Origin of the sequence: Pseudovibrio ascidiaceicola (genome assembly GCF_900114245.1) — a bacterium.
GTDB classification, from domain to species: domain Bacteria; phylum Pseudomonadota; class Alphaproteobacteria; order Rhizobiales; family Stappiaceae; genus Pseudovibrio; species Pseudovibrio ascidiaceicola.
Window position 1 is genome coordinate 171,562 of the sequence record NZ_FOSK01000011.1, and the last position, 41,414, is coordinate 212,975.

Below are 41,414 nucleotides of genomic sequence, written 5' to 3' on the forward strand. Positions count from 1 at the left end.
GTTGCCAAATTAGTCCGATAAAACTAACTATACCGCAACGCGTAAAAAACATATTCGCCAGACTGGGGTTTTCGATGCCAAACTATCGTTCGCGCACTTCCACACACGGCCGCAACATGGCAGGCGCCAGAGGCCTGTGGCGGGCAACCGGTGTTAAAGAAAATGACTTCGGCAAGCCAATTATTGCTGTCGTCAACTCCTTCACGCAGTTCGTGCCTGGCCACGTGCATTTGAAAGACCTCGGCCAACTCGTCGCTCGCGAAATTGAGCAGGCTGGTGGTATCGCAAAAGAGTTCAACACCATTGCAGTCGATGACGGCATCGCAATGGGCCACGATGGCATGCTCTACTCCTTGCCATCTCGCGAGTTGATTGCCGACTCCGTAGAGTACATGGTCAACGCACATTGTGCAGATGCCATGGTCTGTATTTCCAACTGTGACAAGATCACTCCAGGCATGTTGATGGCGTCTTTACGCCTGAACATTCCAACTGTGTTTGTGTCCGGTGGACCGATGGAAGCTGGCAAAGTAACGCTCGCAAACGGTGAAAAACGCAAAGTTGACCTTGTCGACGCAATGATCGCGGCAGCTGATGACAACGTTTCTGACAGCGACGTTGAAAGCATCGAGCGCAGCGCATGCCCGACGTGTGGGTCCTGTTCTGGCATGTTCACCGCAAACTCCATGAACTGTCTGACAGAAGCTCTGGGCCTTTCCCTTCCGGGCAATGGCTCCACTCTGGCAACGCATTCTGACCGTAAACGCCTGTTCATCGAAGCTGGTCACCTGATCGTCGATCTGGCAAAACGCTATTACGAACAGGAAGATGAGAGCGCACTGCCGCGTAACATTGCAAACTTCAAGGCCTTTGAAAACGCAATGATTATGGACATCGCGATGGGTGGTTCCACCAACACCGTTCTGCACTTGCTGGCTGCAGCGCAGGAAGGTGAGGTGGACTTCACCATGGAAGACATTGACCGCCTGTCTCGCATCGTACCAGTGCTGTGTAAGGTGGCTCCATCGGTTGCCAACGTTCACATGGAAGACATTCACCGCGCAGGTGGCATCCTCGGCATTTTGGGCGAGCTGGATCGCGCAGGCCTCATCGATACCTCAGTAAAATCAGTACATGCCAAAGACTTGGCTGACGCACTTGAGCGCTGGGATATTAAACGCACAGACAGCACTAGCGTACGAGAGTTCTTCTCAGCCGCACCTGGCGGTGTGCCAACGCAGGTCGCCTTCTCTCAGAGCTCCCGCTATGCTGAAGGCGTAGATGAAGACCGTGAAAACGGCGTTATCCGTTCTAAAGAACATGCCTTCTCACAGGATGGCGGACTGGCAGTGCTCTACGGTAATCTGGCAGAAGATGGCTGTATCGTTAAGACAGCTGGCGTAGACGAGAGCATTCTCTCATTCTCTGGCCCAGCACGCATCTTTGAATCTCAGGATACCGCAGTAAGTGCGATCCTGACTGGTAAAGTGAAAGAAGGCGACATCGTCCTCATTCGCTACGAAGGCCCTCGTGGTGGTCCCGGAATGCAGGAAATGCTGTATCCAACCAGCTATCTCAAGTCCAAAGGCCTCGGCAAAGCCTGTGCGCTCATCACAGATGGCCGCTTCTCTGGTGGCTCCTCCGGCTTGTCCATTGGTCATGTCTCTCCAGAAGCGGCAGAAGGCGGCAACATCGGTCTGTTGGAAGAAGGCGATATGATTGATATCGACATTCCAAACCGTAAGATCGAGATGCGTGTTTCTGATGAAGAACTTGCCTCCCGTCGCTCTGCTATGGAAGCAAAAGGCAATGATGCATGGAAGCCTGTTGAGACGCGTAAGCGCAAGGTTACCACCGCGCTGAAGGCCTACGCTGCCATGACAACCAGCGCAGCCAAAGGCGCAGTTCGTAAAGTCGACTAAGCCTCAGGTTCAATAAGACGTTTAAAAGCCCCGTGGAGACCATCTCTACGGGGCTTTCTATTGTAAGGAGCATGTTTTGAGTGTTTAGCTCGGCGCACTCACATATCGCAGATAGGGTAGGACTGTTTTCACAGAGCCAAATTTGACTTCCGCGTCCTCAGTACTCACAGCTGGAGGTACGATCACATCTTCACCAATAGTCCAGTCAGCAGGCGTTGCAACACCCTTAGCAGACATTTGAAGTCCATCCAGAGCACGCAGGATTTCTGCAAAATTTCGCCCGACGGTCATAGGGTAGGTCATCATCAGTTTCACTTGCTTGTCCGGCCCAATGATAAAGACAGAACGAACTGTTGCTGAATCAGCAGGTGTGCGGCCATCAGGAAGCACATATTCAGCAGGAAGCATGTCGAAGGCCTTGGCCATTTCAAGGCCAGCATCGGCTACAATCGCAAAGTCTGGCTTTGCACCGCCGACGGACTCAATATCGACTTTCCACTTCTTGTGGTCTTCCACGCCATCAACTGAAACGCCAAGGACTTTGGTGTTGCGCTTGGCCCATTCATTACCAAGCTGGGCCACAGCGCCGAATTCAGTCGTACAAACAGGTGTAAAATCCTTAGGGTGAGAGAAAATGATCGCCCAACTGTCTCCAACCCAATCGTGCAGACTTATCTCTCCATGATCAGTGGGAACAGTCAAATTAGGGATCGTGTCGTTTATGCGTAAAACCATGATTTGTCCTCGTCTGATATGGCACTAAGACTGAGATAAGACTGCAATATGCCTTTTTTCGGCCTACCAACATCTTCGTTCAGATTAGCTTTCAGCGAAACAATAAAAGCAAAATGTGGGAACATGCCATCTTTAATTTTTGAAGCAAGAGGTTCTAATCTGTGCCGAAACGTGACGGTGTAAAAGTTTGAGCTTCTGACTCGACAGTTTGTGGATATAAATCTGTCTTATGAAATCACTGAGCAACAGGAGTAGGGGTATGATCACACCAGTGGTGAAAACGATTAGGGTGGACTGTAGTCCGGAAAGAGCCTTCGAGGTTTTTACTGGTGATTTCAGTAAATGGTGGCCAATCCAGACCCATTCTGTCACCGCAATGAATGGCGGTGAACTCCCCGAGATCTTTTGTGAGCGGCAAGAAGGCGGCAAGCTATATGAAGTTGCAAAGGACGGCACACGCCATGATTGGGGAACGCTCAAAATTTATCAGCCTGCCAAAGCCCTTTCGATCCTTTGGCACATCAATAACCCGGAGAGCATGGCAACCTGTGTAGATGTGACGTTTGAGAAGGACGGTGAAGGCACCAGAGTGGTTTTGAGCCATCACGATTGGGAAAAGCTTGGCGAAATTGGCTCCACAATGCGTGAAAGCTATAACAATGGCTGGATCAGCGTGTTTGAGGTGCATTTCAAAAACGCGTGTAACTCCAGTCTCGCTTAGAAAGCAAAACCTCGCTGACTATTCTCCAGCGAGGCCTGTCTGTTTGCGCGGTCTTATCCGCGCCAGTTCAGTAGGGCCTTTTCGGCCTTACCAATCAGCCAGCTGACGCAGAGCCCCAAGATGGAAAGCATCGCGACGCCGACGATCAACTGATCTGTTGCGAATAAAGAACCAGCCATCAACACATAAGCGCCAATGCCATATTCTGCGCCGATCATTTCTGCAGCGACCAGTAGAATAATCGCGATACTTGCGGAGATCCGAGCTCCGGACAAGATCGCAGGTAAGGCTCCAGGCAAAATGATCTTCCGTACGATGGAAAGCCAGCTCATACCGAAGGATTGTCCCATGCGGACCAATCCACGCTCCACATTATCAACGCCGCCATAAGTGGCGATGACTGTTGGGAAAAATGTACCAAACAGGATTGTCGCAACTTTAGAACCTTCCCCGATCCCAAACCAGATGATGAAGAGCGGCAGCAAGGCAATCTTTGGAATTGGGAAAAACGCTGAGGTAAGAGGCAGCAGACTGGATCGTGCCAGTGAGAACAGCCCAATCAACAACCCCACCAAAATGCCGAGTGCGGTTCCAATACTCCAGCCAAAGACAAGCCGATAAAGACTTGTGCTCACGTGCTTCCAGAATAGACCCGAATTATAGAGATCTAAGAAGGCCTGAAACGCTTCTGATGGTGCTGGCAAAACCAGATTGCTGATGATGCCTGTGCGGGAACCAAACTCCCAAAACAGCACTAAAGCCAGAAATACAAATGGAGCAACAAAACGGATCGGACGTGGCTTGAACCCGCCTCCACGAAACGGAACTTTCTTGCGGTTTACCGGATCAGACATCGGCAAGCTCCCTGTCAGCAGCAAGAGCTTCTTCGCGCATCATGTGCCACAACTGCTGCTGCACCTCCTCAAGCTCAGCGGCACGTTCACGGCGCTCATTTAGCGGGATAGAGATCTCTACAACCTCACGAACCTTGCCAGGGCGACGAGACAACACGATGACTTTGTGACCAAGGCGAACAGCTTCTGCAAGATTGTGTGTAACGTAGCAGGCTGAGAATGCCTCACGGGACCATAAAGCCACCAGATCATCCATCAGAAGTTCTCGTGTCTGGCTGTCCAAAGCTGACAGAGGCTCATCCATAAGAAGAAAGGCAGGGCTAACTGCCAACGCTCGCGCAATTGCTACACGTTGCTTCATCCCTCCGGAAAGCTGGTGTGGAAGTGCATCATGAAACTCTGAGAGGTTGGTGCGTGCAAGGACATCATCAATGATCGCCTTGCTCTGCTGTTTAGAGAGCTTGTGGTCCTCAAGCACCAAAGAGATGTTGCCGGCCACAGTGCGCCAAGGCAACAGCGCGAAGTCCTGAAAAATATAGGTGAGAGGGTTGAGAGACCCTTCTGGTGCCTGGCCTGCAATGTAGGCAGCGCCCTTGCTCGGCTCTTCGAGACCGCCCATCAGACGCAGCAGCGTAGACTTTCCGCAACCAGATGGTCCGATGATCACGGCAATTTCACCGGGTTCAAAGGTCAGGTTGATATCATTCAGGACCTCGACAGAGCCGTAGGCATGCGAGAGTTTTTCAATGGAAATTTGCATGTAATCCAACCGGATTATGGGAAAAGGCATTGCCCACTCGCAGCGGGCAATGCGTATGTTGGATTAGAAGGTTTCGACGAACTTCACATCAACCAGCTTATCGAGTGTTACGCCTGCTGGTACCAGCTTCTCGCTCTTGAACCAGTTAAGCTGATCTTCCACACTCGCCATGTTTAGCGCAGCACCTTCGTTAAGACGCATCGCACCATTGCGAATGGATGGAGCAGCTTTCTCATATGGACGATCAGCATAGACGTACTTATGAATGAGCTTCACCATGTCTTCCGCGGTTGCATCACCTGCGGATTTGTCTACCAGAGCCGCGTTAAAGTCAGCCGCGCCTTTGGAGTAGGCACCGAGGAAGGTTTTAACCAGCTCAGGATTGTCATTAATGTTCTTCGTAGAAGTGAAGACAGTGGTTACCTGATAATTTGGCACGTAATCAGAAACTTTACCGATCATCTCCACCTGAGGTGACTTGGCTAAACCCTTTGCGATGTGCGGAACAATAGACCACGCATCAATCTGACCACTCTTCAGTGCCCCAATCACTGCGCCAACCTTCTGAAGGGGACGGATCTTGATGTCTTTGCGGTCAAAGCCCTCTTTATCCGCAATCTTATGTGCCATGTAATGGAAGGATGAACCTGCTGTCGTCACACCAAAGCTCTTGCCTTTCAGATCAGCTGGTGTCTTCAGGCCTGCATCAAACGCGGCTTTGGAAGCAAGGATCATCTGGCCGTCAATGCCAGCTTCTTCCTGCAATGCGCCGCCAACAACTTTCACTGCGCCCTTGTCTGCAAGACTAATCAGGCCACCGGAAATCGCTGTAAGGCCGAAGTCCACATCGCCGGAGGCAATTGCAAGCGCCATCGGTTGCGCAGCCTGAAAGAACTTGAACTCAACTTCCAAGCCTGCTTCGTTGAAATAACCCTTTTCAAACGCAACAAAATTCGCTGCATGAGAAGTGAAGCGCAAGGCGCCGACCGTGATCTTCTCTGCTGCAGTTGCTGTAGTCGCAAACGTTCCTGTTAGAACCGCTGCGCCCATCAAAACGCCGCTTAAAATACCGCGTACCTTCATTTTTATCCTCTTAAGTGAACCTTGAGAGCAAACTCTCGTCAATCAAAGCGTATTCCCGAAAAGTGGCAATTGGTTTTCGGCAAAAACACGCAGGAAAAATCTTTTGCAGCCTCTGGATCTCTATAAAAACAACTGCGCCAATCACTTCAATCGTGCATAGATTAGTCATATAACGCAACCCGGCGCACATGAGACTTGCAATATTCTCAATCTGAACAGGTTCACTGTCGCTATCTAGCGCATTTATATGCTGCAATTCACCAATAATGCGACCAAAAATGCTTCTAGGTTTCGTGCAGATAAACCATCTGTACAAAACTCTAGGGAAAAGGCTGGAAGTGATCGCTCAATCCCAGCCTTTGATTTGGTCCAATTGATGAAATCAATTTGGTCAGAGACCAGATCTAATCTCTAGCAAGAAGCTTGATCATCACATTTTCAATGATCTTGTGACCGCCGTCTTGATCTAAGGACATGATGGACTCCGGATGGAACTGAACGGCGCCAATAGGCTCGTTCTTGTGTTCAATTGCCATGATCACGCCGTCTTTGGTTTCTGAAGTCACTTCAAAACAATCTGGCAACACATCCCGCTTAGCGAACAAAGAGTGATAACGGCCAACACTGACAGGTGAACTCAGCCCATCAAACAGCTTGGAGCTGTGACTAAAGGAAACAAGAGATGGCTTCCCATGTACAGGAACATCAAGCTGATCCAACTCACCACCAAATGCTTCGGTCAGCGCCTGCAGACCAAGACACACACCAAAGATTGGGAGCTTGCGAGCACGGGCTCTTTCGATGGTAGCCCGACAGTCAAAGTCCTTCGGAGAACCTGGGCCAGGGGATAGAACGACCAGATCCGGGTTTACCTGATCAAAGACTTCATCCAGCACCGGACTACGATAGGTGACAACCTCAGCACCTGTCTGCCGGAAGTAATTTGCCAGTGTGTGTACGAAGCTATCTTCGTGGTCGACAAGCAGAATCTTTTTACCTTTGCCCGGCTTAGCTTTAACAACTTCCTCTTCAGCGGTAAGTGCAAGTCCAGCCTCGCGAACAGCAGCAATCATGGCAGACGCTTTCAGCTCGGTCTCAGCTTCTTCATCCTCTGGGATACTGTCATAAAGCAGCGTCGCACCAGCACGGATCTGAGCCACACCATCCTTGATGCGAACAGTGCGCAGCGTCAGTCCGGTGTTCATGTCACCATTAAACAGCACTGCACCGATTGCGCCGCCATACCATGCACGAGAGCTTTTCTCATGGTCTTCGATAAACTGCATGGCCCAACGCTTTGGTGCACCAGTAACAGTTACAGCCCATGTATGAGAAAGGAACGCATCCAACGCATCCTTACCATCAAGCAGAGTGCCTTCAATGTGATCCACGGTATGGATCAGACGGGAATACATCTCGATCTGACGACGACCAATCACACGGACAGACTCTGGAACACAGATGCGGCTCTTATCGTTCCGGTCCACGTCAGAACACATGGTCAATTCCGCTTCATCCTTGGCAGAGTTCAGCAGCTTGCGGATTTGCGCTTCATCTTCAATCGCGTTCTTGCCACGGCGGATCGTGCCGGAAATAGGGCAGGTCTCCACACGGCGACCACCAGTCACCCGTACATACATCTCAGGAGAGGCGCCAACCAGATACTCGGCGTTGCCTAGGTTGATGAAGAAGGAATAAGGCGAAGGGTTGATCTGCTGCAAACGTCGCGAAACAGCGGATGGCGGGTTTTTGCAAGGTTCATAGAACACTTGCCCGGGAACGGTCTCAAACAGATCACCGCGCTTGAAGTAATCGACTGCAGATCGCACCAGATCCGCATACTCACCCGGCTCATGGTCTCCACGAGCAGGAGTTTCAGTCGCAGCCTTATAGGGCGTCTCTTCACCATCACGTGGCAGACCGTCTGTCGTCTTGGCGTTGTACTCAAAATCGTATTCCAGCACATGGGCCTTGCGGCCGTAGTGGTCAACAATCAGGATTTCATCGGGCAGAAACAACACCATGTCCCGTTGGTCGTCAGGGCGCTGCAGTTTCTGATTAATTGGCTCAAACTGGAACGTCAGATCATACCCGAACGCGCCATAAAGCCCGAGCTGGTCATCATCACAGGAAAACAGATCAACAAGAGTACGTACCACGGAGAAGGTTGAGGGCTGGCGGGAGCGCTCTTCCTCTGAAAAGGCTCTGTCTGGCGTCTTGATGGTCAGATCAATGCGATACTCACCTGCATTGAAATCCGCGATGTCCTCGTGATCGTCCAATGCGCCTTGAACGGCAGGCATCAACACGCGTCCACGCTCGTTCAAAGCTTGAATGGTAATCTTGCGGTCGTTGGATTCGATCAGCAGCGGTGGGTTGGCCAGCGCCATATCCCAGCGCGTGTAGCGGCCCGGATATTCGTAGGAAGAGGAAAGCACAGCACCGCGTTGACGGTCCAGTCTGTCCATCCATTCGCTTGTACCAGCGGCATAATCAGCATTTCGGCTTTTACGGCGGATGATAACGCCGCCTTTGCTCTTATAAGTCCGTTCTGCCGTGATCGGCATGGTCAATCCTCCGGGTCGTGCACACCTGTTTTTGATGTTTGCGAGGCGGTAGATACAACAAAGCCGCCTGCAGAAAATGCGGCGGCTTGGAAATTACAGGTCAACAAGACATGCGTGTTCAGCCACCGTCACCGGCGCCACCACCACAGCATGTTTTGTGCTTGCATAGTCATCATGCGATTTTCATAACCTAAGGAGCTCATAGGTGCAACTCCTGAAACAAAATTGCACCCAGCAATGAAAAGAAGAGCCCTTCAACCCATCGTGAAGAGCTCTCCAACCTCAGCTTAAGCACACGCGTGTTGGATCAGGCGGTCTAGGAAACCGTCGCATTTGTCGAGTTCGGATTGCTTGATGTACTCGTCTGGTTTGTGGGCCTGCTCAATGCTGCCCGGGCCACACACCACGGTTGGGACTTTCAAGATGGTCTGGATCAAGCCAGCTTCCGTGCCATAAGCAACTTTTGCATGGTCATTGCGGCCTGCCAGTTTCTTCGCCAGAATGGTCACATCCGCTTCCACTTCTGTATCCAGTCCTGGGATCTCGGAGTAAGGAATGAGCTCGATATTTGCATCTTCCGAAACTTTGCGCATTTCAGGAAGAAGCTCTTCTGTGGCAAAACGCCTGATCTCGTCCATGCATGCCTGCAGGCTTTCGGTAGGCAAAACGCGGAACTCAAAAATTACTTCGCAGTGTTCCGGCACAATGTTGAGTGCAGTTCCACCTTTCATGACACCTGTGTGAGCGGTGGAGTACGGTAGATCAAACAGATCATCACTAGGACCTGCTGCCAGTTCCCGTGCCATCTCTTCCAGTTTTGCTACAAGGCGAGCACCATAGTGCACGGCGTTCACGCCCTGCGGTGCGAGGGAAGAGTGGCAGGAAAGGCCGGTAAACACAGCGCGGTATGAGGCTTTGGATTTATGTGCCACCACAACCTGCATTTCAGTCGGCTCACCAACGAAACAGGCTTCCGCCTGAAACCCTTCGCCAGCCAACTTATGAAGCACAGGCTGAACGCCAGTGCAGCCAGTTTCTTCGTCATAAGAGAACATAAGGTGGAACGGCTTGTTCAGCGATGCCTTGAGCATCTCTGGCACTTTGGCAAGAGAGCACGCAACAAAGCCTTTCATGTCGCAGGAACCGCGACCGTAAAGCAGACCATCTTCTTCGCGAAGGGAGAACGGGTTGCTTGTCCAGTCTTGTCCTTCGACCGGCACTACATCTGTGTGGCCTGAAAGAATGTAACCATCGGTCCCATCTCCACCGATCGTCGCAAACAGGCTCGCCTTCTCACCTGTCTCGTCTGGCAGTATGGAAGAAGAGACCCCCAGATCATTAAGATACTCTTCGATCCACTTGATCAGGGGGAGATTGGTTTTTGCGCTGACCGTGTCAAAGCTAACCAGCTTTGCAAGGATTTCTTGGCTTGTCATTGTCATGGAAATTTCTTTCAGGAAATCGGAATCGTGAGTTCTGACTATAGAAAGAGAAATCCATAAGGAAAAGTACGTTTACGAGCTTTCGTTGACATGCCGTAGCGTTGTTTCGCCCTTACCCCACAGCCATGCCGCACCGCGCACACCAGAGCTGTCGCCGTGTTTGGCCTTGCGGATATCAAAATCATAACCATCAGAGAAAATGTAAGGACGCATTGCAGCAGGAAGATCCTTGTAAATCTCTTCCACGTTAGACATGCCACCAGCCAGTACAAAGCAGTCAGGATCTAAAATGTTGGCTGCCATCGCCAAGGCACGGCCCAAGCGGCTTACATAACGCTGATACGTGCCCATGGCAGCTTCATCACCAGAGCGCATCAACTCAATGATCTCGCTGCCCTTAAGAGCCTTTCCAGTGGCATTTTCATAATCCCACTGGAAACCTGTGCCAGAGCACAAAAGGTCAATCGTACCGTGGTGTCCAGTCCAATTGAGTGGCCCCGGGAACTCGCCTTCTTGCATCCATGGCACTGTGACGTTTCCCCATTCGCCACCAATGCCATTCGCACCTTTATGAGGACGTCCATTAATCGCTATGCCTGAACCACAGCCAGTGCCAATGATGACACCGTGAACAACACCGCATCCTGCTCCGGCACCGTCAATGGCCTCAGATACTGCCATACAATTGGCGTCGTTCTGAATGCGCACTTCACGGCCAAGGGCATCGCACAGATCTTTGTCGAGAGGTTTCCCGTTCATCCACGTGGAATTTGCGTTCTTAACCAGTCCGGTACTTGGAGAGATGGACCCAGGAATACCAATGCCTACTGTCCCAACTTCGCCCGTCGCCGCTTCAGTTGCTGCAACAAGTTCGATAACAGCTTTTACGCAGCCTTGATAATCGTTCTTGGGAGTTGGAACGCGCTTGCGAAACAGTTGTTCACCTTCGTTAGAAAGTGCCAGCGCTTCAATTTTGGTACCACCCCAGTCAAGTCCAATTCGCATGTTCCAATCATTCCCCCGTTACATGCATAAAAGGCCTAAGCCTCTGCATTTTTTGTTGTCTTCTGGCTTAGTCGCGTCGCTGGGGCATTTCAAAAGCACCTGCGTCGTCTCCATCCAATGTATCCAGCTGTTTACCGTAGCTTTTAAATTTTCTCAAAATCTCTTTCATCTCAGCAGGACAAAGAGGTGCAGGTTCACCCAGAACCAGCGCAGATAAATACTGATCTGCCAATGCTTCCACTTCACCGGCAAGCCCAAGCGCCTTGTGTAGCGAAGGGCCAAAAGCAATCTGACCATGATGCGCCAAAAGACAGGCAGTCCGGTCTTCAAGCGCATCGATCATTGCTTTAGAGAGGGCTTTGGTCCCGAACGTTGCGTAGTCTGCACATTTGATCTGATCTCCGCCAGCAACCGCTACCATGTAATGAAAAGCTGGAATGCCTTTATTATGAGTTGAAAGCGCAGTCGCTCTGGCTGAATGGCAGTGAACAACAGCCTCTGCATCTTTGTAGTTGCGGTAAATATCCATATGCATACGCCACTCAGATGAAGGCAGAAAATCTCCAAAATATCCGCCCTCAAGATCCATGAAGACAATCTTTTTCATCTCTAGATCTTCGTAAGGAATGCCAGAAGGCGTAATCAACATGCCATTGTTATATCGGACGCTTACATTGCCAGAGGTTCCATGTGTCAAACCAGTGCTTTGTAAAGCACGCGCCGTTCTTATTACTTCCCGGCGAAGCTGGTTCTCAGCTGTTGTCATAACATGTCTCCGCTTGCTGTCGCCTAGGCAAATGTAAGGCTAGCCGCACAGGTTTGTTTCAGGCAATAGCGCTCAATGCGTGTGCTTGTTCTCTTTTTCTCTGCGCCTGCGCAAGGCTTCATTGAGGTCTGGCGCAGCAGAGACAAGGATACGTGTGTAAGGGTGTTTGGGATTGGAAAAGACTTCTCCGGTTGGACCTTCTTCAACAATCCGGCCAGCGTTCATCACAATCACCCGATCAGTAATGGCCTGCACGACAGACAGATCATGTGAAATGAACAGATAAGCCATACCCAGCCGATCACGCAAATCTGCAAAGAGATCCAGAATTTGTGCTCTGATGGAAACATCTAGGGCTGAGACGGGCTCATCTGCGACGATCAGGCTTGGATTGGTGACCAGCGCACGCGCAATTGCGATACGCTGCCTTTGGCCGCCAGAAAATTCGTGCGGATATTTGTTGGCATCTGCGGAAGAAAGCCCCACGCTTTCCAAAACCTCATGAACGCGTTTTTTACGTTGAGAACGAGACAGTTCGTTACGCATCAAGTGCAAAGGTTCTCCAACGGTACGTTCAACCGTATGCCGTGGATCAAAGCTTCCATAAGGGTCCTGAAACACAGCCTGAATGCCCAGTTGCAAATCCTGACGGTCTTTTCGTGAAACCGAGTAGGGGTCTTTGCCAAGAAACTGGATATGGCCTGCGTTTGGCGGTGTCAGTCCCAAAATAGTGCGCGCCAGGGTGGACTTGCCACATCCACTTTCACCCACCAGTCCCATGCTCTGACGCGGCGCAACGTGGAAGGAAACGTGTTGTACGGCCCTGTGCCATTGTCTGCGTGTGAAGATGCTGGCGCGAGGGAGAGGATATTCCCGCAGTACATTGCTCACCTTCAAGAGCGGCTGCGTGATCTCGTCAACCGGCTCTTGTCGTGGAACAGGTACGTGATTTGAGGCTTCAAACAGCTTTTTGGAATAGGGATGAGAAAGATTGTCGAACAGCTCGCAAGTTGGACCTCGCTCAACAATCACTCCATCCTTCATAATCGCAACAGTGTCTGCCATGTCTGCAACAACTGCCAAATCATGCGAAATGAGCAACATGGCCATCTGTTCTTTGCGCACGATGTCTTTCAGCAATGTCAGGATCTGCGCCTGAACTGTCACATCAAGTGCTGTGGTCGGCTCATCTGCAATCAGCACCTTGGGCTTACAGGCAATGGCGATGGCGATGACAACGCGCTGCCTCTGTCCGCCGGAAAGCTGGTGAGGGAAACGATCAATCAAACCATATTCAAGACCCAGGCCTACCCGTTCCAGAACATCGATAGTCTGGTCCATTGCTTCTTTGCGCGTAAGACCCTGATGCCAGCGAAGGCCTTCAGCAACTTGCTCGCCAATGGTGCGGGTTGGATTGAGAGCGGTCAGCGGTTCCTGGAAGACCATAGAGATGTCTTTGCCGCGGACATGGGTCATCTCTGTGTCCGTAACACGTGTGAGGTTCTTTCCCTCAAACATCAGATCGCCAATCTGATGAGCACCCTCTGGTAATAGCTGCATGGCAGAGAGCGCACTCATGGATTTGCCAGATCCACTTTCGCCAACAAGACCGAGGATTTTGCCCTGCTCAAGGTCAAAGCTCACATTGCGCAGGATCGGCTTGCCAGAAATGGAAACGCAAAGGTCAGTGGCGGAAAAGACAGAAGTCACGCAACTCGCCTCCGCATCTTGGGGTCCAGCAAATCCCGTAGTCCGTCGCCAAGCAGGTTAAAGCCGAGAACGGAAAAGATAATCGCAAATCCTGGATAAAGAGCCAGCTGTGGTGCAAAGGCAACCATGGTCTGGGCCTCGTACAACATGCGGCCCCAACTCGCCATGGGTGGTTGCGTCCCCAAACCAAGATAGGAGAGACCTGCCTCTGAAAGGATTGCAAGAGAAAGCTGGATGGTTGCCTGCACGATCAACAAATTAGCAATGTTCGGAATAACGTGTTCCAGAGTGATCAAAAACGAGCTCTTGCCGGAAAGGCGGGCGGCAAGCAAAAACTCGCGTCCCGAAAGAGACAAGGCACCGCCACGAGCGACGCGGGCAAAAACCGGAATATTGAAGATGCCAATCGCAATCACAGCGTTGATAGTACCCGGTCCGAAAATAGATGTGATGAGCACGGCAGAGAGCAGAGAAGGAAATGCGAAAATCAGATCATTGGTGCGCATCACCAGTTCTTCCAGAAAACCCTTTTGGGCCGCAGCCAGAAGTCCCAATGGCACGCCAATCAGCATACCGATGCCAACAGCAATCAACGCTACAATGATGGACGTGCGTGCGCCAACCATCAGCATGGAGAAGATATCGCGACCATACTGATCCGTCCCAAACCAGAATTCAGAACTCATCGGTTTAAGGCGCTTTGAAACATCCAGAACATCGATCGCATAGGGTGTCCAGAAGACGGAAGTAATCCCTGCGATGAGAATAACGAGAGCAAGCACTGCTCCGATCACGAAAGAGCGGCTGTGAAGGGCCTTCTTCCAGATGGAGATTTCGTCAAAACTGGCGAGCGACGGATAACTTGGGAGTTCCTGATTCATGCACGTCGCCTCAGTCTTGGATCAATGGCTGCATAGGCGATGTCGACGAGAAACGTCACAAAGATTGTAAGAGCAACGAGCAGCATGACACTGCTTTTCACCACGATCAGATCGCGCTGAGTAATACCCTGGAAAATCAAACGCCCTAAGCCTGGCAGGTAGAAGAGGTTCTCAATAATCACCGTACCTGCGATCAAGAAAGAGAATTGAAGGCCCAAAATAGTCAGGACCGGAATAAGTGCGTTGCGCACGCCGTGTCTCCAAAGCGTGGCTTTGTTGGAGAGCCCTTTAGCACGTGCTGTACGGATATAATCTTCATGCAACACATCCAGCAGGGCTGAGCGCATCACGCGCGCCAGAATACTCGCCTGTGGCAAAGCCAGTGCGATAACAGGCAACAACAGTGCCTGCAGTGAGCCAAAGAAACTCACATCCCAGCCCGGGAACCCGCCAGATGGCAACACCCGCAGCACGATTGCAAACACGTAAACCAGCAAGATTGCAATCCAGAAATTTGGAATTGCAATGCCGATCTGGGCAACAGACATAATGCCTGTGTCGATGATCTTGCCATGATAGCGGGCGGAGTAAACGCCAATTGGGATGGCTATAACTGTCGAGAGGATTAACGCGCCAGTTGCAAGCGGAAGGCTGACCTGGATGCGTTCGCCGATTAGTTCAGAAACAGGAACCGAATAGGTGTAACTTACACCAAATTCACCCTTCAGCATGCCCAGTAACCAGTTCACGTAGCGGGTGGATACAGGAGCGTTAAGACCAAGTTCAGCACGCAAAGCCGCTAATGTGTCTGCCTGAGCATTCAGCCCAAGCATCACCTCAGCCGGATCACCGGGAATAACCTCAAGCACAACGAAGATGACGAGGCTTGCGGCCAGTAGAGTTGTCAGTAAGCCTATGAGACGAAGGAACGCAAACCAGAGCATCGGACAAATCCGCAAAACCAATCAAACTTGCGTTGCACAAGCAAATTGCACAATGAGAGAAAAGGGTTACCCCTAAAGTAACTGTCAGTTTGGCAACCGCTTAAACCAAATAATTTGGAATAGCAATTGAGAAGGACTGCGATTGCGGTTGCAACCGCAGTCCTGTGCAAATATCTACGTGTATTTGCTAGGTGTTTTTAGTTATTTGCCCAATAGACCTGTGACAGATCGTTACCCGGTGTCGGGGAGTTTCGCCAAAGCCCCTTCACATTGGCATTCCACACAGCAGACTTCGCCAGCTGGAACAGGTAGACGTTTACAGCATCCTCGGAGATGACTTGCTGTGCTTGCTTCAATAGCTCATACCGCTTCTCTTCATCAACAGTCACATTCAGCTCTTCAATCAGTTGCTTGAAGGCATCGCTGTTGTAATTGAAGTAGTATTTATCGCGTGCATAGATACCAATATCCATTGGCTCAACATGAGAAACGATCGTGAAGTCGTAATTGGTCTCCTTGAAGACCTCGGAAAGCCACTGTGCCCATTCAACAGGAATGATCTTCAGGTCAATGCCGACTTTTTTCAGGTCAGAAGCAATCAGCTCACCGCCGCGGCGCGCATAGGTTGGCGGCGGCAGTTTCAGCGTCGCGCTGAAGCCATCTGGATACCCTGCTTCGGCAAGGAGTTCTTTTGCTTTTACTGGATCGTAAGGGTAAAGCCCTGTCAGATCATTATAAGCTGGATGGTGCGGAGCAAAGTGCGTTCCAATTGGCGTACCAAGTCCAAACATAGCCCCGTCAATCAATGCTTGCTTATTGACCGCATGCGAGATTGCCTGACGCACGAGCTTGTTCTTGAGTGGGCCACGGGCGTTGTTCATCGCGAGGATGGTTTCACCCTCAGTCGTGCCAATCGCAACTTCAAAGCGTGGGTCCGCTTGAAACTGTACGATAGTTTCAGGAGCAGAAAATGTTGGGAACGCATCCAGATCGCCAGAGATCATAGCAGCAAAGGCGGCATTAGGATCAGAGATGAAACGGAAAGAGGCTTTATCCAGCTTTGGTTGGTCTCCCCAATACTGGTCGAAACGGGAAATCCGAATTTCCTGCCCCTTCATCCAACGGTCAAACTTGAACGGTCCGGTACCCACTGGTTTCGTTTTATTCGTTTTAGCCGTTTTAGGAGATACAATCACCGCATCGCCCCAGGCCAGATTGTAAGCAAGATTTCCGCTTGGCGTAATGAGCTTGATATCAACGGTTTGCGGATCTACGACAACCACATCAGAGATCGCTGCAAAGAGTGGCTTTTGTGCATTTACGCTGCCTTCAGCGCGCGCACGATCCAAGGAAAATTTCACATCATCAGCAGAAAACGGCGTTCCATCATGAAAGAGGACATCCGTCTGCAAATGGAAGCGATAGGTCGTGCCATCTTCGCTCACATCCCATGACTTGGCGAGAGAGGGCAGAACACTTCCGTCTGGGCCGATACGCGTCAGGCCTTGAAAGACGTTTTGATAGACCACTTCATCGATAGCAGCTGCAGCCCCTGCAGTTGCATCAAGATGCGGTGGTTCGAGTACCATTCCCAAAGACAGGGAAGATTTGGCTTCAGCAGAACCGTGCGCACCTGTTAGTGCAGCAAGGACGAAGGCCGCGCCTCCGGCAAGGCAAAGCAGCCGGCTTTTTAATGACTTTGCATGCATTCCATTCCGTCCCTTATACTTTAAGAGTGCACGTGATCAGACAGTGTTCTTGTTATTGGTCTTGCATCAGGCTCCGTCAAAAGAGAGTACGCGGCCAGTGCCATCACTTTGGCGCTGTCAACGAGATCCTCAATTCCAACAAATTCGTCCGGCCTGTGCGCCATCTCAAGTTTGCCTGGACCATACGCAATACAATCGTGCAAGTGGCCCAATCGTGTTATGTGCTTCTGATCATAAGTCCCCGGAGAGACAACATATGATGCATCCTTTTGAAGCACGTCTTTAATTCCGCCTGCAACAGCGCGAGCGACTGGAGAGTCTTTCTCTGCCATCACGGGGAGAACTTCAAGGAGATCCTTAAGTTCATATTCGAAATTTCTACGTGTTTTACGCAGATTTTCTAATATTTCAACTATCTCTTGTTTCACATCCTCCAGCGGCTCCTCGATCAGGAAACGACGATCCAGTATGATGCGGCAACTATCTGCAACGCAAGGGGAGGGAAGACCATCGTGTCCTTCATCCTGCCCGCCATGTAAGGAGTTGATATTTAACGTGGATGATCGGGCGCCCGGAGGAATAACCGGCATTTGTGTTTGTTTTTTGCTGAGCGCAGGGTAAAGCTCGGTTTCCAGCACATTCAGGAAAGCACTCATGTGACGAATTGCGCTGTCACCCAAAAAGGGCATGGAGCCGTGAGCAATCGAGCCACGCGTCTCAATTTCACTCCACCACACCCCTCGATGTCCGAGACAAACCTGATCCTTATGCAATGGTTCAGGGATGATGACATGGTCGACACGTGGCTTGGAAAAGTAGCCATGTTTGGCAAGATAAGCCACACCGCCAAGACCGCCGGATTCCTCATCAACCGTTCCTGATATCTCGATGGCACCACAAAACTCAGGGAAACATTCAATCAGACTCTCTGCCGCGATTATGGAAGAAGCCAAACCACCCTTCATGTCACAGGCACCGCGCCCAAAGACTTTTCCGTCTTTCACCACGCCAGCAAAGGGATCAACCGTCCAACCATATCCCACCTCGACAACATCAATATGGGAGTTGAAGTGGACACAAGGGCCGGGACCGCGTCCTTCATAGCGGCAAATGACATTGATGCGCGGGTAACGGTCAGAGTCTCCGGGGGTACTCTCTCCTCTGACATACTCGACAGAAAAGCCCTTACGTTTCAAACGTTCGCCGATAAACTCCGCACAGGGACGGTAGGCTTCCCCTGGTGGATTGATTGTTGGAAATGCAATCAGGTCACGAGTGAGAGCAACCAGTTCATCCACTTTCCGCTCAACGGATTGGCTTAATTCCTCCCGCATCTTCCCCCCAGAACAAATGCTTAAATGAATTAATTAATATCGTGACCGTTCCCAAAACCGCTGAATACCCCTGAAAAATAATGGAGTACCTAACGGCAATGGGACTGGTAAAAAACCTTAATTATTTCCAAGAGAATGTGTGGAACACTGAAACTCCACGTGTTTTGAGGGTTTTGGGCTGCAACATCTAAGTTTACGAATAGTCTATTCGTTTGTTTGAAAGTGATCCTGAAAATATGACTGGCAATAGCATGAGCAAAATCACACCTGTGATTCTGTCGGGTGGGTTTGGATCTCGCCTCTGGCCTCTGTCCCGTAGAGAAAGGCCAAAGCAATTCTTGCCAATCTTCTCAGGTCAAAGTCTCTTTCAAAAGACATGTGAGCGTGTCAGATCAGAGCAGTTCCGTGCGCCGCTCGTTATTTCAAATCAAGACCACCGCTTTCTGATCGGCGAGCAGATGGCCGAACTTGGGATAGAGCCACAAGCTATCGTATTGGAGCCATGCGGACGAAACACGGCAGCCCCCGCTGCACTCGCTGCACTTATGGCGCTTGAAACAGATAAAAATGCAATTGTCCTTCTGTTGCCGTCGGACCATCTGGTTGCTGATGACAAGGAGTTCTTGTGTGCCGTTGATGCCGCTCACGCAGCCGCGGAAGCTGGCCAGATCGTCACATTTGGTATTGAGCCAAGTGAACCCAACACCGGTTATGGCTATATCAAACTCTGTGAAGGCGGGGCTTCCGTCCGCAAAGTAGATACTTTTGTCGAGAAACCAGACTTGGCAACGGCTGAAGAGTTTCTCAAAGACGGCAATTACCTCTGGAACGCTGGCATCTTCATGTATTCCGCAGCCGCCATGCGTGATGCCTTCTTAAAACATGCGCCAGATATTTGGGAGCAGGTGGCCCTAGCTTCCCAAAATGCACGACGCGATTTGGACTTCCTGCGGCTTGAAGAAGAAGCCTTCGCACAGGTGCGCAACATCTCTTTTGACTATGCGATTATGGAGAATGAAGAGAACGTCGCCTGCGTTCCAACCGATCCGGGTTGGAGCGATCTTGGATCATGGCCTGCCATTTGGGAGTCTATGGCGAAGAATGATGAGGGTAACTCGGCTTTAGGCGATGCGATCTTCGAACAGTCCAAAAATTGCCTCGTTTATTCTGAAGATGCCCTCGTCAGTGTTGTCGGCCTTGAAGATGTTATGGTCGTAAATACCAAGGACGCGCTCCTCGTCTCCGCAAAAGACAAGGCGCAGGACGTGAAGAAGGTGGTGGAGCAACTGGATAAGGCAAACCGGCCCGAAACTGTGCAACACCGCCGCGTGTACCGTCCATGGGGCTGGAGCGAGCGCATCTCAGAAGGTGAGCGCTTCCGGGTACAGTCCATGATGATCGAACCCGGTAAAGGCCTGACCTTGCAGCGCCACATCCACCGTGCGGAGCACTGGGTTGTTGTCAGTGGCACGCTGGAAGTGACCATTGATGGGAAAGATGAGCTGATTTCAGAAAATCAGTCGGTCTTTGTCCCGCTTGGCGCAAGGCACAAACTACAAAACCCGGGAAAAATCCCGGTTCGCATGATCGAAGTCCAGTCCGGCGCATACATCGCCGAGGATGATATCCTGCGAGTATAACGTGAATTTGAAACCGTTGGGTGGGGGAGCGCCCCACAACCAAACGGAGTTTGATAAAAGCGTCACGTCTCTGCATTACCAGTGGCCTGAAGCTTATCTAGGAGAGAATATGTCAGTTAAACCGGTTTCACAGCTAACGCCAAACACCTTGGCGTATGAAACGACACCGTTGGTCAAGCCGACCGGTTTTCGCGAGTACGATGCGCGCTGGCTCTTTGAAAAAGAGATCAACCTGAAGGGTATTCAGGCGTTGGGCGAGGGACTTGGAACCCTTATTCATGAACTTGGCGTACGTCCTGAGATCGTCACCGGTCATGACTTCCGGGGCTACTCCGCATCCATCAAGATGGCATTGGTCACCGGCCTGATGTCGGCAGGCATCAAAGTGCACGACATCGGCCTCGCTATGTCTCCAATGGCTTATTACGCTCAGTTCGATCTAGATGTGCCATGCGTTGCTATGGTCACTGCCTCCCACAACGACAACGGCTGGACTGGTGTGAAGATGGGTGCAAACCGCCCGTTGACCTTCGGACCAGAAGAAATGGGCCGCCTTAAAGAGATCGTTTTGGAAGGCGCCAGTGACCTGCGTGGTGGCGGAGCTTACGAATACCATCCTGATTTGACTGACCGTTACATCGCTGATCTCACAGAGCGCGAAAAGTTCAAGCGTCCAATCAAAGCTGTCGTTGCATGCGGTAATGGCACTGCTGGTGCCTTTGCACCACGCATTCTGGAAGCGCTGGGCGTGGATGTTATCCCGCTGGACTGCGAGCTGGATCACACCTTCCCGAACTACAATCCAAACCCGGAAGACATGAAGATGCTTCATGCGATCCGCGACAAGGTGCTGGAAACCGGTGCTGAAGTTGGTCTGGGTTTTGATGGGGATGGTGACCGCTGTGGTGTGGTCGACAACGAAGGTGAAGAGATCTTTGCTGATAAAGTCGGCGTCATGCTTGCTCGCGATATCTCCGCCCTTCATCCGGAAAGCCAGTTTGTGGTTGATGTAAAATCAACTGGTCTGTACCACACCGATCCGGTCCTCAAAGCCAATGGTGCAAAGACCGATTACTTCAAAACGGGCCATTCCTACATCAAACGCCGTGTAACTGAACTAGGTGCTGTTGCTGGTTTTGAAAAGTCCGGCCACTACTTCTTCAACCCGCCAATTGGTCGTGGCTATGATGACGGTGTTGTCTCAGCGATTGCCATTCTGGATATGATGGACCGCAATCCGAATAAGAGCATGGCTGACCTGCGCCGCGATCTACCGAAGACCTGGGGCTCCCCAACCATGGCCGCCAAATGCGCGGATGAGATCAAATACGATGTGGTTGATCGTGTGGTTGAGCGCTTCAAATCCATGCATGCTGAAGGCGCGAAGGTATCTAGTCAGGATATCGCTGATCTGATCACCGTGAACGGTGTCCGTGTTGTGTGTGAAGATGGAACATGGGGTCTTGTCCGTGCATCCTCCAACAAACCAGAACTGGTTGTTGTTGTTGAAAGCCCGGTATCGGAGGTACGCCTGCACGAGATGTTCAAAGCAATGGATGCAGTTCTTCGCGAGAACCCAGAGGTTGGTGACTACAACCAGACATTGGCAGAACTGGCTTAAGATCTCTCATAAAAGACATAAAAACGCCGGTCGTTGAGGCCGGCGTTTTTCGTTTATGTGGGATCTGGTGACTGCTGTGTGCTGGCTAGTAGCCCGCGAAGTAGAGCAAGTCCACAATGTATTTGCGCATTACAGGGCCATGTGGTGCGGGCAGGCCAACAAGAGCATCGTAAAGGCGGACCTCACTGTCACACAGTTGTTTGTCGGTTGGATCTGCAGCGAAAATGCGGCTTAGGGAGTCCATCGGATACACCTTCATCAACGCATCAAATGCTGGGTTCGCAGGCAGATACAAATCCGCATCAGTTGGCTTATCCGTAGCCTTACCAATCACACGCACTTTTGTCTGCGCAGGCTCTGCGGTGTAATGGATCACGAGCCCGTCGTCCTTAGCTTTAACTTGAGCATCAGCGAGCAACTGGAACAGCGCCAGCCCTTCCTGCGTGCTTTCACTTTCCACCATGGCGTAGCTGTCCAGAAACGCACCAGTGGAACCGGAAAATACTTGAGCGCACACCAGCTCACCTTTGCTTTTCTTCAGCTTTAAGGTGAGAGCACGTTTGGCCTTTAGGACCGTGATGATCTTATCGTCATCAGCATATTTCAGCAGCGGGCGATAAACCTGAAGTGCGCGGTAAAGCAAATCATGCAGACGCTTTGCCAGCACCCGCTCATTTGCCCCGGATTGAATCTCTTTCTCAATCTGGCTTTGCAGATCTTTGTAAAGACTCGGAAATTCAATCTTGATCACAGGCAGGGAAGGGATATCCGCTGCAAGAGTGTCCAGTAGAGCCTGCTGATCTTTGCCATCTGCTGCATGGCTTTCCTGTGTGAGAGATCCGCCAAAATCAAAGTAAAGCAGGGTCGCGACAATGGCGACAACAATCAAAGGAACGCCAACGAATTCCGCAAGCTTACCAATCATCTCATTTTGCCTTCAAGTTACAGTCGGGAAGTGGTGTGCACTGTATATTATAAATTATCAAAAATGACAATTTATAAATTTGAAGGCTTAATTCGGATTCTAATTCAAAGCGTTACAGATGATTTCTAAAGAGATCTTTCTCCTGTTTTACCAAATCACCAATGAAATCAGAAACTGCTTTAATGCGGCGCAGGTGTCGTGCGCTTTCATGGGTGACAAGGTAATAGCTGCGCGAAATACGCCGCTTTGGAAGCACAGGAACGAAATCGTCATTACCATCTGCAATGAAGCCGTGGAGGATACCGATCCCACTACCAGCTCGTACTGCTTCAGTCTGGCCAAGTGCGCTGGCACATTCCAGTCGAGACTGCCAGTCCTTGGAAAATTCTGCGGAGTAGTTGAGCGAAGAGGCAAAGATCAAATCGTCCACATAACCAATCAGGCGATGTTCTTTCAGCTCTTCCTCATTTTCCGGCAGCCCGTAGCGTTCGGCATAGGCGCGAGAGGCATAAAGACCCAATGAGTAGTCAGTCAACTTGCGGCTTACCAGACGTCCGTGTTCAGGCTGGCCAACCGTAACTGCCAGATCAGCTTCGCGCTTGGAAAGAGAAAAGGCGCGGTGCAGGGGCACTAGCTGCAATGTGAGATCTGGATAGCGCTCATTCAGTGCACCCAGACGCGGCGCCAGAAAAGCCACGCCAAACCCGTCGGGAGCACCAATACGCACAGCACCGGAAAGCTCCACATCCGTCCCGCCGATCTCGGCGCGGGCAGAAAGCATCTCCGTTTCCATCGATTCAGCAAACTCAAAGAACCGCTCTCCCTCGCTGGTGAGCGCACATCCCGTGGTACGTCGATCAATCAACTTGGCCTGCAGAGCAGTTTCAAGTGCGGAAAGACGGCGGGCAACCGTTGCGTGGTTGAGGCCAAGCCGCTGCGCAGCGCCCAAAATCTGTCCAGAGCGTGCCACAGCAAGAAACACTCTTGCATCATCCCAGTTCATGTTTTTTGATAGCTCCCAGTCCAAACGTTGCACGACTTGTACTTTAATTTTTGCACAACGGTTTCGAATATTATCTCATTGATATGCGAAAAATATAGTTCATGCTAGGGGCATAAAGAAATTCGCTCGCAGACCTGTAAAACGCATGTGTTTGCGGGCCGCAAGAATAGACCTGGAGAGGGAGGACCTCATGGAAGAGATCGGTCATTTTATCAATGGTAAGCGCGTTGCTGGCAAGTCCGGCCGCACTGCAGACGTTTTCAACCCTGCAACCGGCGAAGTAACTGCAAAGGTTGCTCTGGCAACTGCAGCAGAAATGCAGGAAGCAGTAGCTGTCGCTGAAAAAGCGCAGCCAGCATGGGCAGCAACCAACCCACAGCGCCGCGCTCGCGTTATGATGAAGTTCGTAACCTTGCTTCACCGCGACATGGACAAGCTGGCATCCAAGCTGTCTTCTGAGCACGGTAAAACACACCCGGACGCTAAAGGCGACGTGATCCGTGGTCTCGAAGTTGCAGAATTCTGCATCGGCGCACCACACATGATGAAGGGTGAGTTCACCGAGGGCGCAGGTCCTGGCATCGACATGTACTCCATGCGCCAGCCACTGGGCGTTGTTGCAGGCATCACGCCATTCAACTTCCCGGCAATGATCCCGATGTGGAAGTTCTGTGTTGCGATTGCAGCTGGTAACTCCTTCATCCTCAAGCCATCCGAGCGCAACCCGTCTGTGCCAATGATGCTTGCTGAACTGATGCAGGAAGCTGGTCTTCCAGACGGTATCTTGAATGTTGTAAACGGCGACAAGGAATCCGTAGACGCGATCCTTGATGATCCAATCATCCAGGCTGTTGGCTTCGTTGGTTCCACTGCGATTGCTGAGTACGTTTACACCCGCGGTACAGCTTCCGGTAAGCGCGTACAGTGCTTCGGTGGCGCGAAAAACCACATGCTCATCATGCCGGATGCTGATTTGGATCAGGCAGCTGACGCTCTGGTTGGCGCAGGCTTCGGTGCTGCTGGCGAACGCTGCATGGCAATCTCCGTTGCTGTTCCTGTTGGTCAGGAAACTGCAGACCGCCTCATCGAGAAGCTCATCCCACGCGTTGAAGCTCTCAAAGTTGGCCCTTACACTGCAGGCGACGACGTTGACTTCGGTCCAGTCATCACCCCACAGGCCCGTGAGCGTATCCTTGGTTTGGTGAACTCCGGCGTTGAGCAGGGCGCAAAGCTCGTTGTTGACGGACGTGACTTCAAACTGCAGGGCTATGAAAACGGAAACTTCGTTGGTCCTTGCCTGTTCGACAACGCAACCAAAGACATGGACATCTACAAAGAAGAAATCTTTGGTCCAGTTCTGACTGTTGTACGTGCAGAAACCTATGAAGAAGCTCTGAGCCTGCCAATGGATCATGAGTACGGCAACGGCACAGCAATCTACACCCGTGATGGTGACACTGCACGTGACTTTGCAAGCCGCATCAACATCGGCATGGTCGGCATCAACGTTCCGATCCCTGTGCCACTCGCATACCACACCTTCGGCGGTTGGAAGCGTTCTGGCTTCGGCGATCTGAACCAGCATGGCCCAGATGGCTTCAAATTCTACACCCGGACCAAGACAGTGACATCCCGCTGGCCTTCAGGTGTGAAAGAAGGTGCAGAATTCTCTATCCCAACAATGGGCTAAGCCTTCGGGATAACAGTTTTGAAAGGCGCTCTTCGGAGCGCCTTTTTTATTCGTTGCTGCCAAGAGGGTAGGCGCAGGGAGCTGCTCCGACCGCGCGGCAGGGTTCATAATATGTAATCTTGCTGGTGCTTCCGTCATCCCACGTCAGCTGTACTGCAAGAGCCTGTACTGTCCCGCCAGGAAACTCCATTATGTAGGGCTTATGGATGCTCTGTGCTTCCACGCGGAAAGGGTATTCAGGATCGCAATCAGGAATGGGAAAGCTCTTATCCAGATCTTTGGAGTCGATCGAATACTTAATTTCTTTCAGCCTGCAACGCAGCGACATGATGGGTGCAAAGTTGATGATCTGCTTGTTGTCCAGAGTCTGGAAGGTGATCCAGCCCTCTGGCTCCAGGTCACTGGCCATCGTCTTGAAAATGTCCAGTGGTGGAATCACATCATCCCGTTCTGCAGTAAATCCGGCTTTTTCAGAGGCAAAGGATGAGGAGGCAAGGCCCAGGCCCCAAATTGCCGCCAGACACAGGCGGCGAAAAGAGCAAAACATGGCAGGTTCTCTCCTTTTTGTTGTTATTCAGCAATATCAACTCGTTAGTTCGATGTAGGCTGAGAGCTATAAGAGAACTCGGGGACCCTAGCGGAAAGCAGTTAATATTCCCGAAAACTCGGGGATCCATGAGCCATTTTGATTTTTATCGTGGCAGCTCTTCGGTAAAACCCCGTAAACCTCGGCAAAGCAACGCTCTGCGGGGCACCTATGATCTCTCAATATGCGCACCTGTGCGCTTATGTCCCATACAAATTGGGGGGTCTTCGCCTCTGAGTTTGTTGCGATTTATTAAAAAACTGGAGTAATTCTAACGAGCGTGTTGCAATCATGGACCGGACGGGTCGATTCCATTGCGCAAGCAAGTCTAGGCAATTGAAGAGCTTTTTCGGAAATTACCTAAATGAATTACAGGCAGATGCCCCGGCGAAGAGGGAACCGGACAAGCGGAATGACTGAAAATCTAGCAAACGTAACAGAGCTATCCGATGCAGACGTTGTGGAGGCAAATGCCCCCGCCAAGAAACGTGGACGCAAAAAGTCCGCGGGTCAGGTTTGGCTGCAGGATGCCGTTCGCCCGGAAATGAAACTGGTGAAACGCGGTGCAATGTTACAAGGCCTCTCGGAACTCCTTTGGATTCCGCAGGCAGCATTATTGGCATTGGCAATCGCTGGCCTGATCGATCCACACGGACCGGGCCTTGATCCATTCTATGCAACAGCTTCCATACTAATTTTAGCCGTGATCCGCCATTTTCTGCGCATCAAGGGCGGTGAGATTGCAGTTCGCGCAGCCTCAAAGGCGCGCCATAGGCTCGAAACCAGCCTGCTGAGCAATCTGACCAACCTGTCACCGGCAACCGAACTGCCTGCAAGCGGTAAAATCGCATCCATCGCGGTAGAGCACATTCAGGCTATCGGCCCCTACCTAGGTCGGTTCCTCCCAATTCAGGCACGCCTTTCACTCGTCCCTCTCGTATTGATCGCGTCCGTCGCTTATGTCAGCTGGTTCGCAGCTCTGTGCTTGCTCATCTTTGGCCCGCTGGTGCCTGTCTTCATGGCAATCGTTGGTATCCGCGCGAAAAAAGCCAGTGACCGCCAGCTCGGTGTTCTTGCCGATATGGGCGGGCTGCTGCTTGATCGTCTCAGAGGTATGGAAACCCTACGCTTGTTCGGGGCGGTTAAACGCTCTGAAGATGACATCCGCAAGCTGGGTGGCGACTTCCGTACATCTACCATGCGCGTTCTTCGTATTGCTTTCCTCTCCAGTACTGCACTGGAACTGTTCAGCGCCGCCGCAATTGCAATCACTGCAATCTACGTCGGTTTTTCCCTGCTTGGAGACTGGAGCTTCGGTACATATGGTTCTCCGCTCACGCTGGCCGGTGGCCTGTTCGTGCTGATGATCGTTCCCGAGTATTTTGCACCGCTCAGAGCCTTTGCAGCAGCCTATCATGATCGCGCAGCAGGCATTGCAGCAGCAGATCATATCGTTGAATTGCAAAAGCAATTGGAGGACGATGGTCAGGAAGATATCATTGGGACTGGGCTTGATGTTGTGCCGCTGCCAGCAACAGGTGCGCTGACGATCCGAAACCTGAGTGTTTCCCGCGGCCACCGCAAGATCCTCACAGACGTTAACCTGTCTCTTGGAGAGCCGGAACTGGTCGTTGTCAAAGGTCCGAGTGGAACCGGTAAATCAACCCTGATGGATTGCATTCTCGGCTTCTTACCAGCCGATCAGGGCCAGATTGCTTATGGCGGGCTTCCTTTGACCTCTTATGGTCTGACCAACTGGCAACAGTCCATCTCTGTCCTTTCTCAAAATCCTGAGCTGTTCCACGGCACGCTACGCGCCAACCTGCGCCGGGCTGATCAATCAGCAGACGATGCAACACTCACACAAGCATTGAAGCTTGCTGCAGTTGATGAGCTGCTCGCCAAGATCCCGGGAGGCCTCTCAGGCCAGATCGGTGAAGACGGCAAAGGCTTGTCTTTGGGAGAGCGTCGCCGCTTTGCACTGGCACGAGCCGCTCTGCGTGAGGATGCACGACTGATCATTGCAGATGAACCAACCGCTGATCTCGATGGTGCAACCGCACAAAAAGTTGTCGCAGCTCTCAAGCAGTTGGCGCACAACAAGCCAGTTCTGGTCGCAACTCACGATCCGCGCGTTGTCGGCTCTGCAGACCGTGTACTGACCTTGAAAGAGGGTGTGCTGGTTGAGCTGAATGAACGTGAAGGAGAACAACAATGAGATCGTCCCTTCGCATCATCTGGCTTTTGCAAAAAGAAGAGCCGCTCGCATTCTGGGGCGGCTTGTTTTTAGCGTTCCTCCCCGCCGCCGCAGGCATCGCCTTGCTCGCCGTTTCTGGCTACTTCATTACGGCAACTGCTATTGCAGGCCTGTCTGCTGGGGCAATTGCATTTAACACCTCATCTGCGGCAAGCAGCATCCGCCTTTATGCTTCCATGCGCATCTTCGGTCGCTACATTGAACGGGTGATCACGCATGACGCGACCTTCCGTTTTCTCGCGAACCTGCGTTCCGGCGTTTTTCGCGGTCTTGTTGCCCGGGAAAGTAATGGCACACTGAGCCAACGCTCCGCGACGGCGCTCTCCCGCGTGGTGAGTGATGTGGATCAGCTCGATGGCCTGTTCCTGCGTCTTGTAGTGCCACTTGCCTCAGCAACCATCATCACTGGTCTGACACTGGTTATCCTGTGGCAGTACTCCCCAATGGCGTCGATCGCTCTGGGCGCTGTTCAGGCAGCAGGCCTCACTATTCTGGCAAAATCAGGCGGTCACCGCCAAAAGGCGCAGGCGCGCAAACTTAATGCAGCCCGCGATGCTCTGCGTGTTCGTGTTTCGGACCTAGTGCGCGGACGTCGCGACCTTTCCGTCTTCGGCGGTCTGGAGCAACAGCGTGTTGCCGCACTCAAAGCAGTCAACCAACTGGATGATGTGCAAGAGCAGAACGAGCTGACAGACATGCGCAATCAGGCTGTGGTGAGCACCATGAGCCAGGTCATGGTCGCTGTCACCTTCCTGTTCGCGGCCTATTCCTATCAGCAAGGGCAAATGGAGCTGAAGCACATCGCTCTGTTCGCCTTCGTTGCTTTGGCTCTGCCAGAGCTGCTCATCTCCCTTGCCAACAGCGCAGGCAGCTGGAGTAAGATGTCAGGCGCAGCTGACCGCGTCCGGTCCTTGCTCACAGTAGGCCAGGACAGCGAAGCGCTTCAGAACGCCCGCAGCAATTCTGAAACACCTTCATTTGAAGTTGGCAAAGACGCTTTGAACCTGAAGGGCATCCACTTTGCCTACACACCAAAGGCAGCTGCTATTTTGGACGGTGTCGACCTTGCGCTGCCAACTGGAAGTCGCACGGTGGTAATCGGCCCAAGTGGTGCAGGAAAGTCCACACTCGCGGCTATCGTTGCACGTTTGCAAACGCCGCAATCTGGTGCGATTCAGATTGGCGGCGTTGAGCTGAGCGGTATGGCAGAAGACAAACTGCGCGCTGCTTTGACTGTTGTCGGTCAGCGCACGCAGATCTTCCACAGCACTATCGCAGAGAACCTGCGCGTTGCCCGTGAAGATGCAACCGACGCAGAGCTTTGGGAAGCACTGGCCCATGCTGGCTTGAAAGAGCTTGTCGAAGGCAGACAGGAAAAGCTGGAAACCCATCTGGGTGAAGGTGGTCTGGGTCTGTCCGGCGGTGAAGGTCGCCGTCTGGCATTGGCTCGTGCGTACCTGCGTAATCCGGAAATCTGGGTGGCGGATGAGCTGACAGAAGGTCTCGATCATGCCACTGCAGACAAGGTGCTTGCATCTTTCCGCGCCATGACCAGAGGCAAAACCGTCCTCATGGTCTCTCACCGCGCCAGTGAGCTGGAAGGTGCAGACCGCGTTCTGGTCCTTGAAGATGGCAAGCTGGGCGAAGTCACCTTGCCACTATCCGACGAGATCAAAGGTCGCCTTCGCGACGATTAATCCGGGAAACTAAGTTTAAAAGAAAAGCGCAGCCTCAGAAATGAAGCTGCGCTTTTTTGTTGTCTCAATGATCGCGAAAGGGACCAATCGAGCAGCATTAAGCTGCAATCTGACGCCCCGGTGTTTCGTGATCAGACCCACCGTTGTTGTAAAGACCGCCAAAGCGATTGGAGAGGAAGTCATTCAGGTTGATGCTTTCCTGCTTCACAAAGCCTTTGGCGTTCAAGCTGCCATCCATCAGCAGATCCAGCGTGGCACAGATGCTGGCCGCTGTGGTGATTTGAATACCACTCCAGTGCTTGCCCATGATCTCACGGTCATTGACCACATGAGAATAAGACTTCTGCTGGAACCGGCCATCTTTCATACCTGTGGCGGTGATAAAGATGAGCACGCGGTCCTGCATGGTGACCGGAATGGAATCTTCCATCACCTCTTTCAGCAAATCGCGTTTGTTGATGAAGCCCAGATCCTTCAACAGCAGCTCCATGATGTCCCGGTGACCCGGATAACGGATGGAGAGGTAACGCAGGCTCTGCACCTTGTCCTTCAGCGTCTCAGAAAGAGAACCCAGACCACCGGACGTGTTGAACGCTTCATAATCAACGCCATCCAGAGAGAAATGCTGCAGACCGGCCAAAGCTGGCACCTTGGTCAACTCACCGTTCTCAATGGCAAGACATGGGTTGCAGTACTCGTTGATCAGGCCGTCGGTTGACCAAGTCAGATTGTACTTCAGCTTGTTGGTCGGGTAGCGGGGCAGGGCGCCCACACGCAGATGCAGGTCTTCAAGACTGTCAAACTGCTTTGCAAGATCATAACCGGCGATGGACACAAAACCGGGTGCGAGGCCGCATTGCGGAGCAAAGGCCTTGTTGGCGCCTTCTGCAATCTTCTCCACTTCAGCAGTGCTGGCCACATCTTCGGTCAGGTCAAGATAGTGGCAGTCTGCATCTTTTGCGGCCTGCGCAATCACCGGCGTCAGGAAAAACGGTGCAGCTGAAATAACAGCGTCGCATCCTTTAAGAGCTCCTGTGAGTTTTCCCAGATCACTCACATCCAGTGCTTCTGTTGTTACATGCGGCACGTCCAGCGCACTCAGCGCTTCCACACTCTGGTCCAGTACCTTGATCTGATAATCACCTGAACCTTGTAGCAGTGCAGCGATCATCCCACCGATCTTACCTGCACCCACAACAGCAACATGATGTCGGCTCATAAGCCCCTCCAAGCTTGTTTCTATTGACTAAGAGTCTACGTGAAAACACTGCCGGAGTTTACGGGGCAACTTGCCGAAATGACGTTTTATTTCGTGTAAATGACGGTAACTATGTCATATTGACATTAAAATTGTAAATATGCCGAATTTTCCGTGCAGTACTCACACGATTCGAGCCAAGGAAGGCACGCAAAAAATGCCACTTAAATCGAATGGGCAAATTAGACGAATACGCAGGATCCGTTATTTCTCAAGGCTATAGGTATTTTGAGGCATGAATGGTCGTTGTCGCTCAAACTTCTTCGTCAGCACGATAGAGGACCGCGTGCGCTCAACACCTGGAATAGCAGCAATCTCGTCCAGCACAGCATCCAGCTCTTCCAGACGGTCAGGCTCAACAATCAGGCAGAGATCAAATTCACCGGAGATGGTCAGACAGCTGCGGATTTCAGGGTAGGACTCCAACTGAGCAATCAGTTCGCGAGAGCGTTGCTGGGCAACGGAGAGCATGACAAGTGCCTGAACCCGCTTCTGATCCTCTTGGTCTCCCAAAATAGCTGTATAGCCGATAATGATGCCTTTGCGTTCAAGCCGGGCAATGCGCTCTTGAACTGTTGAGCGGGCAACATCCAGACGTCGTGCAATAGAAGACACCGGCTCCCGAGCGTTTCCCTGCAAGATGGCAATTAGCTTGCGGTCCAGCTCATCCTTAATCTCGGCCATAGAAAGTCCTTTAAATTTTGCGGCAATATAACAGATATCTCGTTAATTTGGCAGTAGGATCAGGCAAAACTAACAGTTTACTGGCTAAGTGCAGAACGAACCTGCTGAGATCAATAGGGTATTTACCCCGTCATTTTGAGTTTTGCCCAGTCTTGAATAAATCACAAAAAGGCCGTTGCACTCCAAAATACGTGACGTTATAAAGTAACAAATCGAATGTAATATTATAACAAAGTGGTTGTGAGACGTATGAAGCATCTCTTAGGTTCACTAAGCATTCTCGGTCTTCTTGCCGGAAGTGTATCCTTTCCTGCTTTGGCTCAGGCCGAGGTCAATGTAGTGGCATCCATCAAGCCAATTCACTCTCTTGTGGCGAGCGTGATGGAAGGCGTCGGTACGCCTGATCTGGTGGTGGAAGGTGCTGGCTCTCCGCACACTTACAGCCTGCGCCCCTCAACAGCACGCAAAATTGCTAATGCAGATGTGGTGTTCTGGGTTGGTCCTCAGATGGAGAGCTTCCTTGAAACTCCGCTGGAAAACCTCGCAGATAACGCAACGATCGTGACGCTGAAAGAGGCCCATGGTCTGACGCTTCTGAATTTCCGTGAAGGTGGCAACTTTGAAGGCCATGACCACGGCGCCCATGCAGGTGAAAGTGCCGCTGAACATGCCGAGCATGCTGACGAGGCGCATGAGGATCACGACTACGAGAAGCACGAAGACCATGCGGACCATGAGCATGAGAAGCATGATGACCACGCCGACCACGATCATGAGAAACACGAAGATCACGCTGACCATGATCACGACAAGCATGAAGAGCATGAAGAACATGAAGAACATGCTGAGCATGCAGGTCACGATGAACATGGTGATGAAGCCGTAGATATGCACATTTGGCTGTCGCCACAAAACGCGATCGCCATGCTGCATGAGATTGAAGAAACCCTCTCAAAAGCTGATCCTGCAAACGCGGCCAAGTACGCTGCCAATGCAAAAGCAGAAGCCGCTGAGATTACTGAGGTCTCTGAAGCACTGAAAGCAGACCTGAAGAATCTCCAGACCAAGCCGTTCGTGGTGTTCCACGATGCTTACCGCTATTTTGAAGAGGCTTACAACCTCAATGCAGTCGGCTCAGTTACAGTCAGCCCGGAAGTGCTGCCGGGAGCAAAGCGCCTGTCTGAAGTGCGTCAGAAGCTGGAAGGTTTGGGCGTCAGCTGCGTCTTCTCTGAAGTACAGTTCAATCCGCGCATGGTTGCTGTGCTGAAAGAGGGGACAGGAGTTAACTCCGCTGAACTTGATCCACTCGGATCAACGCTGGACTCAGGCCCGCAGCTTTACACCGAGTTGCTCAAGGAAATGGGCGGTGCCTTCAACACTTGCCTCTCCGGCAACTCTTAGGTCTAAGAGATAACAAAAACAAAAGTCAGACAGGCTGTGCGAAGTCAACGAGCACTGCCTGATCTGCTCACCCCCAAACTGAGCCACGGGTAACACCACGTACCTGTGAAGATCAACTACCAGTTTTCATGGATGAGCGAGTGTGAAGGATATACGGGGAAGTAGCTTGCATTGCCCAAGTTAAACGCAGGCTACATCGTTCCGTTTTCTTCCAGCCTGTGGCTCCATCTTTCCAAAATACCCTCAAGGGCCTTCCTATCCTGCGGGTCCAGAACCTTGAGCATCTCTGCTTCCATTTCAAAGTGCGCCGCTGCAGCTTCCTCCACCAGGGAGCGGCCTTTGTCCGTCAAATGGATCATCAGAGCCCGGCGATCTTCCGGATTAGGATTACGGCACACCAACCCCAGCTTTTCCAGCTTATCGAGGCGACTGGTCATGGTGCCGGAGGTCAGCATGCTGGACCTGGTCAGTTCAGTCGGGCGCAGTGCATAAGGCTCACCGCTTCGGCGCAGCGTTGCCAAAACGTCAAAATCACCCGTCGCCAAACCAAATTTCGCAAAGTTGGCTGAAAGATCTTTGTTGATCTGCATGTTGAGACGCATCATCCGCGCCAGCACATACATCGGGCTGGCATCAACTTCAGGATATTCGCTCTTCCACTGGCGCACAACGCGTGCAACGTGATCACTCATTGTCATTCTCAATAATCTGGCTTGCAGCAATACAAAGCTATATTGCAGAGGAATTACTTGATATCAAGATACTTGACGCTTCTGCGTATATATCCTAAGCATCATATCGAATTAATTTGAGATCAAGATAATTGAGGTCGAAGTACATGCTTGTTCAGCTGCGCACGGCGCTTACGCCCGCAATTTGGGGCACCACCTACGCCGTTACAACGTTGCTCTTGCCCGCAGAAGACCCTGTCTGGATGGTGGTCTATCGCCTGTTACCCGCAGGCTTGCTGCTATTGGCTTTTGCTCCGGGTTTGCTCAAAGGCCCTTGGGTGAAGAGAGCGATGACCATCGGCCTGACCAATCTTTCCATGATCTTCTTTGTGTTCATTGCCGCTTTCCGCCTCCCAAGCGGAATGGCCGGAACGCTCATGGCGACATTGCCCTTGCAGATCATCTTTTACATCTGGATTCTGGATGGCAAAACACCCGTCGCCCGTCAGCTCATTGCGTCTCTTATCGGCCTGTTCGGTGTCGGCTTGCTGCTACTTGGCGCTGTTGAGTTGGATTGGATCGGTATCGGCGCTGCAATGGCCGCCTGCCTGAGCACCTTCACAGGCGTTTACCTCAGTGGCAAATGGGGCCGGCCAGATGTCAGCATGGTCACATACACAGGCTGGCACGTCACATTAGGCGGTCTCTACGCCGTACCAATCGCGCTTGTGCTGGAAGGCGCCGCTCCGGTGCCGGACCTGAACATGGTACTGGCCTTCTTCTGGATCGGTATTTTGGGAATGGGCCTGGCATCGGTCAACTGGCTGAAGGGGATCGTACAGCTCAACCCAACAACCATAGGCTTTCTGTCTCTGGTCAATCCGGTATCCGCTGTCTTATGCGGTCAGTTGCTGGTGGGGGAGCAGTTTGGTGTGCGCCAGTGGGTCGGCATTCTCATCGTGCTGGGAAGTATCGTCTTTGCACTAAAAAACCCTGGCACAAGAAAAGCCACAACACAAACCAAGGATGTGGCTGCAACCAGTTAGGCGCATTTTCAAAAAATGCGCCCGATTGTGAGGGAATGGCACGCACCTTAAATTGAAAAACTAAGGATTAGCGCAGGTAAGCGATATAAGCATCCTGCGCTTTTTGCATGGCCTCAACCTTGTCGTTGACGTCACCTTTGCACACAACACCATTGTGATGCAGTTCCCACCGCCATGGCTTACGCGCTTCATCATCACCTTCGCGATGAACCCGCATGCTCATCTCAGTATTGAGAACGCCTGTCCCTACAGTGTGATCCGGAACATTTCTCCAAAGCTGTCGCCACTGAAACTTCTTGGACATAGTAATCTAACACCCGATGTTCTTCCTATGTTCTCATTGTGAAATGATTCCATTAAAATTCTCCTAACGGATGTTAAGGATTAAATCCGAGATGGCACGAAAACAGCCCAAACACGGGGTTGAGCTGCTTCTTTTTTGATGAAATTTTCTGTTCCCAAACACCAGATCTCAAGCGGTATCTCTTAGGGAAAACAGATTATCGGCTCGGTTTCGGCGGAGTCTTGACCTTACCATCCGGCGAGACTGTACCTTTAGAGCCGCCTTCCAAATCAAAACGGTAGGCATCTCTGTTCACGGCATCCTCTTCGGCTGTTTCCAGCTTGGTCTCAAGCTGATCAACAACTGCCTCACTGGAGATCTCAAAACCCTTGCCCTTGATCGGCTCGGAGAACGGTTCGGTATAAAGATCAGAACCCCATTGAGGCTTCAAACCGTGGTTGGCAGCACCCAGATTCACCTCAACAGCAGAGTGGTGCTCATCGCCAACCAGATATCCGGTCGCCAGCCATCTGCCGAGTTCTTTCACCTGGTTTTCGGCATTGTCACCTTCCAACCCCAGTTCCTTCATCACCCCTTTACCCAGCAAGCGAATACCGGTGAGGAAGCGGTCTGTGGTACCGGATGGACCAGCAACGGCTGGTTTGTTGTGCAGGTCCGCATCCTTGGCAAAGCCTGTGCCGTCTTTGACATCCCAAACAGAAAAGCCGGGCTGGTGTTCAACAATAACCTTGTCCTTCGGCATCTCACCGGCTTTGACAGGTTTGTTTTCTTTGAACTGGTAGTCTTCTCTGTCGTGCCGATTACGCGGGTTGGTCTTCGCAAAATTAATCTCGCGTTCTGTCAGGCGTTTGTTCGCTTCCAGATCAGCAGCCGTTGCCCACGCACCATCGCCGCCTTTCTTGCTGCGCTCACGATACTTCCGCTGGTTCGCTGTCAGGCTCTGACCTGCCAGTGCATCATTCTGCGGAACGGGTCCGTCAACTTGTTCACTGCCCGGCACTTCGCCGTAGAGCTCTGGGTTCTCCGAGGCGTTTTGCTTGTTCTCGTTCCGATAAGTGTAAAGCTTCAACTCATCTGGAGCCGTGCTGTCCGGTCCCGCGCCACGAGGGCGGCCAAACTTGAAGCTGTGCAAGTAATCGATGTCGATGATGTCTTTCATTTTCTCCTGAAGTTCTGGGGAGTGATAGATCTTCTCCATAGCCTTTCGGAAAGCAGGGGAGTTGGACAAATCGAAATAGGCAGTACCTTTTTCGCGGATTGTCACATCGCTATCTTCTTTGCCCTTCTTGGCACCATCGACAATCTTGGTAAAACCACCAGCACCCAGCTGACCGACAACACCGTATTTCGGATTGTCGCCTGTATAAGCCTGCATGGCATCCATCATGCCTTTGAGCTCGTCGTCACCTTCAAGCCGCGTGAAGACGGTCACTATGCTCTTGATCAGACTGTCAGCTGTCTTGTGTGCGGCCGGACTATCAGAAGCAATCTGCGCCATCGATGCTTCAACGGCTTTGTTGTCGGCAACGCTCAGCACATCGCTCTTGGGCATGCTGGCTTCTATCTGCTCAGCCTGCTGCACAGAGTCCGGAAACTTGATGCTCAGCTCTTGAAACACGCGTTTCGCCCAGCTCAGCTCGTCTTGATTTCCTGAACTCTCAGGTTGTTGTTGTGCACCACCCAGCATAGACACACTCCTCAGACAGATGACCATTTATTCTCATCTCTCGACAATGTCGGGGGCATGTTGCTTAGGCTTTAAAATAATCGATAAAATGTTGCGTGGAGCGTTCACAAAGATCACGATGGTTATGTCAGCATTGTTATGTTGCAAGCGGTTTGACTAAAACGCAGCTGACCGCCGTTTATAAGTGGTTCTCCAGCACCTTCGGTCATACCAAATGCTCTGGAGAACCGTCTTGAGCTTTTCGCCGAAAAACAGCCATTTAGCGACCTACGCTTAACGGATGACGGCGTCTCACGATCTTGTTATTGCGCAAAATACTGCGGAGCTGACTTAAGGTAACTCCCATAGGCCTGCGCATTGGGATAGGAGAACTGCTCCGCAACAGGATTACTGCGCTTGCGTTTGGCCGCTCCAATATCTTCCAGCAGTTCATCAAAATGCTTGAAGTGGAATGGAGCTGAGCACAATCCGCCATAAACCTGAGCAGCTGGTCGGTCATCCCGTCGCCAATCCAGCATTTCGTCAATGTTCTGACGCATCTGTCCATCCGTTGGTTGCTTTTCCAGCTGCCCATCTGCATAGCGCACCAGCCAGTTGGCAATCATCTCAGCAGAAAGCACTGTGCAGAAGCTGGAATTGAAGCCCACAAACCCCATTTCTGGCAGGTCCGGGTTTACAGAAAGACGGTAGGTCCGATATTGCCCGTCCTCTTCAATCAGCTTGTCACGATACTCTTTTGCGAGATACGGAATGCCCAGCTTCCACCCCACAGCAAGCACCGAAACATCGCAGTCCACTTTGTCACCACTCGTCAGTACTGCCTGACCATCCTCATAATGATCAATGGTGCCTTGCACCGGCTTGATGATGCCGCTCTTGAAACCTTCAAACAGACCGGGGGTGACAATGGGAATAGAGCAGGAAATATCCTTCTCAATCGGCACCTTTGGCACCATATCCCACTTCTTCAGCCCCAACTGAAGCTTCAGCAACGTCTCAAGACCGCGGAAATTTACCCAGATCAGCGGCTTTGCAATTGCAGCCATCGCCTTTTGCAGCGGATTTCTGCCCCAGCTGTTGAATTGCAACTCCTGCGCCCGCATGTAAAGCAGCCGCTTGAAGTTGATGCCGCCCACAAAGTACGGCACCCGCCACACCGGCTCACGATACACCAGTGTCACTTGAGAGGCCCCATTCTTCGCCGCATTAACCGCCACATCTGTTGCCGACTTGGAACCACCCAGCACCACCACCCGTTTGCCCTTGGCAAGGGACGAATCGGTATAGTCGGAAGAGTGCATGACGTGCCCGCCCTGCGCCTCAAAACTGTCCTGTCCCGGATGGCTGATAATGTTCTTTTCAGAAAACTGACCCGTTGAGATGACAACAAAGTCGAAGTCTTCTTTACGAACCTGGCCCGCAGCATCCAGTGTTAGAGACCATCCCGGCTGGCCATCCGCTCGTCGGTCCATGGATAGCACTGAGGTGTTCAGTTGGAACAACCGGTGCAGCTTGTGTTTATGAGCATAGGAATGCAGATAAGCATGCACTTGCGGCCCCTTGGGCCATTCCGGATATGCTTTGGGCATAGGATGATCCGTATAACAATACAGATCTTTTGGAGACTGGGTCTGTACCCCCGGGTAGGATCTGGAAAGTTCCCAGACCCCGCCGAAATCGTGGGTGCGCTCGTACCCGAACACCCGGTGCCCTCGCTCGTCAAAGGCTTTGGCAGCCGCAAGACCGCTCACGCCGCCGCCAATGACAGCAACTTTCTTCTTCTTCACCATGTCAGCCACCCTTATTCTGCTGGTGGCGGTAGGAAGTCGACTTCATGAAGTGCAGAGATGCGCACAAGCTCTTCCGGATCTGTCACGCCGTCCAAAGCCTCAAACAGATCATAGAGCTTGCGGGAAGGGGCCACACCAAACACACAGGTTGCTTCATCGCCAGAGCGGTTGAAGATTCCATGTGCGATGCCGCGCGGCATTCTGATCGTGTCTCCTGGTCCGGCTTTATGGCAGGCTTCCCCAAACTCCACCTCAAGCGCACCGGTCAATACGGTGATCCACTCATCCTGTGTTGGATGAATGTGTGGTGGCACAAAGGTTCCGTCCGGAATAATTGCATGCCAGATAAACACGTTCTCGGTCAGTACTTTCGGTGTGTATGTATGGCCAACAACATTCCAGCTGGTGTTGTCATTAAGGCCTTCTCCCACAAGCGTCACACCTTGCAAAGCACCTTCCGGTATCAAGACTTGATCAGACATAATTTCCCTCCTCATCAATAGAATAAAGTGGCTGCTTAGCTCTGATTATTTATTTTGAAAATTTATCAATCTATCTCAGTAATATCTCCGCCATGAATACATAGAAATAATAGTAATTCAGGCGACATTGATCAGACTCATCTCGCGTCTGCGAGATAAGTATTTATCTGGTCTGGATAGATTCTTTTTTAAACTTAAAACAATGATATCTGCGAAGGGAGATAGTTCAAGCTTAAAATGTTATGGGGCTCTACAAACTATCGATTTTGGAGGCTGAAATGAAAAATGCAGAACGCATAGAGAGGGAGGTAACCAGCGGGATTCGCTGGGATTAGTCTGAGGATATTTCAGTTTTTACAATGCACGAGAAAATTATGCAGAGCCCTCCCAACACTGGAAAGACTCTGCAAAATACTCGTAGCAGCTGTTAGATGCGTGTCATCTCGTTCACAGTAAACTCGTCAACAGCACCCTCTGTTGCCACCATGTAAGCAGCCAGATGAGGGGCGCTCATGTGCTCCTGCCACAGCTCACGTGTTTCCCAGTTCTCATAGAACATGAAGTGAGCGGGATTTTCATTGTCCACGTGCAGATCATATTGCAGGCAACCAGCTTCAGCGCGGGTCACATCAATCAGCTTCTCCAGCTCTGCTTTCACAAGATCTTCCTTGCCTTTGGCTGCGTGGATATTGGCGACGATGGTCAAGGTCATGGGAGCAATCCTTTCTTTTGTTTTGCTGGCAGAGAACCTATATAGTCGCTATATTAATAACAAGTACGCACAATTTTGGCCTATAGGTACAAGAAGTATACTAATGCGTAGCCCCGAAAAGAGATTCCAGTTTTCCGATAGGATTACGCGTAAAAATAAAGGCTTAGAGCATGAGTGATAAAAACCAACGCTTCGAACAATACAATTGCAGTCAGGGATGCCCGGTAGAGGCTGCTCTGGAGCTGATTGGAGGCAAGTGGAAAGGCGTTATCCTCTACCACCTGATGGAAGGGACACAGCGTTTCGGTGAGCTAAAAAAACAAGTCGGAACAGTCACTCAACGCATGTTGACCAAGCAGCTGAGAGAGCTGGAAATCGACGGTCTGGTCTCCCGCAAAGTCTTCGCTGTGGTTCCACCTCATGTAGAATACTCACTCACACCAAAGGGCGAAACTCTACGCCCCATTATCACCGCACTGCGCGATTGGGGTGTCGATCATGCTGTACGGGAAAAGGAAGAGGTCTGAAGGACGAAGAAAGAGCGTATCAACCAGAATGAACATGGCGTTCAAACAAGGATACGCTCAAAAGATAAGATACAAAGCGGACTAGGGGAAATTGGACCTCTTTAATGGCCCTCACCAAACGGCCACGAAAATGGCCAGAAAAACGGCCCAAGCCCAACCGTGCAGAAAAACAGGAAGTAAGCGCCAACCATGCGCACCAGATCCAGTTTATAAAGTGCCAGTGCCGCCTCGTAAAACACGTAGGCACTAAACACCATAAACCCAACCCCAAGCAGCACCTGCACGCCCAGGATCACCAATTCCTGAAAAGACCGCGAAGCCCCCGGCTGTGTCGCACTATCACCCATATCTCAGCCTCTCTCCATCCAAATCACACTCAAAACTCTACCAGATCCCACAATCACTCACACCCCACAATGTTGTGTGTGGGGAGGGATGCAGTCCGAATGCCGCTAGTTCGTACGCACTAACCGGTGCTCATAAGACCTTTCATCGTGGTTCTCATGCAAAAATAATATCAACCGAAATTTGGAAAAAAATAAGATGAAAACAACTCACTCAATAGGAGTAAAAACTAGTTTCTTAAATCTATAATTGCATAATGCATATAATTAAATCTGTGGTTGATTTATGAGGGTTAGTTAGTTTCATCGATTGAACGTAGTTGGAATTTTTTGAATCAATTGAGAGTAAAATCATATTTGAAATCAAATATTTTTAGCGACAGCGTCATGGCGTGATTTTTATTTTCAGAGGTTGTCATGTCTGATTCTGTTTCTTCAATTCCTCCCAGTGATACGCCTGACTTCGGTCTTGTTGAGACCGCGCTCTCAACACAGGCTTCTCCGGAACCTACATTTTCGGATGAACAGGAGAACACTTACGTCTATGAATATGGTGATGGTGCTGACACGATCATCGACGTGCATGGTGATGGTTCTGAGGTAAACGAGCTTGTTATCGGGTCCGGCTACTATCCAGAGGATGTTCAGTTCACTCG

36 protein-coding genes are annotated in these 41,414 nt (G+C 51.3%); 11 read left to right on the forward strand and 25 right to left on the reverse strand.

Annotated elements, in window-relative coordinates:
* Nucleotides 1–74 precede the first annotated feature (74 nt).
* Nucleotides 75–1,922: a dihydroxy-acid dehydratase gene (gene ilvD / locus BM231_RS19930; RefSeq protein WP_093522119.1), complete on the forward strand. Its 1,848-nt coding sequence runs from the start codon at nt 75–77 to the stop codon at nt 1,920–1,922.
* An 84-nt stretch (nt 1,923–2,006) separates the two neighbouring features.
* Here ilvD and BM231_RS19935 read toward each other — a convergent pair whose 3' ends face one another.
* Nucleotides 2,007–2,657: a peroxiredoxin gene (locus BM231_RS19935; RefSeq protein WP_093522121.1), complete on the reverse strand. Its 651-nt coding sequence runs from the start codon at nt 2,655–2,657 to the stop codon at nt 2,007–2,009.
* Nucleotides 2,658–2,916: 259 nt separating this feature from the next.
* On the opposite strand from BM231_RS19935, the gene BM231_RS19940 reads away from it, so the two are divergent.
* Complete coding sequence (locus BM231_RS19940) at nt 2,917–3,378, forward strand: SRPBCC family protein (protein WP_093522123.1); 462 nt, start codon at nt 2,917–2,919, stop codon at nt 3,376–3,378.
* 53 nt (nt 3,379–3,431) lie between these two features.
* Here BM231_RS19940 and BM231_RS19945 read toward each other — a convergent pair whose 3' ends face one another.
* The 12 genes from BM231_RS19945 to BM231_RS20005 all read right to left on the reverse strand — a co-directional run bounded on the left by BM231_RS19945 (nt 3,432) and on the right by BM231_RS20005 (nt 18,433).
* On the reverse strand, nt 3,432–4,232 hold the full coding sequence (locus tag BM231_RS19945; protein ID WP_093522125.1) for an ABC transporter permease: 801 nt from the start codon (nt 4,230–4,232) through the stop codon (nt 3,432–3,434).
* Nucleotides 4,225–4,992 carry an ABC transporter ATP-binding protein gene (locus tag BM231_RS19950; RefSeq protein WP_093522197.1) on the reverse strand — a complete coding sequence of 256 codons (768 nt, stop codon included), beginning with the start codon at nt 4,990–4,992 and terminating at the stop codon, nt 4,225–4,227. The genes BM231_RS19945 and BM231_RS19950 overlap by 8 nt, the downstream gene beginning before the upstream one ends.
* A gap of 63 nt (nt 4,993–5,055) precedes the next feature.
* Entirely contained in the window at nt 5,056–6,075 is a 1,020-nt protein-coding gene (locus BM231_RS19955) for an ABC transporter substrate-binding protein (protein ID WP_093522127.1), read from the reverse strand.
* Nucleotides 6,076–6,479: 404 nt separating this feature from the next.
* The gene (locus BM231_RS19965) at nt 6,480–8,642 is read right to left on the reverse strand and encodes an anthranilate synthase component I (RefSeq protein ID WP_093522131.1); all 2,163 of its coding nucleotides are present in this window, start codon (nt 8,640–8,642) and stop codon (nt 6,480–6,482) included.
* Nucleotides 8,643–8,929: 287 nt separating this feature from the next.
* Nucleotides 8,930–10,084, reverse strand: a complete 1,155-nt coding sequence (gene argE / locus BM231_RS19970) for an acetylornithine deacetylase (protein ID WP_093522133.1) — start codon at nt 10,082–10,084, stop codon at nt 8,930–8,932.
* 72 nt (nt 10,085–10,156) lie between these two features.
* Nucleotides 10,157–11,089, reverse strand: a complete 933-nt coding sequence (locus tag BM231_RS19975) for an ROK family protein (protein ID WP_093522135.1) — start codon at nt 11,087–11,089, stop codon at nt 10,157–10,159.
* A gap of 67 nt (nt 11,090–11,156) precedes the next feature.
* Nucleotides 11,157–11,855, reverse strand: a complete 699-nt coding sequence (locus BM231_RS19980) for a class II aldolase/adducin family protein (RefSeq protein ID WP_093522137.1) — start codon at nt 11,853–11,855, stop codon at nt 11,157–11,159.
* A 72-nt stretch (nt 11,856–11,927) separates the two neighbouring features.
* Nucleotides 11,928–13,565, reverse strand: a complete 1,638-nt coding sequence (locus BM231_RS19985; RefSeq protein ID WP_093522139.1) for an ABC transporter ATP-binding protein — start codon at nt 13,563–13,565, stop codon at nt 11,928–11,930.
* The gene (locus BM231_RS19990; RefSeq protein WP_063311930.1) at nt 13,562–14,446 is read right to left on the reverse strand and encodes an ABC transporter permease; all 885 of its coding nucleotides are present in this window, start codon (nt 14,444–14,446) and stop codon (nt 13,562–13,564) included. The genes BM231_RS19985 and BM231_RS19990 overlap by 4 nt, the downstream gene beginning before the upstream one ends.
* On the reverse strand, nt 14,443–15,390 hold the full coding sequence (locus tag BM231_RS19995) for an ABC transporter permease (RefSeq protein WP_093522141.1): 948 nt from the start codon (nt 15,388–15,390) through the stop codon (nt 14,443–14,445). Before BM231_RS19995 ends, BM231_RS19990 begins: the two co-directional genes overlap by 4 nt.
* Nucleotides 15,391–15,587: 197 nt before the next feature.
* Nucleotides 15,588–17,099 carry an ABC transporter substrate-binding protein gene (locus BM231_RS20000; RefSeq protein ID WP_093522143.1) on the reverse strand — a complete coding sequence of 504 codons (1,512 nt, stop codon included), beginning with the start codon at nt 17,097–17,099 and terminating at the stop codon, nt 15,588–15,590.
* Nucleotides 17,100–17,119: 20 nt separating this feature from the next.
* Complete coding sequence (locus BM231_RS20005) at nt 17,120–18,433, reverse strand: acetylornithine deacetylase/succinyl-diaminopimelate desuccinylase family protein (protein ID WP_093522145.1); 1,314 nt, start codon at nt 18,431–18,433, stop codon at nt 17,120–17,122.
* Nucleotides 18,434–18,669: 236 nt separating this feature from the next.
* Here BM231_RS20005 and BM231_RS20010 point away from each other — a divergent pair, with 236 nt between their 5' ends.
* Nucleotides 18,670–20,073, forward strand: a complete 1,404-nt coding sequence (locus BM231_RS20010) for a mannose-1-phosphate guanylyltransferase/mannose-6-phosphate isomerase (RefSeq protein ID WP_208860526.1) — start codon at nt 18,670–18,672, stop codon at nt 20,071–20,073.
* Between the two features lie 109 nt (nt 20,074–20,182).
* Entirely contained in the window at nt 20,183–21,694 is a 1,512-nt protein-coding gene (locus tag BM231_RS20015) for a phosphomannomutase/phosphoglucomutase (protein ID WP_093522147.1), read from the forward strand.
* Nucleotides 21,695–21,779: 85 nt separating this feature from the next.
* Here BM231_RS20015 and BM231_RS20020 read toward each other — a convergent pair whose 3' ends face one another.
* The gene (locus tag BM231_RS20020) at nt 21,780–22,619 is read right to left on the reverse strand and encodes a hypothetical protein (RefSeq protein WP_093522149.1); all 840 of its coding nucleotides are present in this window, start codon (nt 22,617–22,619) and stop codon (nt 21,780–21,782) included.
* A 112-nt stretch (nt 22,620–22,731) separates the two neighbouring features.
* A complete protein-coding gene (locus BM231_RS20025) occupies nt 22,732–23,622 on the reverse strand; it encodes a LysR family transcriptional regulator (RefSeq protein WP_063288218.1) in 891 nt (296 codons plus the stop codon).
* A gap of 190 nt (nt 23,623–23,812) precedes the next feature.
* On the opposite strand from BM231_RS20025, the gene BM231_RS20030 reads away from it, so the two are divergent.
* Nucleotides 23,813–25,312: a CoA-acylating methylmalonate-semialdehyde dehydrogenase gene (locus BM231_RS20030; RefSeq protein ID WP_063311923.1), complete on the forward strand. Its 1,500-nt coding sequence runs from the start codon at nt 23,813–23,815 to the stop codon at nt 25,310–25,312.
* A 46-nt stretch (nt 25,313–25,358) separates the two neighbouring features.
* Here the strand turns inward: BM231_RS20030 and BM231_RS20035 are convergent, their stop codons facing one another.
* Complete coding sequence (locus BM231_RS20035; RefSeq protein ID WP_208860527.1) at nt 25,359–25,859, reverse strand: hypothetical protein; 501 nt, start codon at nt 25,857–25,859, stop codon at nt 25,359–25,361.
* 451 nt (nt 25,860–26,310) lie between these two features.
* Here BM231_RS20035 and cydD point away from each other — a divergent pair, with 451 nt between their 5' ends.
* Together cydD and cydC are read left to right on the forward strand one after the other, a co-directional pair.
* Nucleotides 26,311–28,116 (forward strand): thiol reductant ABC exporter subunit CydD, encoded by a 1,806-nt coding sequence (cydD, locus tag BM231_RS20040; protein WP_093522151.1) that lies wholly within the window; start codon nt 26,311–26,313, stop codon nt 28,114–28,116.
* Nucleotides 28,113–29,852 carry a thiol reductant ABC exporter subunit CydC gene (cydC, locus tag BM231_RS20045; RefSeq protein ID WP_093522153.1) on the forward strand — a complete coding sequence of 580 codons (1,740 nt, stop codon included), beginning with the start codon at nt 28,113–28,115 and terminating at the stop codon, nt 29,850–29,852. Before cydD ends, cydC begins: the two co-directional genes overlap by 4 nt.
* Nucleotides 29,853–29,949: 97 nt before the next feature.
* Here the strand turns inward: cydC and BM231_RS20050 are convergent, their stop codons facing one another.
* Nucleotides 29,950–31,071 carry a saccharopine dehydrogenase family protein gene (locus tag BM231_RS20050; RefSeq protein WP_093522155.1) on the reverse strand — a complete coding sequence of 374 codons (1,122 nt, stop codon included), beginning with the start codon at nt 31,069–31,071 and terminating at the stop codon, nt 29,950–29,952.
* Nucleotides 31,072–31,314: 243 nt separating this feature from the next.
* Nucleotides 31,315–31,794 carry an Lrp/AsnC family transcriptional regulator gene (locus BM231_RS20055; RefSeq protein ID WP_057465942.1) on the reverse strand — a complete coding sequence of 160 codons (480 nt, stop codon included), beginning with the start codon at nt 31,792–31,794 and terminating at the stop codon, nt 31,315–31,317.
* Between the two features lie 249 nt (nt 31,795–32,043).
* On the opposite strand from BM231_RS20055, the gene BM231_RS20060 reads away from it, so the two are divergent.
* On the forward strand, nt 32,044–33,195 hold the full coding sequence (locus tag BM231_RS20060; RefSeq protein ID WP_093522157.1) for a zinc ABC transporter substrate-binding protein: 1,152 nt from the start codon (nt 32,044–32,046) through the stop codon (nt 33,193–33,195).
* Nucleotides 33,196–33,386: 191 nt separating this feature from the next.
* Here BM231_RS20060 and BM231_RS20065 read toward each other — a convergent pair whose 3' ends face one another.
* Entirely contained in the window at nt 33,387–33,893 is a 507-nt protein-coding gene (locus tag BM231_RS20065) for a MarR family winged helix-turn-helix transcriptional regulator (protein WP_093522159.1), read from the reverse strand.
* Nucleotides 33,894–34,033: 140 nt separating this feature from the next.
* On the opposite strand from BM231_RS20065, the gene BM231_RS20070 reads away from it, so the two are divergent.
* Nucleotides 34,034–34,912: a DMT family transporter gene (locus BM231_RS20070; protein WP_093522161.1), complete on the forward strand. Its 879-nt coding sequence runs from the start codon at nt 34,034–34,036 to the stop codon at nt 34,910–34,912.
* 67 nt (nt 34,913–34,979) lie between these two features.
* On the opposite strand, the gene BM231_RS20075 is transcribed toward BM231_RS20070, so the two are convergent.
* From BM231_RS20075 to BM231_RS20095, 5 genes are all read right to left on the reverse strand, one after another.
* Nucleotides 34,980–35,216: a hypothetical protein gene (locus tag BM231_RS20075; protein WP_057465945.1), complete on the reverse strand. Its 237-nt coding sequence runs from the start codon at nt 35,214–35,216 to the stop codon at nt 34,980–34,982.
* Between the two features lie 196 nt (nt 35,217–35,412).
* Nucleotides 35,413–36,903 (reverse strand): type III effector, encoded by a 1,491-nt coding sequence (locus BM231_RS20080; RefSeq protein WP_093522162.1) that lies wholly within the window; start codon nt 36,901–36,903, stop codon nt 35,413–35,415.
* Between the two features lie 302 nt (nt 36,904–37,205).
* Complete coding sequence (locus BM231_RS20085; protein WP_093522201.1) at nt 37,206–38,693, reverse strand: flavin-containing monooxygenase; 1,488 nt, start codon at nt 38,691–38,693, stop codon at nt 37,206–37,208.
* Nucleotides 38,694–38,704: 11 nt separating this feature from the next.
* Entirely contained in the window at nt 38,705–39,175 is a 471-nt protein-coding gene (locus tag BM231_RS20090) for a cupin domain-containing protein (RefSeq protein ID WP_093522163.1), read from the reverse strand.
* A gap of 427 nt (nt 39,176–39,602) precedes the next feature.
* Nucleotides 39,603–39,887 (reverse strand): putative quinol monooxygenase, encoded by a 285-nt coding sequence (locus tag BM231_RS20095; protein WP_093522165.1) that lies wholly within the window; start codon nt 39,885–39,887, stop codon nt 39,603–39,605.
* 170 nt (nt 39,888–40,057) lie between these two features.
* Here BM231_RS20095 and BM231_RS20105 point away from each other — a divergent pair, with 170 nt between their 5' ends.
* Nucleotides 40,058–40,414: a winged helix-turn-helix transcriptional regulator gene (locus BM231_RS20105; protein WP_093522169.1), complete on the forward strand. Its 357-nt coding sequence runs from the start codon at nt 40,058–40,060 to the stop codon at nt 40,412–40,414.
* A gap of 101 nt (nt 40,415–40,515) precedes the next feature.
* Here BM231_RS20105 and BM231_RS20110 read toward each other — a convergent pair whose 3' ends face one another.
* Nucleotides 40,516–40,761, reverse strand: a complete 246-nt coding sequence (locus tag BM231_RS20110; protein ID WP_093522171.1) for a hypothetical protein — start codon at nt 40,759–40,761, stop codon at nt 40,516–40,518.
* Nucleotides 40,762–41,175: 414 nt separating this feature from the next.
* On the opposite strand from BM231_RS20110, the gene BM231_RS20115 reads away from it, so the two are divergent.
* Nucleotides 41,176–41,414, forward strand: a 239-nt coding sequence (locus BM231_RS20115; protein WP_139226377.1) for a hypothetical protein, incomplete at its 3' end; no start/stop codon positions are given.

Excerpts from the sequence above, each read along its gene's own strand:
- BM231_RS20050 (WP_093522155.1), bottom strand. The coding sequence starts at position 31,071 with ATGAGCCGACATCATGTTGCTGTTGTGGGTGCAGGTAAGATCGGTGGG.
- BM231_RS20035 (WP_208860527.1), bottom strand. The coding sequence starts at position 25,859 with ATGTTTTGCTCTTTTCGCCGCCTGTGTCTGGCGGCAATTTGGGGCCTG.
- BM231_RS20065 (WP_093522159.1), bottom strand. The coding sequence starts at position 33,893 with ATGACAATGAGTGATCACGTTGCACGCGTTGTGCGCCAGTGGAAGAGC.
- cydD (WP_093522151.1), top strand. The coding sequence starts at position 26,311 with ATGACTGAAAATCTAGCAAACGTAACAGAGCTATCCGATGCAGACGTT.
- BM231_RS19980 (WP_093522137.1), bottom strand. The coding sequence starts at position 11,855 with ATGACAACAGCTGAGAACCAGCTTCGCCGGGAAGTAATAAGAACGGCG.
- BM231_RS20070 (WP_093522161.1), top strand. The coding sequence starts at position 34,034 with ATGCTTGTTCAGCTGCGCACGGCGCTTACGCCCGCAATTTGGGGCACC.
- BM231_RS20085 (WP_093522201.1), bottom strand. The coding sequence starts at position 38,693 with ATGGTGAAGAAGAAGAAAGTTGCTGTCATTGGCGGCGGCGTGAGCGGT.
- BM231_RS20055 (WP_057465942.1), bottom strand. The coding sequence starts at position 31,794 with ATGGCCGAGATTAAGGATGAGCTGGACCGCAAGCTAATTGCCATCTTG.
- BM231_RS20075 (WP_057465945.1), bottom strand. The coding sequence starts at position 35,216 with ATGTCCAAGAAGTTTCAGTGGCGACAGCTTTGGAGAAATGTTCCGGAT.
- BM231_RS20060 (WP_093522157.1), top strand. The coding sequence starts at position 32,044 with ATGAAGCATCTCTTAGGTTCACTAAGCATTCTCGGTCTTCTTGCCGGA.
- ilvD (WP_093522119.1), top strand. The coding sequence starts at position 75 with ATGCCAAACTATCGTTCGCGCACTTCCACACACGGCCGCAACATGGCA.
- argE (WP_093522133.1), bottom strand. The coding sequence starts at position 10,084 with ATGACAATGACAAGCCAAGAAATCCTTGCAAAGCTGGTTAGCTTTGAC.
- BM231_RS20000 (WP_093522143.1), bottom strand. The coding sequence starts at position 17,099 with ATGCATGCAAAGTCATTAAAAAGCCGGCTGCTTTGCCTTGCCGGAGGC.
- BM231_RS20025 (WP_063288218.1), bottom strand. The coding sequence starts at position 23,622 with ATGAACTGGGATGATGCAAGAGTGTTTCTTGCTGTGGCACGCTCTGGA.
- BM231_RS20010 (WP_208860526.1), top strand. The coding sequence starts at position 18,670 with ATGACTGGCAATAGCATGAGCAAAATCACACCTGTGATTCTGTCGGGT.
- BM231_RS19935 (WP_093522121.1), bottom strand. The coding sequence starts at position 2,657 with ATGGTTTTACGCATAAACGACACGATCCCTAATTTGACTGTTCCCACT.
- BM231_RS19965 (WP_093522131.1), bottom strand. The coding sequence starts at position 8,642 with ATGCCGATCACGGCAGAACGGACTTATAAGAGCAAAGGCGGCGTTATC.
- cydC (WP_093522153.1), top strand. The coding sequence starts at position 28,113 with ATGAGATCGTCCCTTCGCATCATCTGGCTTTTGCAAAAAGAAGAGCCG.
- BM231_RS19975 (WP_093522135.1), bottom strand. The coding sequence starts at position 11,089 with ATGCGAATTGGACTTGACTGGGGTGGTACCAAAATTGAAGCGCTGGCA.
- BM231_RS19945 (WP_093522125.1), bottom strand. The coding sequence starts at position 4,232 with ATGTCTGATCCGGTAAACCGCAAGAAAGTTCCGTTTCGTGGAGGCGGG.
- BM231_RS20015 (WP_093522147.1), top strand. The coding sequence starts at position 20,183 with ATGTCAGTTAAACCGGTTTCACAGCTAACGCCAAACACCTTGGCGTAT.
- BM231_RS19950 (WP_093522197.1), bottom strand. The coding sequence starts at position 4,992 with ATGCAAATTTCCATTGAAAAACTCTCGCATGCCTACGGCTCTGTCGAG.
- BM231_RS19940 (WP_093522123.1), top strand. The coding sequence starts at position 2,917 with ATGATCACACCAGTGGTGAAAACGATTAGGGTGGACTGTAGTCCGGAA.
- BM231_RS20090 (WP_093522163.1), bottom strand. The coding sequence starts at position 39,175 with ATGTCTGATCAAGTCTTGATACCGGAAGGTGCTTTGCAAGGTGTGACG.
- BM231_RS20020 (WP_093522149.1), bottom strand. The coding sequence starts at position 22,619 with ATGATTGGTAAGCTTGCGGAATTCGTTGGCGTTCCTTTGATTGTTGTC.
- BM231_RS20105 (WP_093522169.1), top strand. The coding sequence starts at position 40,058 with ATGAGTGATAAAAACCAACGCTTCGAACAATACAATTGCAGTCAGGGA.
- BM231_RS20110 (WP_093522171.1), bottom strand. The coding sequence starts at position 40,761 with ATGGGTGATAGTGCGACACAGCCGGGGGCTTCGCGGTCTTTTCAGGAA.
- BM231_RS20030 (WP_063311923.1), top strand. The coding sequence starts at position 23,813 with ATGGAAGAGATCGGTCATTTTATCAATGGTAAGCGCGTTGCTGGCAAG.
- BM231_RS20080 (WP_093522162.1), bottom strand. The coding sequence starts at position 36,903 with ATGCTGGGTGGTGCACAACAACAACCTGAGAGTTCAGGAAATCAAGAC.
- BM231_RS20005 (WP_093522145.1), bottom strand. The coding sequence starts at position 18,433 with ATGCGGGAGGAATTAAGCCAATCCGTTGAGCGGAAAGTGGATGAACTG.
- BM231_RS19990 (WP_063311930.1), bottom strand. The coding sequence starts at position 14,446 with ATGAATCAGGAACTCCCAAGTTATCCGTCGCTCGCCAGTTTTGACGAA.
- BM231_RS19955 (WP_093522127.1), bottom strand. The coding sequence starts at position 6,075 with ATGAAGGTACGCGGTATTTTAAGCGGCGTTTTGATGGGCGCAGCGGTT.
- BM231_RS20095 (WP_093522165.1), bottom strand. The coding sequence starts at position 39,887 with ATGACCTTGACCATCGTCGCCAATATCCACGCAGCCAAAGGCAAGGAA.
- BM231_RS19995 (WP_093522141.1), bottom strand. The coding sequence starts at position 15,390 with ATGCTCTGGTTTGCGTTCCTTCGTCTCATAGGCTTACTGACAACTCTA.